The sequence below is a fragment of the Kineococcus endophyticus genome (genome assembly GCF_040796495.1).
Lineage (GTDB): Bacteria > Actinomycetota > Actinomycetes > Actinomycetales > Kineococcaceae > Kineococcus > Kineococcus endophyticus.
Map to the genome: position 1 here is coordinate 57,672 of NZ_JBFNQN010000001.1, position 57,671 is coordinate 115,342.

Annotated in this window: 53 protein-coding genes, 1 tRNA gene and 1 riboswitch (2 of these 55 cut by a window edge); of the genes, 33 read left to right on the plus strand and 21 right to left on the minus strand. The window is 74.6% G+C overall.

Annotated elements, in window-relative coordinates:
- On the minus strand, positions 1–319 hold the start of the coding sequence (locus AB1207_RS00250) for a carbohydrate ABC transporter permease (RefSeq protein ID WP_367635772.1). It extends 653 nt beyond the left edge of the window; the window shows 319 of its 972 coding nt (coding positions 1–319); it begins with the start codon at positions 317–319; its stop codon lies off the left edge, out of view.
- Entirely contained in the window at positions 316–1,692 is a 1,377-nt protein-coding gene (locus tag AB1207_RS00255) for an ABC transporter substrate-binding protein (RefSeq protein ID WP_367635773.1), read from the minus strand. The genes AB1207_RS00250 and AB1207_RS00255 overlap by 4 nt, the downstream gene beginning before the upstream one ends.
- A gap of 239 nt (positions 1,693–1,931) precedes the next feature.
- Positions 1,932–2,022, minus strand: a riboswitch (SAM riboswitch).
- A gap of 385 nt (positions 2,023–2,407) precedes the next feature.
- Between AB1207_RS00255 and AB1207_RS00260 the strand changes: the two genes are divergently transcribed.
- The 7 genes from AB1207_RS00260 to AB1207_RS00290 all read left to right on the plus strand — a co-directional run bounded on the left by AB1207_RS00260 (position 2,408) and on the right by AB1207_RS00290 (position 10,741).
- The gene (locus AB1207_RS00260) at positions 2,408–5,488 is read left to right on the plus strand and encodes an Rne/Rng family ribonuclease (protein ID WP_437178835.1); all 3,081 of its coding nucleotides are present in this window, start codon (positions 2,408–2,410) and stop codon (positions 5,486–5,488) included.
- Between the two features lie 129 nt (positions 5,489–5,617).
- A complete protein-coding gene (gene rplU / locus AB1207_RS00265; protein WP_179749490.1) occupies positions 5,618–5,929 on the plus strand; it encodes a 50S ribosomal protein L21 in 312 nt (103 codons plus the stop codon).
- Positions 5,930–5,935: 6 nt separating this feature from the next.
- Positions 5,936–6,190 carry a 50S ribosomal protein L27 gene (rpmA, locus tag AB1207_RS00270; RefSeq protein ID WP_106207788.1) on the plus strand — a complete coding sequence of 85 codons (255 nt, stop codon included), beginning with the start codon at positions 5,936–5,938 and terminating at the stop codon, positions 6,188–6,190.
- A 100-nt stretch (positions 6,191–6,290) separates the two neighbouring features.
- Entirely contained in the window at positions 6,291–7,814 is a 1,524-nt protein-coding gene (gene obgE, locus AB1207_RS00275) for a GTPase ObgE (protein WP_367635774.1), read from the plus strand.
- Positions 7,815–7,845: 31 nt separating this feature from the next.
- A complete protein-coding gene (gene proB / locus AB1207_RS00280; RefSeq protein WP_367636133.1) occupies positions 7,846–8,958 on the plus strand; it encodes a glutamate 5-kinase in 1,113 nt (370 codons plus the stop codon).
- Between the two features lie 37 nt (positions 8,959–8,995).
- Entirely contained in the window at positions 8,996–9,382 is a 387-nt protein-coding gene (locus AB1207_RS00285) for a DUF8830 family protein (RefSeq protein WP_367635775.1), read from the plus strand.
- Positions 9,383–9,439: 57 nt separating this feature from the next.
- On the plus strand, positions 9,440–10,741 hold the full coding sequence (locus AB1207_RS00290; protein WP_437178846.1) for a glutamate-5-semialdehyde dehydrogenase: 1,302 nt from the start codon (positions 9,440–9,442) through the stop codon (positions 10,739–10,741).
- 3 nt (positions 10,742–10,744) lie between these two features.
- On the opposite strand, the gene AB1207_RS00295 is transcribed toward AB1207_RS00290, so the two are convergent.
- On the minus strand, positions 10,745–11,737 hold the full coding sequence (locus AB1207_RS00295) for a glycosyltransferase family 2 protein (RefSeq protein ID WP_367635777.1): 993 nt from the start codon (positions 11,735–11,737) through the stop codon (positions 10,745–10,747).
- Between the two features lie 88 nt (positions 11,738–11,825).
- Between AB1207_RS00295 and AB1207_RS00300 the strand changes: the two genes are divergently transcribed.
- The 8 genes from AB1207_RS00300 to AB1207_RS00335 all read left to right on the plus strand — a co-directional run bounded on the left by AB1207_RS00300 (position 11,826) and on the right by AB1207_RS00335 (position 17,076).
- Positions 11,826–11,984 carry a hypothetical protein gene (locus AB1207_RS00300; RefSeq protein ID WP_367635778.1) on the plus strand — a complete coding sequence of 53 codons (159 nt, stop codon included), beginning with the start codon at positions 11,826–11,828 and terminating at the stop codon, positions 11,982–11,984.
- A 17-nt stretch (positions 11,985–12,001) separates the two neighbouring features.
- Positions 12,002–12,655, plus strand: a complete 654-nt coding sequence (gene nadD, locus AB1207_RS00305) for a nicotinate-nucleotide adenylyltransferase (RefSeq protein ID WP_367635779.1) — start codon at positions 12,002–12,004, stop codon at positions 12,653–12,655.
- Between the two features lie 43 nt (positions 12,656–12,698).
- A complete protein-coding gene (gene rsfS, locus AB1207_RS00310) occupies positions 12,699–13,079 on the plus strand; it encodes a ribosome silencing factor (protein ID WP_367635780.1) in 381 nt (126 codons plus the stop codon).
- Complete coding sequence (locus AB1207_RS00315; protein ID WP_367635781.1) at positions 13,076–13,708, plus strand: histidine phosphatase family protein; 633 nt, start codon at positions 13,076–13,078, stop codon at positions 13,706–13,708. Before rsfS ends, AB1207_RS00315 begins: the two co-directional genes overlap by 4 nt.
- A gap of 105 nt (positions 13,709–13,813) precedes the next feature.
- Positions 13,814–13,886: transfer RNA gene (locus AB1207_RS00320), tRNA-Ala, on the plus strand.
- A 90-nt stretch (positions 13,887–13,976) separates the two neighbouring features.
- Positions 13,977–14,618, plus strand: coding sequence for a TetR/AcrR family transcriptional regulator (locus tag AB1207_RS00325; protein WP_367635782.1), 642 nt, complete (start codon positions 13,977–13,979; stop codon positions 14,616–14,618).
- 125 nt (positions 14,619–14,743) lie between these two features.
- The gene (locus tag AB1207_RS00330; protein WP_367635783.1) at positions 14,744–15,664 is read left to right on the plus strand and encodes a shikimate dehydrogenase; all 921 of its coding nucleotides are present in this window, start codon (positions 14,744–14,746) and stop codon (positions 15,662–15,664) included.
- Between the two features lie 143 nt (positions 15,665–15,807).
- Entirely contained in the window at positions 15,808–17,076 is a 1,269-nt protein-coding gene (locus tag AB1207_RS00335; RefSeq protein WP_367636134.1) for an MFS transporter, read from the plus strand.
- A gap of 7 nt (positions 17,077–17,083) precedes the next feature.
- On the opposite strand, the gene AB1207_RS00340 is transcribed toward AB1207_RS00335, so the two are convergent.
- Together AB1207_RS00340 and AB1207_RS00345 are read right to left on the minus strand one after the other, a co-directional pair.
- Positions 17,084–17,869, minus strand: coding sequence for a serine hydrolase (locus AB1207_RS00340; RefSeq protein ID WP_367635784.1), 786 nt, complete (start codon positions 17,867–17,869; stop codon positions 17,084–17,086).
- Between the two features lie 127 nt (positions 17,870–17,996).
- Positions 17,997–19,022, minus strand: a complete 1,026-nt coding sequence (locus AB1207_RS00345; protein WP_367635785.1) for an LLM class flavin-dependent oxidoreductase — start codon at positions 19,020–19,022, stop codon at positions 17,997–17,999.
- Between the two features lie 74 nt (positions 19,023–19,096).
- Here AB1207_RS00345 and AB1207_RS00350 point away from each other — a divergent pair, with 74 nt between their 5' ends.
- The 4 genes from AB1207_RS00350 to AB1207_RS00365 all read left to right on the plus strand — a co-directional run bounded on the left by AB1207_RS00350 (position 19,097) and on the right by AB1207_RS00365 (position 24,188).
- Positions 19,097–19,942, plus strand: a complete 846-nt coding sequence (locus AB1207_RS00350; RefSeq protein WP_437178847.1) for a shikimate 5-dehydrogenase — start codon at positions 19,097–19,099, stop codon at positions 19,940–19,942.
- 108 nt (positions 19,943–20,050) lie between these two features.
- Positions 20,051–20,971: a GGDEF domain-containing protein gene (locus tag AB1207_RS00355; RefSeq protein WP_367635787.1), complete on the plus strand. Its 921-nt coding sequence runs from the start codon at positions 20,051–20,053 to the stop codon at positions 20,969–20,971.
- A gap of 182 nt (positions 20,972–21,153) precedes the next feature.
- Positions 21,154–23,673, plus strand: coding sequence for a leucine--tRNA ligase (gene leuS / locus AB1207_RS00360; RefSeq protein ID WP_367635788.1), 2,520 nt, complete (start codon positions 21,154–21,156; stop codon positions 23,671–23,673).
- An 11-nt stretch (positions 23,674–23,684) separates the two neighbouring features.
- On the plus strand, positions 23,685–24,188 hold the full coding sequence (locus tag AB1207_RS00365; RefSeq protein WP_367635789.1) for a GNAT family N-acetyltransferase: 504 nt from the start codon (positions 23,685–23,687) through the stop codon (positions 24,186–24,188).
- Positions 24,189–24,205: 17 nt separating this feature from the next.
- Here AB1207_RS00365 and AB1207_RS00370 read toward each other — a convergent pair whose 3' ends face one another.
- Positions 24,206–26,470 (minus strand): glycoside hydrolase family 3 C-terminal domain-containing protein, encoded by a 2,265-nt coding sequence (locus AB1207_RS00370; protein WP_367635790.1) that lies wholly within the window; start codon positions 26,468–26,470, stop codon positions 24,206–24,208.
- A gap of 58 nt (positions 26,471–26,528) precedes the next feature.
- Here AB1207_RS00370 and AB1207_RS00375 point away from each other — a divergent pair, with 58 nt between their 5' ends.
- From AB1207_RS00375 to holA, 7 genes are all read left to right on the plus strand, one after another.
- On the plus strand, positions 26,529–27,107 hold the full coding sequence (locus AB1207_RS00375) for a TetR/AcrR family transcriptional regulator (protein ID WP_367635791.1): 579 nt from the start codon (positions 26,529–26,531) through the stop codon (positions 27,105–27,107).
- A 62-nt stretch (positions 27,108–27,169) separates the two neighbouring features.
- On the plus strand, positions 27,170–28,474 hold the full coding sequence (locus tag AB1207_RS00380; RefSeq protein ID WP_367635792.1) for a DUF3761 domain-containing protein: 1,305 nt from the start codon (positions 27,170–27,172) through the stop codon (positions 28,472–28,474).
- A 61-nt stretch (positions 28,475–28,535) separates the two neighbouring features.
- Positions 28,536–29,282, plus strand: coding sequence for a DUF429 domain-containing protein (locus AB1207_RS00385; RefSeq protein ID WP_367636135.1), 747 nt, complete (start codon positions 28,536–28,538; stop codon positions 29,280–29,282).
- Between the two features lie 130 nt (positions 29,283–29,412).
- Positions 29,413–30,273, plus strand: a complete 861-nt coding sequence (locus AB1207_RS00390) for a ComEA family DNA-binding protein (protein WP_367635793.1) — start codon at positions 29,413–29,415, stop codon at positions 30,271–30,273.
- Positions 30,270–32,705 carry a ComEC/Rec2 family competence protein gene (locus tag AB1207_RS00395; protein WP_367635794.1) on the plus strand — a complete coding sequence of 812 codons (2,436 nt, stop codon included), beginning with the start codon at positions 30,270–30,272 and terminating at the stop codon, positions 32,703–32,705. Before AB1207_RS00390 ends, AB1207_RS00395 begins: the two co-directional genes overlap by 4 nt.
- Positions 32,706–32,776: 71 nt before the next feature.
- On the plus strand, positions 32,777–34,222 hold the full coding sequence (locus AB1207_RS00400; protein WP_367635795.1) for an amidohydrolase: 1,446 nt from the start codon (positions 32,777–32,779) through the stop codon (positions 34,220–34,222).
- A gap of 55 nt (positions 34,223–34,277) precedes the next feature.
- Positions 34,278–35,312 carry a DNA polymerase III subunit delta gene (holA, locus tag AB1207_RS00405; protein WP_367635796.1) on the plus strand — a complete coding sequence of 345 codons (1,035 nt, stop codon included), beginning with the start codon at positions 34,278–34,280 and terminating at the stop codon, positions 35,310–35,312.
- Positions 35,313–35,377: 65 nt separating this feature from the next.
- Here holA and rpsT read toward each other — a convergent pair whose 3' ends face one another.
- Positions 35,378–35,638 carry a 30S ribosomal protein S20 gene (rpsT, locus tag AB1207_RS00410; RefSeq protein WP_367635797.1) on the minus strand — a complete coding sequence of 87 codons (261 nt, stop codon included), beginning with the start codon at positions 35,636–35,638 and terminating at the stop codon, positions 35,378–35,380.
- A gap of 246 nt (positions 35,639–35,884) precedes the next feature.
- Between rpsT and AB1207_RS00415 the strand changes: the two genes are divergently transcribed.
- The 3 genes from AB1207_RS00415 to AB1207_RS00425 are packed head-to-tail and all read left to right on the plus strand — an operon-like array spanning position 35,885 to position 39,286.
- On the plus strand, positions 35,885–37,498 hold the full coding sequence (locus AB1207_RS00415; protein ID WP_367635798.1) for a circularly permuted type 2 ATP-grasp protein: 1,614 nt from the start codon (positions 35,885–35,887) through the stop codon (positions 37,496–37,498).
- Between the two features lie 4 nt (positions 37,499–37,502).
- Positions 37,503–38,444, plus strand: a complete 942-nt coding sequence (locus AB1207_RS00420; RefSeq protein ID WP_367635799.1) for an alpha-E domain-containing protein — start codon at positions 37,503–37,505, stop codon at positions 38,442–38,444.
- Entirely contained in the window at positions 38,444–39,286 is an 843-nt protein-coding gene (locus AB1207_RS00425; RefSeq protein ID WP_367635800.1) for a transglutaminase family protein, read from the plus strand. Before AB1207_RS00420 ends, AB1207_RS00425 begins: the two co-directional genes overlap by 1 nt.
- A gap of 9 nt (positions 39,287–39,295) precedes the next feature.
- On the opposite strand, the gene AB1207_RS00430 is transcribed toward AB1207_RS00425, so the two are convergent.
- The 7 genes from AB1207_RS00430 to AB1207_RS00460 all read right to left on the minus strand — a co-directional run bounded on the left by AB1207_RS00430 (position 39,296) and on the right by AB1207_RS00460 (position 45,350).
- Positions 39,296–39,943, minus strand: coding sequence for a hypothetical protein (locus tag AB1207_RS00430; RefSeq protein WP_367635801.1), 648 nt, complete (start codon positions 39,941–39,943; stop codon positions 39,296–39,298).
- Between the two features lie 33 nt (positions 39,944–39,976).
- Positions 39,977–41,731, minus strand: a complete 1,755-nt coding sequence (locus tag AB1207_RS00435; RefSeq protein WP_367635802.1) for a twin-arginine translocation signal domain-containing protein — start codon at positions 41,729–41,731, stop codon at positions 39,977–39,979.
- On the minus strand, positions 41,728–42,204 hold the full coding sequence (locus AB1207_RS00440; protein ID WP_367635803.1) for a hypothetical protein: 477 nt from the start codon (positions 42,202–42,204) through the stop codon (positions 41,728–41,730). The genes AB1207_RS00435 and AB1207_RS00440 overlap by 4 nt, the downstream gene beginning before the upstream one ends.
- Before the next feature lie 10 nt (positions 42,205–42,214).
- A complete protein-coding gene (locus AB1207_RS00445; RefSeq protein ID WP_367635804.1) occupies positions 42,215–42,832 on the minus strand; it encodes a hypothetical protein in 618 nt (205 codons plus the stop codon).
- A 102-nt stretch (positions 42,833–42,934) separates the two neighbouring features.
- Positions 42,935–43,813 (minus strand): hypothetical protein, encoded by an 879-nt coding sequence (locus AB1207_RS00450; RefSeq protein WP_367635805.1) that lies wholly within the window; start codon positions 43,811–43,813, stop codon positions 42,935–42,937.
- Positions 43,810–44,388, minus strand: coding sequence for a MauE/DoxX family redox-associated membrane protein (locus tag AB1207_RS00455; protein WP_367635806.1), 579 nt, complete (start codon positions 44,386–44,388; stop codon positions 43,810–43,812). Before AB1207_RS00455 ends, AB1207_RS00450 begins: the two co-directional genes overlap by 4 nt.
- Before the next feature lie 32 nt (positions 44,389–44,420).
- The gene (locus tag AB1207_RS00460) at positions 44,421–45,350 is read right to left on the minus strand and encodes a DUF4349 domain-containing protein (RefSeq protein WP_367635807.1); all 930 of its coding nucleotides are present in this window, start codon (positions 45,348–45,350) and stop codon (positions 44,421–44,423) included.
- A gap of 138 nt (positions 45,351–45,488) precedes the next feature.
- Here AB1207_RS00460 and lepA point away from each other — a divergent pair, with 138 nt between their 5' ends.
- Complete coding sequence (gene lepA, locus AB1207_RS00465) at positions 45,489–47,357, plus strand: translation elongation factor 4 (protein ID WP_367635808.1); 1,869 nt, start codon at positions 45,489–45,491, stop codon at positions 47,355–47,357.
- A gap of 30 nt (positions 47,358–47,387) precedes the next feature.
- The gene (locus tag AB1207_RS00470) at positions 47,388–48,476 is read left to right on the plus strand and encodes a LacI family DNA-binding transcriptional regulator (RefSeq protein ID WP_367635809.1); all 1,089 of its coding nucleotides are present in this window, start codon (positions 47,388–47,390) and stop codon (positions 48,474–48,476) included.
- On the opposite strand, the gene AB1207_RS00475 is transcribed toward AB1207_RS00470, so the two are convergent.
- Genes AB1207_RS00475 through AB1207_RS00490 form a run of 4 tightly spaced genes read right to left on the minus strand, consistent with a single transcriptional unit; the run spans position 48,449 to position 52,993 of the window.
- Entirely contained in the window at positions 48,449–49,744 is a 1,296-nt protein-coding gene (locus AB1207_RS00475) for a glycoside hydrolase family 32 protein (RefSeq protein ID WP_367635810.1), read from the minus strand. The genes AB1207_RS00470 and AB1207_RS00475 overlap by 28 nt on opposite strands.
- Entirely contained in the window at positions 49,741–50,616 is an 876-nt protein-coding gene (locus AB1207_RS00480) for a carbohydrate ABC transporter permease (RefSeq protein WP_367635811.1), read from the minus strand. The genes AB1207_RS00475 and AB1207_RS00480 overlap by 4 nt, the downstream gene beginning before the upstream one ends.
- 11 nt (positions 50,617–50,627) lie before the next feature.
- Entirely contained in the window at positions 50,628–51,587 is a 960-nt protein-coding gene (locus AB1207_RS00485) for a carbohydrate ABC transporter permease (protein ID WP_367635812.1), read from the minus strand.
- On the minus strand, positions 51,587–52,993 hold the full coding sequence (locus tag AB1207_RS00490; protein ID WP_367635813.1) for an ABC transporter substrate-binding protein: 1,407 nt from the start codon (positions 52,991–52,993) through the stop codon (positions 51,587–51,589). Before AB1207_RS00490 ends, AB1207_RS00485 begins: the two co-directional genes overlap by 1 nt.
- A gap of 113 nt (positions 52,994–53,106) precedes the next feature.
- Here AB1207_RS00490 and AB1207_RS00495 point away from each other — a divergent pair, with 113 nt between their 5' ends.
- Both AB1207_RS00495 and AB1207_RS00500 read left to right on the plus strand, forming a co-directional pair.
- Positions 53,107–54,312 carry an MFS transporter gene (locus AB1207_RS00495; protein WP_367635814.1) on the plus strand — a complete coding sequence of 402 codons (1,206 nt, stop codon included), beginning with the start codon at positions 53,107–53,109 and terminating at the stop codon, positions 54,310–54,312.
- A 13-nt stretch (positions 54,313–54,325) separates the two neighbouring features.
- Positions 54,326–55,432, plus strand: coding sequence for an alcohol dehydrogenase catalytic domain-containing protein (locus tag AB1207_RS00500; RefSeq protein ID WP_367635815.1), 1,107 nt, complete (start codon positions 54,326–54,328; stop codon positions 55,430–55,432).
- Here the strand turns inward: AB1207_RS00500 and AB1207_RS00505 are convergent.
- The 3 genes in view from AB1207_RS00505 to AB1207_RS00515 are tightly spaced (at most 1 nt apart) and all read right to left on the minus strand, a layout consistent with a single transcriptional unit that may run on beyond the window.
- Positions 55,422–56,438 (minus strand): LLM class flavin-dependent oxidoreductase, encoded by a 1,017-nt coding sequence (locus AB1207_RS00505; RefSeq protein WP_367635816.1) that lies wholly within the window; start codon positions 56,436–56,438, stop codon positions 55,422–55,424. The genes AB1207_RS00500 and AB1207_RS00505 overlap by 11 nt on opposite strands.
- Position 56,439: 1 nt before the next feature.
- Positions 56,440–57,117, minus strand: a complete 678-nt coding sequence (locus AB1207_RS00510) for a hypothetical protein (protein WP_367635817.1) — start codon at positions 57,115–57,117, stop codon at positions 56,440–56,442.
- On the minus strand, positions 57,114–57,671 hold the 3' portion of the coding sequence (locus AB1207_RS00515) for an acetylxylan esterase (protein ID WP_367635818.1). The gene runs 438 nt beyond the window's last position; the window shows 558 of its 996 coding nt (coding positions 439–996); its start codon lies beyond the right edge, outside the window; its stop codon occupies positions 57,114–57,116. The genes AB1207_RS00510 and AB1207_RS00515 overlap by 4 nt, the downstream gene beginning before the upstream one ends.

Consider the following 57,671-nt stretch of genomic DNA (forward strand, 5'->3'; position numbering starts at 1 on the left):
CGACGGCGAACACGACGGAGCGGACGAGGGACCCGGCGAAGGCCAGGGACTCCCAGGCGTCCACGAGGTTGTCCGTGCCGGTGAACCGCTGCAGAGGCCGGGCCAGCGACGACTTCGTCACCGCCAGCGCGACGACGAACAGCGTGGGGTAGACGAGCATGAGGGCGAGCCCGGCCAGGCTGGGCGCCGCCAGCCAGGTCGAGACGTGCCCCGGACGGTGCCGGCCCGGGACCGCCCGCGGTGTGCCGCCGGAGCCGCGCCGGGGCCTCGGGACCCCGGCCCGCGTCCGTTCCCCGCGCTGTTCGTCGAGCTGCGTCATCCGAGTTCCTTCTCCCAGCTCTCGGCGGCCTTGTCGAGCGCGGCCTGCGGCTGCGTCTGCCCCTGGATGGCCAGGGCCAGCTGGTCGACGAGGTCCTGCAGCGCCTTGGGGGCGCCCTGCTGGCTCGGCCACGCCAGCGGCGTGCCGTCCAGGCCCTCGCGGATGACGTCGGTGGCCTTGCCGGCGGCCTTCGCGTACGAGTCGGCGTCGAGCACCGACTTGCGGGCCGGGTCGATGCCCGAGCCGGCGGTGGAAGCGAGCAGGAGGTTGTTCTCCTTGTTCGTCGCCCACTCCACGAACGCCGCGGCCTTGTCCTGCTGCTTGGACGCGCTGGAGACGCCGAGGCCGAAGCCCGCGTCGAGGGCCGTGCGCGGGGTCGTGTTCTTCCCGCCGACCGGCAGCGTCACGACGCCCCACTTGTCGACGATCTTGGAGCTCGACGGGTCCTGCGCCTTGAGGCCGAGGTCGGTCCAGGTGTCGAGCATGGCGCCCTGACCGGACAGGAAGGCCGAGTTGGCCTGGTCGAAGCCCGTCTGCAGCGGCGTCGGCAGCGCGGAGGGGGAGACGTCGATGAGGTGCTGCAGGGCGGCGAGGCCCTCCTCGCCCGCGAAGGCCGGCTTGCCGTCGGCGTCCACCAGCGTGCCGCCGTAGCCCGCGAGCCGGTTGATGAAGGAGCAGCCCAGGATCATCGGGACCTGCTGGCCCTCGACGATCGCGCCGTAGACCTTGCCGCCGGAGTCCTTCGTGATCTTCTCCGCGGCCGCGTCGTACTCGTCCCAGGTCTTGGGCGGCTCGACGCCGTACTGCTCGAACACCTCGGCGTTGTAGTAGAGGACGTGGGTGTCGCCGTCGAAGGGCAGGCCGTAGCGCTTGCCGTCGATGAGCGTGTAGGGGTCGTAGATCGACGGGAGGAAGTCGTCCGTCCCGATCTCGCTGTTGGCGCCGATCCACTCGGTGAGGTCGACGAGGGCGTCGGCGTTCACCAGCTCACCGAGACCGAAGTAGAAGTAGTCGAAGACGTCGAACTCGCCGTCGCCGCCCTGCACGTCGAGGATCTGCTTGCTCGTCAGCTGGTCGTAGGGGATCGCCGTGACCTCGAGCTTGCCGCCGAACTCGTCGGCGAACTTCTTGCCGAGCAGGTCCGTGAAGGCCAGCACGTGCGGCTGGTTGACCATGAGCTTGAGCGTCGCGCCCTTGAGGTCGACGGCCTTCTCCGCGGCCAGTCCCGAGGCCGCGGACCCGTCGCCGCAGGCGGCCAGCGTGCCGGTCGCGGCGAGGGTGCCGACGCCGAGGGCGCCGGACAGGATGCGACGGCGGCTGGCGACGAGGCGGGAGCTGGACGGGGACAGGGGGCTGCGACGGGGCGCGGACATGGCTGTGCTCCGGGGGTAGGCGGACGGGAGGTCCGTCGGGGGTGCGCGCGGAACGGCGCGCTCGTGCGGTGCGGGGGTGCTGTCGTGCGAGGACCCCGGGGGAGGTGGCGGCGGCCGGTCAGGCCGCGGGCGACGTCCCCCGGCACGCCGGGGAGCCCGGGCGACAGACCATGGAGGCCGTGCGCACGAGGTCGACGTGGTAGCGCCGGGTGAGCTGGGTACAGCTGTCCACTGCGAGTCCTCCATCGCCCCTGGCGGGAGCACCTGCCGCTCGCGCGGTGGTTGCTGTGGCGTCGTCGAGCCAGGTCTCTCGGCCACTCTGGATGGTGTTGCGGCGAGCGTAGCGGACCGCCGTGGCCTCCGGGAACGTTTCGAGGTGCCCGAGTGCGCAGGGTCACGCCGGGCGGGCTGTGCGACACTGAGGACGGCCGTGCGTTCCCCTACACCGGGCGCTCGGTCCGCCGTCGAGACCGTCGCCTGGTGCGTGGGTCCCGGGCAGCGCCGCGGTCTGGTGGAAGGACCTCGCAGGCGCCCCGGCCCCTCCCCGGACGACGACCGCCGGTGGCTCCGGGGGGAGCACGCGTCGCGCGACCTCTCCGGTGCACCAGGACTTCCGTCGGGCGCGGGTCGACCCGCCCGGCGATTCCGACGAGGACGCCCGGGCGTCCGCGGGGACGACCGGTGGAGCGGACGCTGCGGGCCAAGCGGAGCACCCGTGACGAGCACACCTGAAGAGAACGCAGCCGCGACTGCCGGGACGACGAAGCCCCGCCGCCGTCGGGCGGCCAGCCGTCCCGCCGGCCCCCCGGCCCACCTGGAGCCGACCGACGCCGCCGGCGCGGTCGCCGGCACCGAGCCCGACGCGACGCCCGTGGCGCCGCAGGAGCCTCCCGTCGCCCCTGCTGGACCGCCCTCCGAGACGGTCAGCGAGACGGCCACCGAGACGGCGGTTGAGACCGCCGCTGACGAGACGCCCGCGCCCCGCCGCCGCGCCCGCCGGGCCACCCGCAAGGTCGCGACCCCCGAGGCGCCGGCCCCCGAGGTCGCCGCCGCCGAGACCCCCGCTGCCGAGACGCCCGCCGTCGAGACGCCCGCCGTCGCGCCGGAGGAGCCCGCCGCCGAGGCGCCTGCCCCCACCCGCCGCCGCCGCGCCCGCAAGGCGGCCAGCGCACCCGCCGAGGTGCCCGCCGAGCCGGAGGTGGCGCCCGCCGTCGCGGCCGCCGAGGACGCTCCCGTCGAGGAGGCGCCCGTCCAGGCGCCGGCCGACGTCCCCGCCGAGGTCACCGAGGCACCCGCCGCCGAGGCGGTCGAGGAGGACCAGGCCGACCTCATGGACGACCCCGTCCTGCTGCGCGCCGCCGGGTTCGCCCGCGGGGCCCGCCGCGGCGGCACCGGCGAGCCGACGGCCGACCGGGCCGCCGACGCCGCGGCCCGGGCCACCGCCCTGTTCTTCCAGGCGCCCGACGCCGAGACCCCGCCGCGCCGCCGCCGCGCCTCCGCGCCCGCCGGCCCCCCGCCCGGAGCCCGGGCCACCGACGACCAGGACCACGGTCAGGACCACGACTCCGTGGACACCGACGACTCCACCGACGCGCTCGACGGGGCCGAGGGCCGCTCGCGCGACGACGAGGTCCTCGACAGCCTGCGCGACCTGCGCCGGACCCGCGGCGGGCGCCGCGACGAGCGCGACGAGCTCGAGGACGAGTCGGACGACGACGAGAACGAGGACGGCGAGGACTCCGACGAGTCCGAGGAGTCCGACGAGGACACCCGCGACGAGGACGGCGGTGCACCGCGCCGGCGACGTCGCCGCGGTGGCCGGGGCCGCCGCAGCCGGGGCCGCGACAGCGACGACCGGGACGACCGGGACGACCGGGACGACGAGCCCGGCGCCGAGGCCGCCGAGGACACCGCGTCGGAGGACGCGTCCGAGGACGAGGACGACTCCGCCGACGGCCCGGACGACGGGGAGGAGCAGTCCGGCTCCTCCCGGCGTCGTCGCCGCCGCCGCCGTCGTGGTGGTTCGGGCGAGGGGGACGACGTCTCCGGTGACGACCCGCCGAACACCGTCACCCGGGTCCGCGAACCGCGTCGCCCCCGCGGCACGGGCGAGGACGAGGTCACCGCGCTGCGCGGCTCGACCCGTCTGGAGGCCAAGAAGCAGCGCCGTCGTGAGGGCCGAGAGGCCGGGCGCAAGCGCGCCATCCTCACCGAGGCCGAGTTCCTGGCCCGCCGCGAGGCCGTCGAGCGCGTGATGGTCGTGCGCCAGCAGGACGACCGCACCCAGATCGGCGTGCTCGAGGACAAGGTGCTCGTCGAGCACTACGGGGCGCGGCAGGCGCAGACGTCGATGGTCGGCAACGTGTACCTCGGCCGCGTCCAGAACGTGCTGCCGAGCATGGAGGCCGCCTTCGTCGACGTCGGCAAGGGGCGCAACGCCGTCCTGTACGCCGGCGAGGTCAACTGGGACGCCGCGGGGCTCGAGGGCCAGCCGCGCCGGATCGAGGCCGCGCTGAAGTCCGGCGACCCCGTGCTGGTCCAGGTCACCAAGGACCCGGTCGGGCACAAGGGGGCCCGGCTGACGAGCCAGGTGTCGCTGCCCGGCCGGTACCTCGTGTACGTGCCGCGCGGGTCCATGACGGGCATCTCGCGCAAGCTGCCCGACACCGAGCGGGCGCGCCTGAAGAAGGTCCTCAAGGAGGTCGTCCCGCCGGGGGCGGGCGTCATCGTCCGCACGGCCGCCGAGGGCGTGGACGAGGACGAGCTGCGCGCGGACGTCCAGCGCCTGCAGGCGACCTGGGAGGCCATCCAGGCCAAGGCCCAGAGCAAGAACGCCCCGCTGCTGCTGCACGGCGAGCCGGACCTCACCGTCCGCGTCGTGCGCGACGTCTTCAACGAGGACTTCACGAAGGTCGTCGTGTCCGGCGAGCAGGCGTGGGAGGCCGTGCACGGCTACGTCGCCGACGTCGCCCCGGACCTGGCCGAGCGGCTGGAGCGCTGGGAGGGGTCGCAGGACGTCTTCGAGCACTTCCGGATCGACGAGCAGCTGCAGAAGGCGCTGGGCCGCAAGGTCTGGCTGCCCTCGGGCGGTTCCCTCGTCATCGACCCGACCGAGGCCATGCACGTCATCGACGTGAACACCGGGAAGTTCACCGGGGCCGGCGGGACGCTCGAGGAGACCGTCACGCGGAACAACCTCGAGGCCGCGGAGGAGATCGTCCGGCAGCTGCGGCTGCGGGACATCGGCGGGATCATCGTCATCGACTTCATCGACATGGTCCTGGAGTCCAACCGCGACCTCGTCCTGCGCCGCCTCGTGGAGTGCCTCGGCCGGGACCGGACCAAGCACCAGGTCGCGGAGGTGACCTCGCTCGGGCTCGTCCAGATGACCCGCAAGCGCACCGGTCAGGGCCTGGCCGCCGTCCTCGAGGAGCTCGACGCGGCCGCGGACGCGAACCCCGCACCGCAGCCCGCACCGTCCTCGAACGGCGGTGGGGGCGGCAACGGGAACGGGAACGGGAACGGCAGCGGGAACGGCAAGTCCCGGCGCCGCCGCGGACGCGACCGCTCCGCCGACGACGCGCCCCGGGCCGAGTCCGAGGGTCCGGACGGCGGCGCCGGGAAGGACTCCGGGCGCGAGCAGGCCAAGGAGCCCGCGCACGAGCCCGCCAAGGACGCGGCCGTCCTGGCCGCCATCGCGGCCGTCGCCGCGGCCGGTCGCAGGGAGCGGGACACCTCCGCGCCGGGCGACTCCGCGTCCGCTCCCGAGCCGGCCTCGCCGCCGGCGGGGGAGTGAGCGCGCCGTTTTGACCCCGGGGGGAGGCGTTCCGTACGCTTACCCCTTGGTGCGCCGTCGTGCGCGAGCCTCGGACTGCGTGAGCAGTCCGGTGGCGATCCAGTTGTTGACGAGAGAAACGGGTTCGTTGTGGTGTACGCCATCGTCCGCGCCGGCGGCCGGCAGGAGAAGGTCTCGGTCGGCGACGTGCTGACCATCGACCGGGTCCCCGTGGCCAGCGGGGAGACGCTGCAGCTGCAGCCCCTGCTCCTCGTCGACGGCGAGACCGTCACTCACGACGCTTCGGCGCTCGCGGGTGTCAAGGTCGTCGCCGAGGTGGTCGAGGAGGCCAAGGGCCCCAAGATCACCATCCTCAAGTACAAGAACAAGACCGGGTACCGCAAGCGTCAGGGCCACCGCGCGAAGCTCACCCGCGTCAAGATCACCAGCATCGGGGCGTGACGTCAGATGGCACACAAGAAGGGCGCGAGCTCCTCGCGCAACGGTCGTGACTCCGCCGCGCAGCGCCTCGGTGTGAAGCGCTTCGGCGGCCAGGTCGTCAGCGCGGGCGAGATCCTCGTCCGTCAGCGCGGCACCCACTTCCACCCCGGTGCGGGTGTGGGCCGTGGCGGCGACGACACGCTGTTCGCGCTGATCCCGGGGGCCGTCGAGTTCGGCACCCGTCGTGGTCGCAAGGTCGTCAACATCGTCGCGGGCGAGTGACGACGCACCAGTCGTGAACACGAGGGGCGGACCGGAGTGATCCGGTCCGCCCCTCGTGCGTTCCACCCGCAGGTCCCCCCAGTTCGAGGAGAAGAACACCATGTCGACGCACTTCGTCGATCGCGTCGTGCTGCACGCGTCCGGCGGTGACGGCGGCAACGGGTGCGCCTCGGTGCACCGCGAGAAGTTCAAGCCCCTCGGCGGGCCCGACGGAGGCAACGGGGGCCGCGGCGGTGACGTCGTCCTCGAGGTCGACCCGCAGGTGACGACCCTGCTGGACCTGCACCGCCGTCCGCACCGCAGCGCGCCCGACGGCCGCTTCGGCATGGGCAGCCACCGCAACGGGGCCGAGGGCGACGACCTCGTCATCGGCGTCCCGGACGGCACGATCGTCCGGTCCTCCTCCGGGGACCTGCTCGCCGACATGGTCGGTCCGGGCACGCGCTACGTCGTGGCTCCCGGCGGCCGCGGCGGCCTGGGCAACGCGGCGCTGGCGACGACCAAGCGCAAGGCGCCCGGCTTCGCCCTGCTGGGTGAACCGGGCGAGGCCGCCGACGTCGTGCTCGAGCTCAAGACGCTCGCCGACGTCGCGCTCGTGGGGTTCCCCAGCGCCGGCAAGTCCAGCCTGGTCGCGGCGCTGTCCGCGGCCCGGCCCAAGATCGCCGACTACCCGTTCACGACGCTGGTGCCGAACCTGGGCGTCGTCGAGGCCGGCTCGACGCGCTTCACCGTCGCCGACGTCCCCGGGCTCATCCCGGGCGCCAGCGAGGGGCGCGGCCTCGGCCTCGACTTCCTGCGCCACGTCGAGCGCTGCGTGGCTCTCGTCCACGTCCTCGACGGGGCGACGCTGGAGACCGACCGCGACCCGGTGAGCGACCTCGAGGCGATCGAGAAGGAACTCGCGGCCTACACCGTCGACGACGGCACCGTCCCGCTGCAGGACCGTCCGCGCATCGTCGTCATCAACAAGGCCGACGTCCCCGACGCCGTCGACATGGCCGACATCGTCCGCGAGGACCTCGAGAAGCGCGGCGCGCCCGTCTTCGTCGTGTCCGCCGTGGCCCGCACCGGGTTGCGCGAGCTGTCCTTCGCGATGGCCGAGCTCGTCGCCGCCTCCCGGGCCGCGGCCCCCGAGGCCGTCCCGACGCGGGTCGTCCTCAACCCGCCGGCCGTCGACGCCTCCGGGTTCACGGTGACGCGGGAGGAGTACGGCGACGCCGAGCACGCCCAGGTCCGCTTCCGCGTCCGCGGCGAGAAGCCGCGCCGCTGGGTCCGGCAGACCGACTTCACCAACGACGAGGCCGTCGGCTACCTCGCCGACCGCCTCGCGCGGCTCGGCGTCGAGGACGAGCTCTTCAAGAAGGGCGCGACCCCGGGCGCCGAGGTGGTCATCGGCGACGACGCGAACGCCGTCGTCTTCGACTGGGAGCCGACGATGGTCGCGGGCGCCGAGGTGCTCGGCCAGCGCGGCTCGGACCTGCGCTTCGAGGACCAGTCCCGGCCCACCCGCGCCGCCAAGCGCGAGGAGGAGCGGGAACGCCGCGCCGCCAAGGCCGCCGCGCGCGGCGAGCTGGAGAGCGAGCGCCTGGCGGGCCACTGGACCGCCGACGACGACCAGGACTGAGAGGACGGGGGAGTCCGTGGGTCGTCAGGACCTGGCCTCGGCCCGCCGTGTCGTCGTCAAGGTGGGGTCGTCCTCGCTGACGACCGCGGCCGGGGGGCTGGACGCCTCCCGCCTCGACGCCCTCGTCGACGTCCTGGCCCAGCGCCGGCTCGCGGGCGGGGACGTCGTCCTCGTCTCCTCCGGTGCGATCGCCGCGGGGCTGGCGCCGCTGGGCCTGTCCAAGCGCCCGCGGGACCTGGCCAGCCAGCAGGCGGCGGCCAGCGTCGGCCAGGGGCTGCTCCTCGCGGAGTACGCGCGCGCCTTCGGCCGCGCCGGGCTGACGGTCGGGCAGGTGCTGCTGACGGCCGAGGACGTGGTGCGCCGCACCCACTACGGCAACGCGCAGCGGACGCTGGAGCGGCTGCTGACCCTGGGGGTCGTGCCCGTCGTCAACGAGAACGACACCGTCGCGACCCACGAGATCCGCTTCGGCGACAACGACCGGCTGGCCGCGCTCGTGGCGCACCTCGTGCGCGCCGACGCGCTCGTCCTGCTCTCCGACGTCGACGCCCTCTACGACGCACCGCCCTCGCGACCGGGGGCGCAGCGCATCGCGCACGTGCGGGGACCGGAGGACCTGTCGGGGGTGACGGTCGGTTCCGCGGGCGCGGCGGGGGTCGGCACGGGCGGCATGACGACCAAGGTCGAGGCCGCCGGCATCGCCACCTCCGCGGGCGTGCCGACGCTCGTGACGGCGGCGGCGCTGGCCGCACCGGCCCTGGCGGGCCAGGACGTGGGGACGTGGTTCTCGGTGCCGCCCGCGAAGTCGGCCCGGCGCAGCACCCGGCAGCTCTGGCTCGCGCACGCGGCGGCCCCCACGGGTCGTCTCGTGCTGGACGAGGGGGCCGTGCGCGCGGTGCGGTCCAACCGCTCCTCGTTGCTGCCCGCGGGTGTGGTGGGGCTGTCGGGCCGGTTCCGTGCGGGTGACCCCGTCGACCTGGTCGACGGAAACGGCCACGCCGTGGCCCGCGGGCTGGTGAACTACTCCTCGGAGGAGTTGCCGGACCTGCTCGGGCGCACGACGCGCGAGCTCGCCCGGCAGTGGGGTCCGGCGTACGAGCGCGAGGTCGTGCACCGGGACCACCTGGTCCTCCTGGGTCGCTGAAGCAGCGGGTGGCCGGTACCGGACGAAGGGACCGTGGGTGGGCGAGTCGTTGCCCTTGTGGTCGGTGACGCTGACGGTGGCGGGACACGCCACCGACGTCGCGGAGGTGCGGTCGGCGCTGGACCGGCTGCTGGTCGAGCACCCGTTCCTGTCGAGCGTGCGCTACAGCGGCACCCGCGCCGAGCTGCGCTACTGGGACGAGGCCCGCGACGTCGACGACGCCGCGGCCATGGCGTTGCGGTTGTGGCCCGAGCACCGGGTCAGCGCGGGTCTGCCGGACTGGTCGGTCGTCGGCATCGAGGTGGTCGACCGCGCGACGGTCGAGCACCGCGCCGAGGCGCAGGCCGCGTCCCGGCACCGGCGCGGCGTGCCCGTCCGCCGGGCCCGCACGCTCGACCTCATCGGGGACATCGCGCCCTGGTGAGGCCCACCCGGGGGCGTTCGGGAAAGGATCGTTCAACAATTCCCGTCCGCGGATAGGCTGGCCGGCATGACCGTCGCCGCGACCCCCGACACCTCGCTGCAGGACGCCGTCCTCGACGTCTGCCGCCGCGCCAAGGTCGCCTCCCGACCGTTGCGGGTCGCCACGCGGGCGACCAAGGACGCTGCGCTGCAGGCGATCGCGGACGCCCTCGAGGCGGCGACGGAGCGCATCGTCGCGGCCAACGAGCTCGACCTCGCCCGCGGTCGCGCCAACGGCACGTCCGAGCACCTGCTCGACCGGCTGTCCCTCGACCCCGCCCGGATCGCCGCGATCGCCGGTGCCGTGCGCGAGGTCGCGGCCCTGCCCGACCCCGTGGGCGAGGTCGTGCGCGGGTCGACCCTGCCGAACGGGCTGCGCCTGCGGCAGCTGCGCGTGCCGATGGGCGTGCTCGGCGTGGTCTACGAGGCGCGCCCCAACGTCACGGTCGACGTGGCAGTCCTGGCCCTCAAGAGCGGCAACGCCGTCGTCCTGCGCGGCGGCTCCGCGGCGCTGGAGTCCAACACCGTGCTCGTCGACGTGGTCCGGGGCGCGCTGGAGTCCGCGGGCCTGCCCGCCGACGCGGTCACGAGCATCGACGAGCACGGCCGCGACGGCGTCGGCGTCCTGCTGACCGCGCGCGGGCTGGTCGACCTGCTCGTCCCGCGCGGCGGGGCCGACCTCATCCAGCGCGTCGTGCGCGAGGCGACCGTGCCCGTCATCGAGACGGGCGTCGGCAACTGCCACGTCTACGTCGACGCCTCGGCCGACCTGCGCCAGGCCGTCGACGTCGTCCTCAACGCCAAGACGTCGCGGCCGAGCGTCTGCAACGCGGCCGAGACGGTCCTGGTGCACTCGGCTCTCGCCACCGACTTCCTGCCGACGTTGCTCACCGCCCTGCACGAGGCCGGGGTCGTCCTGCACGCCGACGAGCGGTCCCAGCAGGCCGCGCGCGTCGCGGGTGTCCCGGCGCAGGCCGTGACGGACGCCGACTGGGCCGCGGAGTTCCACGGCCTCGAGATCGCCGTCGGGGTCGTCGACTCCGTGCAGGACGCCGTGGAGCACATCGGCCGGTGGACCTCGGCGCACACCGAGGCCGTCCTGGCCACCGACGTGCGCGTCACCGACTACTTCTGCGCCGCGGTCGACTCCGCCGTGGTGGCCGTCAACGCCTCGACCCGCTTCACCGACGGGGGCGAGTTCGGCCTCGGGGCCGAGGTCGGGATCTCCACGCAGAAGCTGCACGCCCGCGGTCCGATGGGGCTGGGCGAGCTCACCACGACGACGTGGCAGGTCCTCGGCGACGGCCACGTGCGGGTCTGAGGGTCACGGGCCCTCCTCGAGGGAGTCGCTCGCCACGAGGTACGTGGGCCGTTGCTGGAGCTGGACGTACAGCCGGCCCACGTACTCCCCGAGCACGCCCAGGCACAGCAGCTGCAGCGTGCCGACGCCCGCGACGACGGCCAGCGTCGACGTCCAGCCCGGCACCGTCTGGCCGAGGGCGAACGACACGAGCGCGTAGAGGAGCAGCAGCGACGTCAGCAGCGCGCCGCCGAGCCCGAAGAACGAGGCCAGCCGCAGCGGGGCCGTCGACGAGCCCGTGATGGCGTCCAGCGACAGCCGCAGCATCCGCGTCAGCGGGTACTTCGTCCGCCCGGCGCTGCGGGCCTCGCGCGCGTAGCCGACGGTCGTGGACGCGAAGCCGAGCTCGGGGATGACCAGCCGCAGGACGCGGTGGGCCTCCGGGAGCTGCAGGACGGTGTCGACGACCGTGCGGTGGGTGAAGCGGAAGTCGCCCGCCTGCTCGGGCGCGCGACCGCCCAGGGTCCGCACGAGCCGGTAGAACGCCGCCGCCGTCAGCCGCTTGAGGCGCGAGTCCACCGACCGGTCCTCGCGGACGGCGTAGACGACGTCGTGACCGCGACCGGCGGCCGCGAGCAGGCGGGGGAGCACCTCCGGCGGGTCCTGCAGGTCGGCGTCCATCGTCACCACGCCGCCGCGGGCCCGGGCGCGCGCCAGCCCCGCCGACAGGGCCGCCTGGTGCCCGGAGTTGGCGCGCAGCCGCACCACCCGCAGCTGCGGCCAGTCGCGCCGCAGCCGGGCCAGGACCACGGGGGTCGCGTCCGTGCTGCCGTCGTCGACGACGAGCACCTCGTAGCCCCCGAGCCCCTCGGCCAGGAGCCCGTCGAGCACCGGCCGCAGGCGGGCCGCGAAGGCGGGCAGCACCTCGGCCTCGTCGAAGGCGGGCACGACGACGGACAGGGCGGGGGACAGGGCGGGGGACGGGGCGGGGGGCTCGACGGTCGGTGGAACGGACACGGGGTGATCCTGCCGCAGCGGCGGACGGGGAGGCGTGCGAGACTGGCCCCCGCTGTCGTCGTCGCCGTACCCGCAGGAGGATCCGACCATGCTGCACGCGCTCGTCGCCGAAGCCGCTCAGCAGACCCAGGAGACGCACGGCGCCGGCCTGCCGTCGCCCTACGTCTTCGGCATCGTCGCGCTCTGCGTCCTGGCTTCGATGCTCATCGTGACCGTGGCCTTCCGCAGCGTCGGGACCCGTCACTGACCTCGGTCGTCCCGGACGTGACCGGCCCTGCGCCCTCGCGGCGCCCCCGCCTCGGGGTCATGGGCGGCACGTTCGACCCGGTCCACCACGGGCACCTGGTCGCGGCCAGCGAGGTCGCGGCCCGCTTCGACCTGGACGAGGTCGTCTTCGTCCCCACCGGTCGGCCGTGGCAGAAGTCGCGCGAGGACATCGCCCCCGCCGAGCACCGCTACCTCATGACCGTCATCGCGACGGCGTCCAACCCGCGCTTCACGGTGTCCCGCATCGACATCGACCGCGGTGGGTTCACGTACACGATCGACACCCTGCGCGAGCTGCGCGACCTGCGGCCCGAGGCCGACCTCTTCTTCATCACCGGGGCCGACGCCCTCGCGCAGATCCTGCAGTGGAAGGACGTCGCCGAGCTCTGGTCGCTGGCGCACTTCGTCGGGGTGAGCCGCCCCGGGCACGCCCTGACGGACGACGGGCTGCCGATGGACGGGGTGAGCCTGCTGGAGGTGCCGGCGCTGTCGATCTCCTCCACGGACTGCCGCCGGCGCGTCGCCGACGGTCTGCCCGTCTGGTACCTCGTGCCCGACGGTGTGGTGCAGCACATCTCCAAGCACCGCCTCTACGCCCCGACGGCGGTGGACGGGCCCGCGGTCCCCGTCGTGGGAGAATCGACGGGCTGAACCGCCCGACCCGTCTGACCGCATGCTTGTCCCGAGGAGTCCCGTGCCCGCATCCGACCGTTCTCTCGAGCTCGTGACCGCTGCCGCGGCGGCGGCCTCGGACAAGCTCGCGACCGACGTGATCGCGCTGGACGTCTCGGACCAGCTGTTCATCACCGACGCCTTCCTCCTCGCCTCGGCGCCCAACGAGCGCCAGGTGCGCGCCATCGCCGAGGCCGTGGAGGAGAAGCTGCTGCCGCTCGGCTCCAAGCCGGTGCGCCGCGAGGGCGAGCGCGAGGGCCGCTGGATCCTGCTCGACTTCGTCGACGTCGTCGTCCACGTCCAGCACGTCGAGGAGCGCGAGTACTACGCGCTCGAGCGCCTGTGGAAGGACTGCCCGCTCCTGGAGCTCGGCGAGCCCGCGGCGAGCGACCAGCAGGCGTGAGCGCCCGCCGCGTCGTCCTCTGGCGGCACGGCCGCACCGCCTCCAACGCCCAGAACCGCTTCCAGGGCCAGCTCGACGTCCCGCTCGACGAGGTCGGCCGGGCCCAGGCCGCCGAGGCCGCCGCGCACCTCGCCGCGTGGACGACCGACGTCGGCGCCGTCGTCGCCTCGGACCTGTCCCGCGCCGTCGACACCGCCCGCGCCTTCACGGCCCTGAGCGGCCACGAGGTCGTCCAGGACCCCGCGCTGCGCGAGGTCGACGCCGGCGCGTGGCAGGGCTTGCTGGGGGAGGAGATCGCCGAGCGCTGGCCGCAGGAGCACGCGGCCTGGCGGCGCGGCGAGGACGTCCGGATGGGCGGAGGCGAGACCCGCACCGAGCTCGGCCTCCGGGTCGCCACCGCCGTCGAGCGGCACGCGTCCACCGTCCAGGACACCCTCCTCGTCGCCTCCCACGGGGCCGCGCTCAAGGCCGCGGTCGTGCGCCTCGTCGGGCTGCCCGTGACGGCCGCCGGGGCCCTCGCCGGCTTCCGCAACTGCCACTGGGCCGTCCTCGTCCGCCGCGGCGACGCGTGGGTGCTCGAGGAGTACAACGCCGGAGCTGCGGGGGCCGGGGTCGGCGCCGAGGGGTGATCACCGGGCGACGCGGGTGGTCACGACCACCGGCGTTCGTGCGGTATTGTTGTCCTCGTTGCCGGGGGGAAAGCCCGCGGGGTTGAGGCCCGGTGACGAGAGCAAGGGGCTGTGGCGCAGCTGGTAGCGCACCTCCATGGCATGGAGGGGGTCAGGGGTTCGAGTCCCCTCAGCTCCACCCTCGTGAAGGGCCCGGACTTCGGTTCGGGCCCTTCGGCGTTCCCGGGGGACCCGCGGGGCCCCTGACCTGCACGACTACGATCGCGCTGTGACGCAGCAGGAGGCGGCGCTGCCCGCGCGGGACGCCGAGCGGACCCGCCGGGACCTGCTCGACGTGGCCACCGAGGTGTTCGCGCAGGACGGCTTCGCCGGGGCCCGCGTCGACGAGATCGCACGCCGGACCCGCACGACGAAGCGGATGATCTACTACTACTTCGGCAGCAAGGACGGCCTGTACTCCGCGGTCCTGGAGCGCGCCTACCTCGGGATCCGCCAGGCCGAGCAGCGCCTCGACGTGGGGGACCTCGCGCCGCAGGAGGCCATGCGCCGCCTCGCCGCGCTGACGTTCGACCACCACGTCGCCCACGAGGCCTTCATCCGGCTCGTCGCGATCGAGAACATCCACCACGGGGAGTTCGTCAAGCGGCTGGAATCGGTGCGCACGGCCTCGGCGCCGGCGCGCGACCTCGTCGCCGAGATCCTGGCCCGCGGGGAGGCGGCGGGGGTGTTCCGCGGCGACGTCGACGCGCTCGACGTGCACATGCTCATCAGCGCGTTCTGCGTCTTCCAGGTCGCCAACAAGCACACCTTCGGGCACCTCTTCGACGTCGACCTGGCCGCTCCCGACCGCCTCGAGCGGTCGCGCCGGGTGCTGGGCGACGTCGTGGTGGGCTGGCTCGCGGCGCGCTGACGCACGGTTGACCGCGGGGCGGAGGTCTGCTCTACTCCCTGAACGTACCGGTTAGTCCATTGAGCACAGGCTCGACCGACCGGCACGGCAGGAGACCGACGAGCCGCTCGAGGGAGAGCCCGGCCATGTCCCACGCAGTGATCGACGCAGGAACGGCCGACGACCCGGTCGTCCCCACCCCGGTGCGGGGTGCCCGCCCCTACCTCGTGGGGCTCGTGGGCACGGGCGTCGGCCCCTCGCTGACCCCGCCCCTGCACATGGCCGAGGCCGCGGAACTGGGGCTGGGCTACGTCTACCGGACCATCGACCTCGCCGAGCGGGGGATCGCCCCCGAGCGCATCGGGGAGGTCCTGGGCTGGGCCCGCGACCTCGGGTTCGACGCGCTCAACGTGACGCACCCCTGCAAGCAGCTCGTCCTGCCCCACCTCGACGCCGTCGACCCGCTCGCCGCGGCGCTCGGCGCCGTCAACACCGTGCTCCTCACCCCCGACGGCGCCGTCGGCCACAACACCGACACCACCGGGTTCGAGGCCGCGCTGCGCAGCGAACTGGACGACGCGCCCCGCGGGGACGTCGTGCTCGTGGGCGCCGGGGGAGCGGGCGCGGCCGTCGCGGACGCCCTCCTGCGCTGCGGCACGGAGCGGCTCACGGTCGTCGACGTCGCCCCGGGCCGCGCGCGGGACCTCGCCGGTTCGCTCGCGGGACGGCACCACCGCGAGGTCACCTCGGCGGGCACCGCCGACCTCACCGACCTCGTCCCCGCCGCCGACGGCGTCGTGCACTGCACGCCGACGGGCATGGCCGAGCACCCCGGCACCGCCTTCCCGGTCGACCTGCTGCGCCCCGCGACGTGGGTCGCGGACGTCGTCTACCGACCGCTCGAGACGGCCCTGCTCACCGCCGCCCGGGCCGCCGGGTGCCGCACGCTCGACGGCGGTCACATGGCCGTGCACCAGGCCGTCGGCGCCTTCGAACTCATCACCGGGCGCCGCCCCGACACCGCGCGGATGCTCGCGCACCTGCGCGCCCTCGTGCGCGCCGACTGACTCCTGACTCCCGCGCTGCGCCCCAGCGCACCGCACTCCCACCCGTTCCGTCGTCCGCACCGTCGGAGGTCACCGTGGACAGCAGCACACCGGTCGAGGCACCGGTCGAGAAGACCCCCCGCAAGGCCGCGCTCGCCAGTTTCATGGGCAGCGCCGTGGAGTACTACGACTTCTTCCTGTTCGGTTCCGCCGCAGCGCTCATCTTCCCCCGGGTGTTCTTCCCCGACGCCGGGAACGCGGCCCTCGTCCTGTCGTTCGCGACGTTCGGCGTCGCCTACGTCGCCCGGCCGCTGGGCGCCGTCGTCCTCGGCCACTTCGGCGACCGCGTCGGGCGGCAGAAGGTCCTCATGTTCACGCTCGTGCTCATGGGGCTGTCGACGTTCGTCATCGGCTGCCTGCCCTCGCACGACCGGATCGGCTGGCTCGCACCGGCTCTGCTCGTCGTGTGCCGCATCCTGCAGGGGTTGTCGGCCGCGGGGGAGCAGGCCGGGGCGTCGTCGCTGACGCTCGAGCACGCCCCCGACGACCGGCGGTCCTTCTTCACGTCGTGGACCCTCACGGGGACCCAGGGCGGGCAGATCCTCGCGGCCCTCGTCTTCATCCCCGTCGTGGCGCTGCCCGACGACGTGAAGTACAGCTGGGGGTGGCGGGTCCCGTTCTGGCTGAGCGCGCTCGTCGTCCTCGTCGCCTACCTCATCCGCCGGTCCCTGCACGAGACCCCGCAGTTCCAGCAGGCCAAGGCGTCCGGCCAGATCGCCCGCATGCCGCTGGCGGTCCTGGTGCGCGAGCACTGGCGCGACGTCCTGCGCGTCGTCGGCTGCGCCACGGTCGCGGCCGTCTCGACCGTGTTCGGGAACCTCGCCATCGCGTACGGCAAGGAGGTCGGCGTCAACGAGGCCATCACCCTGTGGCTCGTCGTCGTGGCCAACGCCGTCGCGCTGCTGACCCAGCCGCTGTTCGGCCGGCTCGCCGACCGGATCGGCCGCAAACCCGTGTTCGTCTACGGGGCGCTGTCCTCGGCCGCCCTCATGCCGTTCTACCTGCTGTCGATGAGCTCGGGGTCGGAGGTGCTGACGTTCGTCCTGGCGGTCGCCACGTTCTCCTGCGGGTACTGCGCGGCGAACGCCGTCTGGCCCTCGTTCTACGGCGAGATGTTCGACGTGCGCGTCCGGTTCTCCGGCATGGCCATCGGCACCCAGCTCGGGTTCCTGCTGGCCGGTTTCGCCCCGAGCATCGTCACGGGGCTGGGCGGGGTGCGTGAGGGCGGCTGGGTCGTCATCAGCGTCTTCACCGCGATCGTCGCCGTCGTGGCCTCGCTGTCCGCGCTGACCGCCCGGGAGACCCGGTCGGTGCCGACGGCCGAGCTCGGCCGCCCGGTGCGCGCCACCACCCCCGGCGGGGTCCGCGTCTGAGCAGTGCTCACCAGGTCGCGTCGAGCCCGCCCAGGAGCGCCTCGACGACCCGGCTGACGGCGGCCTGCGAGCCGTCCTGCGCCGGCTGGCCGGCCCGCAACGTCGCCGCCACCAGCACCTGCCGCCGCTCCCGTCGGGCCACCCCGACGAGGGCGGCGGTGCCGTACCGGCCGCTGGCGACGGCGTGGGTGAGCGTCCAGCCGCCGCGCAGCCGGTCCGAGGGCAGGAGCGCGGCGAACCGCAGCCGCGCGGCGGGCTCGAGGACGTCCCCGAGCAGCACCGCCCCGTAGCCGAGGGCCAGGGCCCGCGTCGTGGTGGTGTCCCGCGGGTCCCAGGGCTGCGCGGAGCAGGAGTCCGGCGCGCGCCGGTCGATCCGGGTGCGCCGGTCGCCGAGGGCGCGGCAGAACCCGGTCACGGCCGCCGCGCCGCCGGCGCGCACGACCAGCAGGTTCGTCGCGGTGGCGTCACCGCGGCGCAGGGCGGCGTCGCCGAGGCCCGCCACCGTCATCCCCGTCTGCACGTGCCAGGCGCAGACGGGGGTCGAGCCCACGAGGTCGTCGGTTGAGTACCGGACGCGCTCGTCGAGGACGGCCGGCCCGTGGGCGCGCAGCAGCTTGGCCAGGGCCGTCCCGGCGGGCAGCGTCAGCACGGGCCGCAGCAGGTCGGGCCGGTGACCGGTGACGCGGCCGGTGAGCAGGTCGAGAGCCCAGGACGTCACCTCGTCGGGCTGGCCCCCCAGGGCGGCGACGAGTCCCGTGCCCGCCGCGGCCGAGACGACCGACCGGCGCGACACGGGCGAGGGTCCACCTGGCGAGACGCCCATCCCTCACCTCCCGGCCCGCCACCGTGCGAGGCGTCCAGGGTGCGCCCGGGGGGCGGCGCTGCGCCAGACCCCCGGGCGGTCCCGGTGCGGCCGTCCGTCAGCGCGCGGGCTGCCAGCCCAGGGCCGGGGCCACGTGCTCGACGATCGAGCGCATGAGGTGGGTGTTGTAGTCCACGCCCAGGGCGTTCGGGATGGTCACCAGGAGCGTGTCCGCCTCGCGCACGGCCGCGTCCTTGGCGAGGTCCTCGGCCACCTGGTCGGGGTCACCGGCGTAGGTCTTGCCGAAGCGCGCCAGGCCCGGTTCGCCGAGCGAGCCGACCTGGTCGACCGAACCGCGGTCGCGGCCGAAGTAGGCCTCGTCGAGGTCGTTGACGATGGGCATCACGCTGCGGCTCACCGAGATCCGCGGTTCGCGCTCCCAGCCCGAGTCCCGCCAGACCTGCCGGTACAGCGCGATCTGCTCGGCCTGCAGCTCGTCGAACGGGACGCCCGTGTCCTCCGTCAGCAGCGTCGAGCTCATGAGGTTCATGCCCTGCTCGGCCGTCCAGCGGGCGGTGGCCCTGGTGCCCGAACCCCACCAGATCCGGTCGGACAGGCCGGGGGACTGCGGCAGCACCGGAAGCTGCACGCTGCGGCCGGTCATGCGCGGGTTGGACTCGGCGACGCCGGCGCCGGCGATCGCGCGCCGGAAGACGTCGGTGTGCCGGCGGGCCATGTCGGCCTCGGTCTCGCCCTCGGCGGGCACGTACCCGAAGGTCGCCGGGCCGTGCAGCGCGGGCTCGGGTGAGCCCCGGCTCACGCCGAGCTGCAGCCGGCCGTCGGAGATGAGGTCGGTCTGCGCGGCCTCCTCGGCCATGTAGAGCGGGTTCTCGTACCGCATGTCGATGACGCCGGTGCCCAGCTCAATGCGGCTCGTGCGGGCGGCCATGGCGGCGAGGACCGGGAACGGCGCGGCCTGCTGGCGGGCGAAGTGGTGCACCCGCACGTAGGCGCCGTCGAAGCCGAGCTCCTCGGCGGCCACCGCCAGCTCGACGGTCTGGACGAGGGCCTCGCGCGCGGTCCGTGCGGCCGAGCCGGGGACCGGTTGGTAGTGCCCGAAGGACAGGAAACCGATGCGCTTCACATCCTCATTGAACCATCAACAACCGCGTCCTGTTCCATGATGGGGCGGTGACTTCCCCCGCGACCTCCCGCGAGCTGCCCGACCGGATCACCAAGGACACCCGGCTCTGCCTGTCGCTGTCGGGACGGCCGAGCAACCTCGGCACCCGCTTCCACAACTTCCTCTACGCCGAGCTGGGTCTCGACTTCGTCTACAAGGCGTTCACCACGGACGACCTGCCCGCCGCGGTGGCCGGCATCCGCGCGCTCGGCATCCGGGGGGCGGGTGTGTCCATGCCCTTCAAGGAGGCCGTCATCCCCCTGGTCGACGAGCTCGAGGCCTCCGCCGCCGCGATCGACTCCGTCAACACGATCGTCAACACGCCCCGCGAGGGCCGTCCGCACCTCGTCGCCTACAACACCGACTACCTCGCCGTCGCGGGCCTGCTGGCCCAGCACGGCATCACCCCCGCCGGCACGCCCGGCGCCGCCGCAGTCCTCGGCAGCGGCGGGATGGCCAAGGCCTCGCTCGCCGCTCTGCGCGACGCGGGGTTCTCCGACCTCCTCGTCGTCGCCCGCACCGAGGCCACGGGCGCCCCGCTCGCCGCGCAGTACGGCGCCCGCTGGCTGCCCGCGCTCGGCGACGTCCGGCCCGACCTGCTGCTCAACGCCACCCCCGTCGGCATGGCCGGTGGGCCCGCAGCGGAGGACCTGCCCGTCGCGCGGGCCGCCGTGGAGGCCGCGGGCGCCGTCGTCGAGGTCGTGGCCGTCCCCGAGGACACCCCGCTCGTCCGGCTCGCGCGCGAGCTCGGCACGCCCCTGGTCACGGGCACCGAGGTCGCCGCCTGGCAGGCCGCCGAGCAGTTCGCGCTCTACACCGGGGTCCGGCCGAGCGCCGACCAGGTCCGCCGAGCGGGTGAGTTCTCGCGGCGCGCCGTGTGAACCGCGCCCGGTCCGGACGCACCGGGGCAGCGGCACCCGCATGATCGAGTCATGTCGTCACCCGCTCGCCGTCTCCAGCCCGACCCAGGTGGTGCCGAGGGGGAGAGGGTGACCACTGCGCCCGGACCCCGCGACGCCGGAGCCGGCGACCCCGCCGCACCCCAGCCCGGAGCCCCCGCGGTGCCGGGCCCCGGGTCCGACGCCGCCCGCCGGGCCACCGGGGGCCTCGACGGCCGCGGCCGCACCGCCGCGCTCGTCCTCGTGCCCGTCACCGGGGGCGTCGCCGTCGCCGTCGCGGCGGCCGTCGCCTCGACGCTCGTCACGCTCGTCGTGGCCCTGGTCGCGCTCGGGGCCGTCGCCGTGGCGCTCGCGGTCGCCCTCGCGCTGACCGTCCGCGCCCACCACGAGGCCGAGCGCTCCGTGGGCTCGCTGCTGGCCGCCCTCGAGGCCGCTCGCGACGAGACGGTGCAGGACACGGTCACGGGTCTGCTCAACCGCCGCGGCCTGGTCCTCGTCGGGCACCAGGTGCTGGAGTCCGCGCGCCGCTCCGGCGGTGCCGTCCACGCGTGCATCGTCGAGGTCACCCCGGGCGTGCAGCTCGGCGGCGGCAGCCGGACGGTCGAGGAGGTCCGCGCCGCGCGCGAGGCCGAGTGGGCCGCGGCCGCCACCGCCCTGCGCGGGGCGACCCGCACGTCCGACGTCGTCGCCCGCGAGGGGGAGGGCCGGTTCGTCGTCCTGGGCCCGGGGGCGGGCCTGCACGCGCAGGAGCTCGAGCGCCGCATCCGCGTGGGCCTGGCGCAGAGCCGGCTCGCCGGTGGCGGCGAGCGCGCCCCGCGGCTGGCCGTCGAGGCCGGTGCGGCCGTGCTCGCGCCGTGGGACGAGGGCGGGGTCAGCGACCTCCTCGTGCGGGCCGAGCAGGCCCTGGCCCAGCGTCGCGCCCTGCGCCGCAGCGTCCCCCAGCACGGGTGGGGCCGTCGCCGCAGCGACCGCGGCGACCGCAGCGCCCGCCCGGAGCGTCCCGGCGCCTGACCCCCGGGGTCCCGTCCGCCACGGAGTAGGCTGTCCGGGTGTCCTCCCGCCGACTTCCCAGCCGGTGCTGAGCTGCTGCGACCTCGCAGGTGCTCGCACCGAGACCCCTCCTGCGCGAGGGGTCTTCCGCTGTCAGGGGCAGGTCGCAGGTGCGGGACGCACGCGAGCACCGGGAGGACGGGATGACTGACGTGTCGGTTGAGCAGACCGAGGAGCACGACGAGCAGCGCTACGACGCGTTCGCGCTGCAGGAGAAGTGGTTGCCGGTCTGGGACGACCTCAAGCCCTTCCGCAGCGGCGAGCCGGGCGACGAACGCCCCAAGAAGTACGTGCTCGACATGTTCCCCTACCCCTCCGGCGACCTGCACATGGGTCACGCCGAGGCGTACGCGCTGGGCGACGTCATCGCGCGGTACTGGATGCAGCGCGGTTTCGACGTCATGCACCCCATCGGCTGGGACGCGTTCGGCCTGCCCGCGGAGAACGCCGCCATCAAGCGCGGCCTGGACCCGCGGCAGTGGACGTACGACAACATCGCCCAGCAGCGCGCCTCGATGCGCCGCTACGCCTGCTCCTTCGACTGGGACCGCGTGCTGCACACGTCGGACCCGGAGTACTACAAGTGGAACCAGTGGCTGTTCCTCAAGCTGTACGAGAAGGGCCTGGCCTACCGCAAGGACTCCCTCGTCAACTGGGACCCGGTCGACCAGACCGTCCTGGCCAACGAGCAGGTGCTGCCCGACGGCACGTCCGAGCGTTCCGGCGCGAAGGTCGTCAAGAAGAAGCTGACCCAGTGGTACTTCCGGATCACCGAGTACGCCGACCGGCTGCTGGACGACCTGGACCGCCTGGAGGGCCAGTGGCCGTCCAAGGTGATCTCGATGCAGCGCAACTGGATCGGCCGCTCGACGGGCGCCGAGGTCGAGTTCGTCATCGAAGGCCGCGACGAACCCGTCACGGTCTACACGACGCGTCCGGACACCCTGCACGGCGCGACGTTCATGGTCGTGGCCGCCGACTCCGACCTGGCCGAGGAACTGGCCGCGGGGTCCGCACCGGAGGTGCGGGAGGCGTTCGAGGCGTACCGCACCACGGTGCAGGAGACCTCGGACATGGACCGGCTGGCGTCGGAGCGCGAGAAGACCGGCGTCGACCTGGGCCGGTTCGCCGTGAACCCCGTCAACGGTGAACGGCTGCCGATCTGGGCCGCCGACTACGTGCTGGCCGACTACGGCACGGGCGCCATCATGGCCGTGCCCGCGCACGACCAGCGCGACCTGGACTTCGCCCGCGCGTTCGGCCTGCCCGTCCGCGTCGTCGTCGACGTCCGCGACGCCGACGGGAACCCGCTGCCGGACCCGGCGCAGTCCGGGGAGGCCACGGCCGGCGACGGCGTGCTGGTGAACTCCGGCCCGCTGGACGGCCTGGACAAGAAGGCCGGCATCGCGAAGGCGATCGAGGTCCTGCAGGCCGAGGGCAAGGGCCGCCCGGCGAAGAACTACCGCCTGCGCGACTGGCTGATCTCCCGCCAGCGCTACTGGGGCACCCCGATCCCGGTCGTGCACACCGAGTCCGGTGAGGTGCCCGTCCCGGAGGACCAGCTGCCGGTGCTGCTGCCGCCGTCGGAGGGCCTGAACCTCACGCCCAAGGGCACGAGCCCGCTGGGGGCGGCGGAGGACTGGGTCAACGTGCCCAGCCCCGTCGACGGGTCGCCCGCGCGCCGGGACCCGGACACGATGGACACGTTCGTCGACTCGTCCTGGTACTACCTGCGGTTCGTCTCCCCGGACGACGACACCAAGCCGTTCGACACCGACCTCATCGCCCAGTGGGGTCCGATCGACCAGTACGTCGGCGGGGTGACCCACGCGATCCTGCACCTGCTGTACGCGCGGTTCATCACCAAGGTCCTGCACGACCTGGGGTACCTGCCCTTCGACGAGCCGTTCACCCGCCTGCTGAACCAGGGCATGGTGCAGATGGACGGGTCGGCCATGAGCAAGTCCAAGGGCAACCTGGTCCGGCTGTCGGACCAGCTCGAGGAGCACGGCGTCGACGCCATCCGGCTGACGATGGCGTTCGCGGGTCCGCCCGAGGACGACATCGACTGGGCAGACGTGTCCCCGTCGGGCTCGGCGAAGTTCCTGGGCCGCGCGTGGCGGCTGGCGCGCGACGTCACCTCGCCCGTGGGTGCCGACGTCACGACCGGGGACGTCGCGCTGCGCCGGGTGACGCACCGGACGCTGCACGACGTCGCCCAGCACGTCGAGGCGTTCCGCTTCAACGTGGCCGTGGCGCGCGTCATGGAACTGGTCAACGCGACCCGCAAGGCGATCGACTCCGGCCCGGGTGCGGCCGACCCGGCCGTCCGCGAGGCCACCGAGGTCGTCGCGCTGGTGCTGTCGCTGTTCGCCCCGTACGTGGCGGAGGACATGTGGTCCCTCCTGGGCCACGAACCCGCCGTCGCGCGGGCCGGGTGGCCGGCGGTCGACGAGTCGCTGCTGGTCGAGGACACGGTGACGTGCGTCGTCCAGGTCAAGGGCAAGGTCCGCGACCGCCTCGAGGTGGCCCCGGACATCACGCAGGAGGCGTTGCAGGAGCTGGCGATGGCCTCGGAGAAGGTCCAGTCGGCGCTCGCCGGCGCGGGGATCCGGACGGTCGTGGTCCGGGCCCCCAAGCTGGTGAACATCGTCCCGGCCTGACACCGGACGTGATGCCGGAACTGCTGCCCCCGTCCACCCCGCGGCTGCTGCTGCGGCGGTGGACGGAGGGCGACCGGGAACCCTTCGCGGCGATGAACGCCGACCCGGAGGTCACCCGGTTCGTGTCCGCCGTGGCCGACCGTGCCGCGTCGGACCGGTTGGCGGACTACGCCGACGGCTGCTTCGACCGCCTGGGGTTCGGCCTGTCCGCCCTCGAACGCCGGGACACCGGCGAGTTCATCGGGTTCGCCGGGCTGCACCGGATGCGCTGGTACCCCGAGGACGTCGAGATCGGCTGGCGGCTCGGGCGGTCGGCGTGGGGCCAGGGGTTCGCGACCGAGGCCGCCCGGGCGTGGGCCGACCACGCCCGGGGGCTCGACCTGCCCCGGCTCATCTCGATCGTCGACCCCGGCAACACCGCCAGCCTCGGCGTCACCCGCAAGCTCGGGATGGTCGAGGGCTGGAGCGGCGAGCGGGAGGGGCGGCCGCACGTCGTCATGGTGCTGGACCTCTGACGGCCGCCCCCCCGGGCTCAGCCGGGGATGAGGCCGGGCAGTTCGGTCTCGGTGATCGGGAACCCGGGGAAGCGGGTCAGCCGCAGCAACGGGATGGCCCGCATCATGGCGCCGTGCTGCGGGTCGAACAGCATGCCCGCCCAGGGGGTGCCGTCGATGCGCTCGCGGACCGCCGCCGCCGCGTCCGGGTGCTGCAGCCAGACCTCGAGCTCGGAGTCGAGCTGCAGGGGCACGCTCACCCCGTCGCCGGGCAGCGTCACCGTGGTCGCGAGGCGGACGTCGCGCGACGAGGCGCCGACGCGGATGCCGAACTCACCGCCCTCGACGACCCAGCGGCCGGTCGCGCTGTGCCAGAACGAGAAGGCCCGCTCGTCGAGCTCGACCGCCACCTCACGGGACTCGCCGGGTTCCAGCGTCACGCGGGCGAAGCCCTTGAGCTCTGCGTCCGGACGGAACACCGTCGCGTCGACGTCGGCGACGTACACCTGGACGACCTCGCTGCCCGCGACGTCCCCGGTGTTCGTGATCGTCACGTGCACGTCGACGGAGTTCCCGCGCGTCTCCACCCGCAGGTCGGAGTACCCGAACGTCGTGTAGGACAACCCGTGCCCGAATGCGGCGGCGACGGGCAGGGAGTGCGCGTCGTACCAGCGGTACCCGATGAGCAGGCCCTCGCCGTAGCGCACGTGGCCGTGCTCGCCGGGGAAGTTCCCGACCGTCGGGTTGTCGCGGTAGTTGACGGGAACCGTCTCGGCCAGCTTGCCCGAGGGGTTCGCGACGCCGCTCAGCAGGTCGGCCACGGCGGCGCCGCCGGCCTGCCCACCGAGCCAGCCCTCCAGGACGGCGGGGACGGTGTGCTGCCAGGGTTCGAGGTTCACGACGGACCCGTTGGCCAGCACGACGACGGTGCGGGGGTTCGCCGCCACGACGGCGTCGAGCAGATCGAGCTGCTCCGGCGGCAGGTTCGTGTGCTCGCGGTCGTACCCCTCGGACTCGTACGAGGCGGGCAGGCCGAGGAACAGCACGACGACGTCGGCCGTGCGCGCGACGTCGACGGCCTCGGCGGCGAGGGCACGCGCCGCCTCGCCCGTCGCGTCGTCCGGGTCGGCCTCCGGGACGTAGCCCGGCGCGAACGTCACGTCGCGGGACCCGTCGAACTGCGCGCGCAGGGCGGTGAGCGCGTCGTCGAGGCGGGTGGGGTTCACCTGCGAACTGCCCGCGCCCTGGTAGCGGGGCGTGCGGGCGAACTCGCCGACGACGGCGATCGTCCCGCCCGCGGCGGCCAGCGGCAGGATCCGATCCTCGTTCCTCAGCAGGACCGCGCTCTGGAGCGCGGCCTCGCGGGCGAGGGCGTGGTGGGCGTCGGTGTCGAAGGTGCCTGGGTCGGCGAGGGCGGGCCGGGCCTTCTCGACGAGTTCCAGGACGCGCAGGACGGCGCGGTCGAGGTCCTCGGTCGACAGGCTCCCGGTGCTGACGGCCTCGAGGATCCGCTGGGTGCCGGCGCCGGAGGAGGACGGCATCTCCAGGTCCAGGCCCGCGCGGACCCCGTCCTCGCGCACGTTGACGGCGCCCCAGTCGGAGACGACGAGGCCGGAGAAACCCCACTCGCCGCGCAGGACGTCGGTGAGCAGCCAGGGGTCCTCGGAGGCGTAGACGCCGTTGATGCGGTTGTAGGAGCACATGACCGTCCAGGGCTGCGCCTTCGTGACGACGCGCTCGAAGGCCGTCAGGTAGATCTCCCGGAGCGTGCGCTCGTCGACGTCGGCGGAGACCGTCATCCGCTGCGTCTCCTGGTTGTTCGCCGCGAAGTGCTTCAGCGACGTCCCGACGCCCTGGCTCTGCACGCCCTCGACGAGGGCGGCGGCGAGGTCGCCGGCCAGCACCGGGTCCTCGGAGAAGTACTCGAAGTTCCGCCCGCACAACGGCGACCGCTTCATGTTGACGCCGGGGCCGAGCAGGACGGACACGCTCTCGGCGCGCGTCTCACGGCCCAGGGCCTCCCCGACGCGGCGCAGCAGGTCGACGTCCCACGAGGAGGCGAGCCCGGCCGCGGGCGGGAAGCACGTCGCGGGGACGGAGTTCGCCAGGCCGAGGTGGTCGCCGCCCTCGGCCTGCTTGCGCAGGCCGTGCGGGCCGTCGGTGACCATGAGCGCGGGGATGCCCAGGCGTTCGACGGGCTCGGTGTGCCAGAAGTCGGAGCCGTCGAGGAGGGCGGCCTTCTCCTCGACGGTGAGTTCCGCCAGCAGCTCGGCCGGGGTGCGCGTGACGTCGGTGTCGGTCATGGTCGCAGGCTACGCCCAACACCTACCAGGTGGAAGGTATTGGTGGTAGGGATGTGCTGTGGCCGCACGCGGGGAGTACGCCAAGGGCAGGGCCCGGCGCGAGCAGATCCTCACCGAGGCCGTCGGGCTGTTCGCCGAGTCCGGGTACCGCGCCGCGTCGTTGCGCGACCTCGCCGCCCGCTGCGGGCTGACGCACGCGGGGCTCCTGCACCACGTCGGCAGCAAGCAGGCGCTGCTGCTCGCCGTCCTGGAGCAGCGCGACGTGGAGGACGCCTCGCTCGTGGGGCCGGACCCGTCGCTGCCGGGGGAGCGGCAGCTCGAGGCCCTGCTCGACGTGGTGCGCCGCAACGTCTCCCGCCGCGGTGTCGTCGAGCTGTTCTGCGTGCTGTCGGCCGAGGCCACCTCGCCCGAGCATCCCGCCCACGCCTTCTTCGACGAGCGCTACCGCCGGGTCGTCGCCGCGCTCACCACGGCGTTCGCCGACTGCGGGCACCCCGCCCCGGGGTCGGCGGCGCGCCGGCTCGTCGCCGTCATGGACGGGCTGCAGGTGCAGTGGCTGCTGCACCCCGACGACGTCGACATGGTCGCGGAGGTGCGGGCCCAGGTGGATCGGGAGCTGGACCGTCCACGGGGGTGAATCCCCCCACATCCGGCACCCGGTCGCTCTATCGTCGATGAGTCACCACAAGACGACGTGGAGTGAGCTGGGAGTCGATGGGCAACGGCAGCAGGACCCCGGCTCGGCGCAGCACGGGGAAGACGGTCGCCCTCGCCGCGTGCCTGGGGCTGGCCGCCCTCGTCGCGCTGGTCGGCGTGGTCTCGTCCTTCGTCGTCGGCGGAGCCGCGTCCGCGGCGGGGAGCCTCCTCGCGGTGGTCGGCCTCACGGGTCTGCTCGTGGGGTTGTTCACCGTGGTGGTGGGGCACTTCCGGACCGCCGGGCTGGCAGGTCGCCGGGCCGGGGCCGTCCTCACCGTCCTCAGCCTCGTCGCGCTCTCCGGCGGGGGCGCCCTGGCGGGCGGTGACGCGCCCGCGGACACCGTGGCCACGGCCGCCACGACTCCCGGAGCGACTCCCACCACGACCCCCGCTGCGACTCCCGCCAGGACGCCCGTGACCACTCCCGACCCGGTCCCGACGACCACCACGACGACCACCACGAGGACCTCGACCACCGACGCGATCCTCGCCACGGCCGCCCCCGGCACCGCCCTCGCCGCGCTCGACACCCTCGACGTGAAGGGGCGGGCCCCCAAGACCGGGTACTCCCGAGACGCCTTCGGCGCCGCCTGGACCGACACCGACCAGAACGGCTGCTACACCCGCAACGACGTCCTGAACCGCGACCTGACCGCCCGCTCGTGGACGGACGCCGTGCACTGCACCGTGTCCGCCGGCGCACTCGCCGACCCCTACAGCGGCGACGCGATCGCGTTCACCCGGGGTGGGTCGACGTCGTCGGCGGTGCAGGTCGACCACGTCGTGGCCCTGTCCAACGCCTGGCAGACGGGCGCGCAGTCGTGGGACGCGGCGACGCGCACCGCGTTCGCCAACGACCCGCTGGGACTGCTGGCGGTCGACGGGCCGCTGAACGAGCAGAAGGGCGACGGCGACGCCGCGACGTGGCTCCCGCCGAACACCGCCTTCCGCTGCGACTACGTCGCGCGCCAGGTCGCGGTGAAGGCCGCCTACGGGTTGTGGGTCACGCCCCCGGAGCGGGACGCCATCGCGCGCGTGCTCGGGACCTGCCCCGGCGAACCCCTGCCCGTCCGCTCCGCGTTCGCAGCGCTCGTCGCGGCACCCGTGCCCGTGCCCGTGCCCAGGCCCGTGGGCGTCGCGCCCGCGCCGGCCACCTCGGCGCCCGCCCCCGCCGCGGACGCCCCGGCCGAGACCAGCGCCGACGTCCCCGCGGGCGCGTCGGCGGTCTGCCGGGACGGCACGCTGTCCTACTCCGCCCACCGCCGCGGCACCTGCTCGCACCACGGGGGTGTCGACACGTGGCTGTGACGCAGGCTCGCGGTGCGGACCACCCGCGGCGACACCACGCGGTGGGGTGCCCCGCGTGGGCATGGTGACCGCCGGAGTGGACCTGTCGACCCAGCGGGGCACGACGGCCGTCGCCGTCGTCCGCTGGGACGGCGGCTCCGCCCGCGTCACGGACTGCCACCGACCGACGGACGACGGGTTCGTCCTCGACCTGGTGCGAGGCGCGGCGAAGGTCGGCATCGACAGCCCGCTGGGGTGGCCTGACGAGTTCCTGCGCTTCGTGACGGACCACGCAGCAGGGAATGTCGAGGTACGAGCGGGGGAGACCGGCGAGGAGCAGCGCCGCCGTCTGACGTGGCGCCTGACGGACCAGGTCGTCCGGGCTGCGGGCCACCAACCGCTCACGGTGGCGGCCGACAAGATCGGCCACGTCGCGATGCGCGCAGCGCGCCTGCTGGCCCTGCTCGCGGCGGAGCAGGGCCCGATCGACCGCGCCGGTTCGGGAGTCGTCGTGGAGGTCTACCCGGCCGCGTCGCTGAAGCGGTGGGGGTTCGCGCACCGGCAGTACAAGGGGACGGCGAACTCCTCCGCCCGGCTGGCGCTGGTGGAGGAGTTGCCTCGTCGGTTGCCCTGGCTGGACCTCGGCGTCGCGGCCGAGGCGTGCCGTGCGTCGGACGACGCGCTCGACGCCGTCGTCGCCGCACTGACGGCTCGCGCTGCGGCGCTGGGGTTCTGCACGTCGCCGACCGCGGAGCAGCGGGAGCAGGCCGCGCGGGAGGGGTGGATCGCGCTGCCGACCTGCGAGACCGGGCGGCTCCTCGACGGGTGACCCGGGTTCGGGGTGTGGACGCCGGCGGACCGGTGACGTCCCGGGATCAACAGGGGACGCGGGTGACCCGTCGTCCACAGGTGGGTCCTCGTCCGGACCGGTGGGGTACCTGTCCGCCTACGTTTCCGGGGTGACCCCGCCCCCCTCCCGTCGCGACGCGGCGGTCCGCGCCCGCGCACTGGCGGTCCGGCAGTTCCGGGCGCCAGAGGAGGATCCCCAGGACGGCCTCGGGGACGAGTTCGACGAGGAGTTCGACGAGGGGGACGCTGACCCCGCGGGTGCCGGGGTCGCCCCGGGGGTCCTGGCTGAGTGGTCGCGCCAGCTGGCCGACCGGACCCCGCCGGGGTTGCGGGCGGTGAGAGTGCGGGTCGGTCCGCGGGCGGTCGCCGGCGCGGTCCTCGGGTCCGTCCTGGTGGCGGCGGGGCTCGGGTTCGCGGCCTGGCGGTCCTGGCCCGATCCCGGTGCGCAGCAGGGGCAGGCGCTGCCGGCGAGGACGGCGCCGGTCGCGGCGGGCACACCTCTGAGCACGCCGTCGCCCTCGGCGACGACGAGTTCCGCGTCCGTCGTCGTGCACGTCGCGGGCCGCGTGCTGCGGCCGGGGGTCGTCACCCTGTCCGCGGGCAGCCGGGTGGCCGACGCGTTGACGGCTGTGGGCGGTCCCGCCGCGGACGCCGACCTCGACGCGCTGAACCTCGCGCGCGTCCTCCAGGACGGAGAGCAGGTCCTCGTCCCGGCGCCCGGGCAACCGGGGACCGTCGCGGCGCCCGCACCGGCGGCGGGTTCCTCCGCAGCGCCGGGCGCGCGGCTGGACCTGAACTCCGCCACGGCCGCCGACCTCGACGCCCTGCCGGGGGTGGGCGAGGTCCTGGCGGGCCGGATCGTCGCCTGGCGCGAGGAGAACGGGACGTTCTCCTCCGTCGACGACCTCGGTGAGGTGCAGGGCATCGGGCCGAAGGTGCTCGAGGGGCTGCGGGACCTGGTGAGCGTGTGAGCGCGGCGGAGCAGTCGGAGGTCGTCGGAGCCCGGTCCGTCGGACCGCCGCCGGTGCCCGTCGACCTGCGGCTCGCGGCGGCGGCGGTCGGAGCGTGGGGTGTCGCGTTCCTCGCGACGGGCCGCCCTGACCTCCTGGTGTGGGGTTTCGCGGGTTCTGCGCTCCTGCTGCTGGTCGTCCTCGGGGTGCTGCGCCGGACGGGTCGGGGCGCACGCGTCGCGCTGGTCCTCGTCGCCGCGACGCTCGTGCTGTTCTCCGTCTGTCTGCAGCACAGCCGGTCCACCGCCGGGGGTGTCGAGGAGCTGGCGGAGCGCCGGGTGTCGGGGGAGTTCTCCGCCGTCGTCACCGCCGACCCGCACGCCCTGCCCACCCGCCGCGACGGGGAACCCCCGCGCGTCGTCCTCGACGTCCGGCTCACGTCGCTGGACGCGCGGGGCGCCACGCGGGAACTCGCCGCCCCAGCGACGGTGTTCGCCGTCGCCGAGCGGTGGCGGGACGTGCGGTGGGGTGACCGGGTCACCTTCCGCGGCCGGCTCGGAACCGCTGACCCCGGCGAGCGGTCGGTCGTGGTCGTCTCGGTCGGGGACCTGGTCCGCACCGACCGCCCGACGGGCCTCCTGGAACTGTCCGAAACCCTGCGGACGGGGTTGCGGGAGGCCGTGTCCGGTCGGTCGGCCGACGTCCGCGGGCTGCTGCCCGGGCTCGTCGTCGGGGACACCTCCGCGCTGCCGCCCGACCTGGAGGCCGCGATGCGGTCGGTCGGCCTCACCCACCTCACCGCGGTCAGCGGGTCGAACACGACGCTGGTCGTGGGGTTCCTCGTCCTGGCCGCGTCGTGGGCGGGTTTCGGGCGACGGTCCAGGCTCGTCGTGGCCGGAGTGGGGTTGGTGGGTTTCGTCGTGCTGGCCCGTCCCGAACCCAGCGTGCTGCGCGCGGCCGTGATGGGCGGCGTGGGCATGGCGGGGCTCGCGGCGGGGCGGCCGACGCGGGGGATCCCCGTCGTGGCGGCCGCGGCGCTCGTGCTGCTGGTGGCCGACCCGTGGCTGGCGCGGGAGTTCGGCTTCGTGCTGTCGGTGCTGGCGACGACGGCGCTCGTGCTCCTCGCCCGGCCGTGGGCGGAGCGGCTGACGCGCGCGGGGGTTCCGCGGGTCGTCGCGTACGCGGTCGCCGTCCCCGTGGCCGCGCAGGCGGTGTGCGGGCCCGTCGTGGCGCTGTTGCAACCGGCGGTGAACGTCGTGTCCGTCCCCGCGAACATCGCGGTGGCGCCCGCCGTCGGCCCGGCGACCGTGCTCGGTCTGGCCGCCACGCTCCTCTCCCCGGTGTGGCCGGCCGGGGCCGCCGTCGTGGCCTGGCCGGCGGGCTGGTGCGCGGCGTGGATCGCCGCCGTCGCGCGGGCCGCGGCCCAGGCGCCGACCTCGGTCGCGGTCCCGCCGGGCGTCGCGGGGGCCCTCGTGGTGGCGTTGCTGACGCTCCTCGTCCTCGGCGCCGTCGCGGCCGTCCTGCGCTGGCGGCACGGACCGGGTCGCCGGTGGCCGGCCCTGGCCCTCGTGCTGGTCCTGTCCGCGGCCCTGCTCGTGCGGTGCGCCCCGCGGTGGGGCGGACCGGCCGGGCCGTGGCCTCCGCCGGACTGGCTCGTCGTCGGCTGCGACGTCGGCCAGGGCGACGCGGTCGTCCTGCGGTCGGGTCCGCGCGCAGCGGTGCTGGTCGACGCCGGACCCGACGACGTCCTCGTCGGCGGGTGCCTGGACCGGCTCGGGGTGGACCGGCTCGACGCCGTGGTGCTGACCCACTTCCACGCCGACCACGTGGGCGGCCTCGCGGGGGCGCTCGCCGGCCGGGAGGTCGGGCTCGTCCACGTCTCCCCGCTGGCGGTGGAACCGGCCGCCGGGCGGGTGCGCGAGCAGGCCGGGTCCACGCCGGTCGTCCCGCTGACCGCGGGGGACACCGGGGCCGCCGGGGCGGTGACCTGGACGGTCCTCGGCCCCGAGCCGGAGGCGGCGCGGGTGCGGGCGCCGGACTCGGCGCAGGTCAACGACTCCAGCCTCGTCCTGCTGGCCGACGTGCGGGGCGTGCGGGTGCTGCTGACCGGGGACGCCGAACGCGACGAGCAGCGGGCGGTGCTGGCGCGCTGGCCGGCCGGCGTCGTCGCCGACGTGGTGAAGGTCGCCCACCACGGCTCCCCGACCCAGGTGCCGCAGCTGTACGCGACGGCCCGGCCGCGGGTGGCGCTGGTGGAGGTGGGCGCGGTCAACGACTACGGCCACCCCGCGGCCTCGACGCTGGACGTCCTGGCCGCCACGGACGCCCGGGTCCTGCGCACCGACACCGGCGGGGACGTCGCGGTGGCGGGGACGGCGTCGACGCTGCGGACGCTGGAGCGCGGGCCGGACCCGCGGGAGGCCGAGCGACGCGCCCGGTACGGCAGCGGGTGAGGCCCCGGTCGTCCACCGGCGCGGCGGGATCGGCACGATGTCTGGACAGTCCCACCCGACCGGAGGCACCAGTGCTCGTCCTGCACGACGTCCGTCGCCCAGCCCTCGGGGGTGACGTCGTCGACGTGGCGCTCGCGGACGGTCGCGTCGTCGCGATCGGCGCCGGTCTGGCGAGGACCGGTCCCTGGTCGGCGGCCGAACGCCTCGACGCCCACGGTGCCGTGCTGCTGCCGGGCTTCGTCGACAGCCACGTGCACCTCACGCAGTGGGCCGCGGCCCGCCGCCGCGTCGACGTCCTGTCCGCGCGCTCGGCCGCCGAGGCGGCCGCGCTCCTGCAGGCGGGGGCGGGCCCAGGGGAGGACCTCGTCGTCGGCCACGGCTACCGCGACGCGCTGTGGGACTCCCCGCCGCACCGCGGCGTCCTCGACGCCCGGTTCGGCGAACGTCCCGTGCTCGTCGTGAGCGCGGACCTGCACGCCGTCTGGCTGAACTCCGCCGCAGCCCGCCGGTTCGGGGTGCAGGACCCGACCGGGGTCCTCGTCGAGGCGCCGGCGATGGAGCTGATGACCCGCGCGGGCACCGTGGACGACGCCGTGCAGGACCGCTGGATCGCCGAGGCGACGACGGCCTCGGCCGCCCGCGGGGTCACGGGCCTGGTCGACCTCGAGTACGCGCCGGTCGACGCGTGGACCCGCCGCGCGGAACCCGCCGTCCGCATCGCCGCGGGCGTCTGGCCGGACTGGCTGGAGGAGACGATCGCCGCGGGCCGGCGGACCGGGGACGTCCTGGCCGGCGACCGCGTCCGCGTCGGGCCCGTGAAGTTCGTCGTCGACGGCTCGCTCGGCACCCGGACGGCGTTCTGCCACGAGGAGTACCCCACCGGCGGCCACGGGATCCTGCGCATCCCGCCCGCCGAGCTGGAGGCGTCCCTGCGGCGCGCCACGGCGAACGGGTTGCACGTGGCCGTCCACGCGATCGGGGACGACGCCGTCCGCGTCACCCTCGACGCGTTCGCGGCCGTGGGGTGCCGCGGCAGCCTCGAGCACGCCCAGCAGGTCCACCCCGACGACGTGCCGCGGTTCGCCCGGCTGGGCGTGGTGGCCAGCGTCCAACCCCGCCACGCCGTCGACGACCGCGACGCGGTCCACGTGCACTGGCCGGAGGGCGCCGACCGCGCCTACCGGTTCGCCGACCTGCACGCCGCGGGCGCCGAGCTCCGCCTCGGCTCCGACGCCCCGGTCGCCCCGCTCGACCCGTGGGACGCCCTGGCCAGTGCCGTGCACCGCACCGTCGACGACCGCGACCCCTGGCACCCCGACCAGCACCTGCCCTTCGACGTCGCCCTCACCGCCGCCTGCGGGGGCCGGCGCGGGGTGTTCGTCGGGGACGCCGCCGACCTCGCCCTCGTCGCCGACGACCCGGCGCGCACGTTCGCCGCCGGGGGAGCGGAGGCGTTGCGGCGCAACGAGGTCGTGGCCACGCTCGTGGGTGGGGTCGTCACGCACCGTGCGGGCTGACGGCCCGTGACCTCGTGGCCGGCCGCGTGTCCGACGCCCGTGCGACAGTGACGCCGTGCCCGCAGCCAAGAAGACCGCCGCGAAGTCCCCCGCGAAGAAGGCCGCGAGCGCCGCACCCGGGATCCCGCCGCACGACCTCGCCCCGGCGCCCGTGGTGCTCCTCGCCGGCTCGGAGGAGGCGCTCGCCGACCGCGCGTTCACGGCGCTGCTGACGCGCATGCGCGAGCTCGACCCGTCCTTCGAGCGGACCGACGTCGCGGCGGCCGGGTACCAGAAGGGGCAGCTGGCGACGTGGACGTCGCCCTCGCTCTTCGACGAGCGCTCCCTCGTCCTGGTCGACGGGGTCGACGCCGCGAGCGAGGCCTTCGTCGAGGACGTCCTGGAGTACCTGCAGGCCCCCGTCGACACGGTCGTCCTCGTCCTGCGGCACCGCGGGGGCAACCGCGCGAAGAAGGTGCTCGACACCGCGCGCGCCGTCGCGGGGGTGGCGGAGGTGTCGTGCCAGCCCCTCAAGCGGGACCAGGACAAGGTCGACTTCGTGCTCTCGGACGTCCGTCGCGCCCGCCGCTCGATCGACGTCGAGGCCGCCCGCGCGCTCGTCGCGGCCCTCGGCAGCGACCTCGGGGAGCTGGCCGCCGCCGTCGACCAGCTGCTCACCGACACCGAGGGCACCGTGACGGAGGACGCCGTCCACCGCTACCACGGGGGCCGGCGCGAGGCGACGGGCTTCGAGGTGGCCGACGCGGCCGTCGAGGGGCGGGAGGGTCAGGCGCTCGTCCTGCTGCGGCACGCCGAGGCGACGGGGGTGCCCGCCGTCGTCGTCGTGGCGGCGCTCGCGTCCCGGCTGCGGCAGCTGGCGAAGGTGGCGGGAGCGGGCCGGGGTCGTCCCGCCGACCTGGCCCGGGAGCTGGGCATGGCGCCGTGGCTGGTGGAGAAGGCCCAGCGCGAGGTGCGCCTGCTGTCCCCGGACGGCATGGCCGAGGCCATCCTCGCCGTCGCGGCCGCCGACCACGCCGTCAAGGGCGGTGGGGCGCACGCCGAGCACGCCCTGGAGAAGGCCGTCCGGGTGGTCGCGGCCGCCCGGCGCTGAGGACCGCAGACGCACGGAGGGCCGGCCCCCGAGCGGGGACCGGCCCTCCGTGGAGGATCCGAGGATCAGGCCTTGGCGGCCGACTTGGCGATGGCCGACTTGCGGTTCGCCGCCTGGTTCTTGTGGATGACGCCCTTGCTGACGGCCTTGTCGAGCTTGCGGCTCGCGACCTTCAGGGTGGCCTGCGCCTTCTCGGCGTCGCCGGAGGCGAGCGCCTCGCGGAACGCGCGCACGGCCGTGCGCAGCTCCGACTTGACGGCCTTGTTGCGCAGGCGCGCCTTCTCGTTGGTGAGGATGCGCTTCTTCTGCGACTTGATGTTCGCCACGTGCTCCGTCTTCCTGTTGGTCTGATCGGTGTCAGAGGGCGGTCGTTCCACCGGGGACTCCGGCGTGGGGACACCGGGAGGGACGGAGGACGACCGTGACCTCCGCACGGAGCGAAGGCGTCCTCAAGGTTACCAGCGGTGACGCGGAGCCGGGGACACCCGCGGCCGGACCCGGACCGGGGCACGAAACGCGGGGGAAACGCGGGGGCAACTCGCGGGCAACGTGGACTTCCCTATGGTTCGCGCATGGGTGACGTCTTCGAGGGGTACCTCGACTCTCCCGCGGGGGCAGCCGGCGCCCGCGCGGCCGACGAGATGTTCGACGGCGACGGCAGTCCGCGACCGGAGTGGCAGGCCCTGGCCGCCACCCTCGCCGAGCTGCCGGCCGCCGAGCTGCGCGCCCGCGCCGACCAGCTCGCCAGCACCTTCCTCGACCGCGGCGTCACCTTCGACTACGCCGGGGAGGAGCGGCCCTTCCCCCTGGACGTCGTCCCGCGGATCATCGACGCGGCCCAGTGGGCGCGGGTGGAGCGGGGCGTGGCGCAGCGCGTGCGCGTCCTGGAGGCCTTCCTCGCCGACGTCTACGGGCCGATGCAGGTCGTCAAGGACGGCGTCGTCCCCCGCCGGGTCATCACGTCCTCCAGCCACTTCCACCGCGCGGCCGTCGGCGTCGAGCCGGCCGGGGGCGTCCGCATCCACGTCGCCGGCATCGACCTCGTCCGCGACGAGCACGGCGACTTCCGCGTGCTGGAGGACAACGTCCGGGTGCCGAGCGGGGTGAGCTACGTCCTGGAGAACCGGCAGGCCCTCACCCAGGTGCTGCCCGAGGCGCTGCAGGCCCACCGCGTGCAGCCCGTCGCCGACTACCCCCAGAACCTCCTCTCGGCCCTGCGCGCCGCTGCCCCCAGCGGTGTCGACGACCCGGTCGTCGTCGTCCTGACCCCCGGCGTCTACAACTCGGCCTACTTCGAGCACTCGCTGCTCGCCCGGGCGATGGGGGTCGAGCTCGTCGAGGGCCGCGACCTCGTCTGCCGCGGCAACCGCGTCTACATGCGCACCACGGCCGGCGACCGGCGGGTCGACGTCGTCTACCGCCGCGTCGACGACGACTTCCTCGACCCCGTCCACTTCCGCCGCGACTCCGTCCTGGGCTGCGCGGGCATCCTCAACGCCGCCCGCGCCGGCGGGGTGAGCATCGCCAACGCCGTCGGCAACGGCGTCGCGGACGACAAGCTCGTCTACACCTACGTCCCGGAACTCACGAAGTACTACCTCGGTGAGGAGCTCGTCCTCGGCAACGTGCCGACGTACCGCCTGGAGATCCCCGCCGAGCGGGAGGAGGCGATGGACCGGCTCCACGAGCTCGTCGTCAAACCCGTTGACGGCTCCGGCGGCAAGGGCCTCGTCGTGTGCCCGGACGCCAGTGCCGAGCAGGTCGAGGAGCTGCGCCGCCGGGTCCTGGCCGACCCGCGCGGCTGGATCGCCCAGCCCGTCGTGGCGCTGTCGACCGTGCCGACGCTGGCGGGGACGCAGATGCGGCCCCGGCACGTCGACCTGCGGCCCTTCGCCGTCAACGACGGCCGGACCGTGCGGGTCCTGCGCGGCGGGCTGACCCGCGTCGCGCTGCGCGAGGGGTCCCTCGTCGTGAACTCCAGCCAGGGTGGCGGCTCGAAGGACACGTGGGTGCTCGCGGGGGAGGACACCGTGCCCGAACCCGCGCCGGTGGTCCCCGTCCCCGTCGCCGCGCCCGCGCCGCTGCCGGAGGAGCAGCACCACGTGACCGACCCCGGTCCGGGCGCCGGCTCCGAACAGGCCCAGCAACAGCAGCAGCAGGTCCAGCAGACGACCCGGGAGGGGTGACGCCGTGCTCAGCCGCATCGCCGAGTCGTTGTTCTGGATCGGCCGCTACGTCGAGCGGGCCGACTCCACGGCCCGCATCCTCGACGTCCACGTCGAACGCACCCTCGCCGATCCGTGGATCGACGAGAGCGCCGTCTCGACGTCGCTGCTGTCGGTCATGGGTTCGCCGGCCGACCCCGAGCGCCGCGTCGGCCGCCGGGAACTGCTGGAGACCCTCGCGTACGACCCGGTGAGCCCGAGTTCCATCACCGGGGCGCTGGGGGCTGCACGCGAGAACGCCCGCAGGGCCCGCGAGACCGTCTCCAGCGACATGTGGGAATCGCTCAACACGACGTGGAACGCGCTGGCGTCCGGGCGGTGGCGGGCCGCGAGCCCGCACCGGTTCTTCTCCTGGGTCCGCGAGCGGACCGCCGTCGTCTCCGGCCTGGTCGACGCCACGATGAGCCGGGACGACTCCTGGCAGTTCTTCGTCCTGGGCCGTTCCCTGGAACGGGCCGACATGACGGCCCGCCTCGTCGACACCCGCGCCGTGGCCGGGTCGGGCAGCCAGTGGCCGTTGCTCCTGCGGTCCACCGGCGCGTACGAGGCCTTCCTGCGGGCCTACCACGGGTCGAGCACGGGGGCCGCGGGCGAACTGCACGCGGCGGAGTTCCTCCTGCTGGACCGGCTGTTCCCGCGCTCGGTCGTCAACGCCCTCGAGACCGCCGAGGCGTGCCTGGACGCGATCGACCCGGCGCTGCGGCGCGTCGGGTACACCGAGGACGCCCGCCGCATCGTCGGGATGGCCCGCACGCGCCTGGAGTTCCAGAGCCCCGAGGACCTGCTGGGGGACCTGCACCACCAGATGAGGCTGGTGACCGAGGCGTGCTCGGCGGCCTCCGAGGCCGTCGCGATGCGGTTCTTCCCCATGGCGGGGGCGGTTTCCTGGACGGCGGGGAGGTCCTGATGCGACTGCGCATCGTGCACACGACGACGCACACCTACCAGGGCGAGGTGATCGCCAGCTTCAACGAGGCGCGCATGACGCCGTTGACGCTGCCGGACCAGACGGCGCTGGACACCCGGGTCGAGGTGAGCCCGGCCGCGTCCGTCTCGCGGTACTGGGACTACTGGGGGACGCACGTCACGGCGTTCGACCTGCACGCCCGCCACGACCGCCTCGTCACGACCGCGACGTCGCTCGTCGAGACCGACCGCCGCACCGGGCACGACCCGCGACGGTCGGCGACGTGGGAGGACCTCGCGACCGACGACGTGCGCGACGCCCTCGCCGAGTACGTCACGCCCACTCCGCGGACGACGGCGCCGGAGGACGGTTTCGCCGACACCGTGCGCGACCTCGTCGCCGGCGCCGATCCGCGCGAGGCGGCCCACCGCATCTGCAGCTGGGTCCACGACGAGGTGAAGTACGTGACCGGCGCGACGGGCGTGCACGCCACGGCGCAGGAGTCGTGGGTGCAGCGCAGCGGCGTCTGCCAGGACCTCGCCCACCTCGTCCTGGCGGGGTTCCGCACGGTCGGGATCCCCGGTCGCTACGTCTCCGGCTACCTGCACCCGCGCCGCGAACCCGAGATCGGCGTCGAGGTGGCGGGGGAGAGCCACGCCTGGATCGAGTTCTACGACGGCGCCTGGACGGCCTGGGACCCCACGAACGACATCCCCGTCGGGGACCGGCACGTCGTCGTCGCGCGCGCCCGGGACTACTCCGACGTGTCCCCGCTGCAGGGGGTCTACTCCGGGCCGAAGTCGACGGTCGCCGCGCAGGTGCTCGTGACGCGGGTGGCCTGAGCCCGGACCTCAGCCGCGGGTGAGCAGTCCGGCGTCGCCCAGCAGTTCGACGGCGGCCCGGGGACCGCGTCGCGTCAGGAGCGCCGCGGGCAGGTCCCCGGCCGACCGTGGGACGGCCCACGTCAGGTGCACGACGCCCGAGAGGTCGACCTGCACCCCCACGTCGGCGTCCTGCACCCGCACGACGGTGTGGTCGCCACCGCCCGCGTCGGTCCGGCGCGCGAGGCGGTCCGTCCACGGCGGGTGCGGCCGTGGCCGGGGGTCCTGGGCCCACACGTCGAGGACGGAGGCGCCGTGCAGCACCGACGGCCAGCGGTGCGCCCGCTCCCACGACAGCCCCTCCGGCAGCCAGCACGTCCGCAGGTGCAGCGTGACGCGCCCCGCCGCGACTTGGTCGCGCAACGGTTCCCCGGGCGCACCGCGGTGCACCGAGAGGTGTTCGACGATCCCTGGGCTCCGCAGTGCCGGCAACACCGGTACAGGGCCGCCCAGCAGGTCCGCGGCCTCCGCGGCGTCGACGGGCACGTGACGCCACGACAGGCTGCCGGGCGCCCTGCTCCGCGGCCGGAGGGTGTGGGACAGGGCGTCGTGCGGCACGAGCGCAGCGAGGGCGCTGGTGACGTTCGGCGGCAGGGGCACGTCGTCAGTGTCGTCCACGGCCTCCCCCCGGCCTCCCCAGGCCTCGACGGGTCAGCCGAAGGCGACCGCCCCCGTCGCCACCGTGAGCACCGCGGTCCCGCGGGCGAACCGCTGCCGCACCTGTCCGCCCTGCTCGGGTCCGGGTTCCTCGACGGGGAAACCCCACCGCTCGGGGCCGCCCGCAGCCCGCAGCGCGTCCCGGACGGGGGCCGGGACGCGGTGGGCGCCGGTGCCGGCCGAGGCGTACACCGCGCCGCGTTCGAAGTCCTGCACCGACCCGGCGGCCACCGCGGTCTCGTCGGTGGTGGGCAGCCCGAGAGGTCCCGTCTCCCAACCGGTGTCGCGCCACCGGTCGCGCACGGAACCCCGCACCGCGTGCGCCCCCGTCGCGGCCGAGGCGTAGACGGAGCCGCCCTGGAAGTGGACGTACTCGGCGCGCCCGTCCGGGGTGCGGGTCTGGCTCGTCACGGGGTACCCGAGCGGTCCGCGTTCCCAGCGCAGGGCCGTCCACGCGTCGCGCACGGCGCCGACGACCGCGTGCGCACCCGTCTGCGGAGTCCAGTACACCGAGCCCCGCTCGAAGTGGTTGAACCGGCCGCGGCCGTCTGGGCTCGTGAGTTCGTCCGTGGTCGGGTACCCCAGCGGCCCGGCCTCCCATCCGGTCGCCTTCCACTCCTCCCGGATCGCGCCGACGACGGCGTGCGCCGCGGTCTGCGGGGTCCAGTAGACGGACCCGCGTTCGAAGTGGTTGAACCGACCGCGGCCGTCGGGCGTCGTGAGTTCGTCGGTGAGCGGGTACCCGAGCGGGCCGGCCTCCCAGCCGAGCGCCTTCCACGTCTCGCGGATCGCGCCGATCACGGCGGACGCGCCTGTCTGGGACGTCCAGTAGACGGAGCCGCGTTCGAAGTGGTTGAACCGGCCGCGGCCGTCGGGGGTCCGCAGTTCGTCCGTCGTCGGGTACCCCAACGGGCCGGCCTCCCAGCTGAGGGCGGCTAACGTCGCCAGCACCTCCCCGTGGACCTCGTGCGCGCCGGTGCCGGGGGAGTGGTAGATCGACCCGAAGTCGAACAACTGGTACGTGCCACCGGGCGCGGGGGTCCCGAGTTCGGGGGTGCGCTGCTCGCCCAGGACGCTGCCCGGACCGCCGATCGCGGTGTACTCCCGACCGATCGGTGTGCAGTCCTTCACAGCGGGCGCCGTGTGCTGGTTGGTCCGCTGGTCGGTCGCCGAGGTCGTCGTGCAGTTCCACGACGGGATCCGCCACGGCGGGGTGCACGTGACGACGCGGCACCACACGGGGCCCGTGCAGCTCGTGTCCTGGTTGCACTGCCCGTAGCGGAACTCGTTGCAGCACACCTTCCGCTGGTCGCACTGCCCGGCCGGACCGCACCCGCACGAGCAGTTCCGGCAACCCTCGCCGCAGAACTTGCTGCGACCGCCGCAGCCGCAGGAGCAGTAGCTGTGGCAGTCGATGTAGTACCGCGCGCCGCCGCAGCAGTACCCCGACCCGTCCGACTTCCACCACCCGCCGACGAGGCTGCCCGGCGGGCAGCGGTTGACGCCGTTGCCGATGGTCGCGCAGAACACGGTGTACCCCGAGGAGCAGGTGGCGTCGATCCCGCAGACGGCGGCGTAGGCGCTCTGCGGGCGGGTCAGGAAACCCCAGGGGCCGACGGTGAGGGCGGACCCGACGACGGCCGTGCGGGCGAGGAAGCCGCGGCGGTCGGTGCGGGCGTCGAGGAACCGGGTGAAGAACCCCGTGACCCCCTCCACCACGGTTCCCAGGGTGCGTTCGGCGACGGTCATCCCGCGTCTCCTTCCAGGTCTCCCTGCACCCGGACGCTGCGCACGAGCGGCGTCACCTTCCCGAACAGCGCCGCCCGGCGGGCGTGCGAGCCGAGGACGACGTAGAGGCTGAACGCCCGGTCCCCGACGTGGAAGAACCACTGGCCACCCGACTGGCCGGGGATGCTGCGCTGCAGGCGGTTCGGCGAGAAGTCGCTCAGCGTCGGCACCGGGAAGCCGGAGTCGGCGAACAGCGCCGTCCGCGACGCCCCGGGGTCCTGCTCGAAGAGGCTCACGAACACGTCGTCGCTCGTGAGCAGACCCGTGACGCCGCCGCCGAAGTCGCCGCGCACCACGGGCAGCGGCACCGTCGCGGCGTGCAGGACGGGGCGCCGGTGCGAGCCCGGTGCGTGCCCCTCCGCCGCGCGCCGCGTGATCCGCACCTCCCACCCGGCCGGCGCGTCCACCGAGATGCCGTGCGCGTCCACCCTCACGTCTCGAACCTCACAGGACGACTCCCACCGTCAGGGCGACCGAGGCCGCCGCCACCAGCGCGGACCACGCGCCGGTCGTGCCCCGCCCCAGCGGGGCGAGCCGTTCCAGTCGCCGGTGCATCCCGGCGAGCCGCGCGGGGGTCGTGACGGACCGGGCGGCCAGCAGCGGCAGCGCCCGGACGGTCCCGAACACCGCGCCGAGCACCGCTCCCGGCAGCGGCCCGCCCGTCGCGACCATGAACGCCATGGCCAGGAACAGGACCGGGGACGTCACGATCGTCACGACGCCGACGCCGAGCTGCGCTCCGTACCCCACGCCGTAGACCCAGCCGCGGTAGCGGTGCAGCCAGTCCTCGTCGACCTGCCGGTGCCAGCTGGGGAACCGTCGCCAGCGTCCCGCCTCCGCGGCGACGGTCCCCACGGCCAGCGCCACGACGACCGCAGCCCCCAGCAGGACGGCGGGACCGCCCACCGGACGCAGGACCAGGGTCAGCAGTTGGCCCAGCGTGCCGAGCACCAGACCCAGCACGGCTCCGCCGGCGGCGGACCCGATGACGTGCGCGGTGACCGTGACCGACCACCGGCTGGCGCGTCCCCGCTCCCCGAGCGGGGTGATGCTCGAGAGCATCGACTCACCTCAAGGCGACCAGAGGCTGCGCAGGGCGGCGACGACGGCCGTCGGCACGCCCAGCAGCAGCGCGGCCGCCGGCACGGTGAGGAGGTCCACGGGTCAGCGTCCGGGCGTTCCGGGGACCTGGTCGGCGGCCGTGAGCCGCAGGCTGGGGTGGTCGGGCGTGATGCCGGCGGCCAGGAGCTCCGCGTCGGCGCGGGCCTCCCGGTGGGCGCCCCCGTGGGCGTGGTCGTGCGTGTGCTCGTGCGTGTGCTCGTGCGCGTGGTCGGGCGCGTGGTCGTGCCCGCGCAGGTCGACCTGCAGCGCACGGTCCCCGACGGCCTCGGCGACGAGGCGTTCGACCTGCTCCCAGTCCGTCGCGCTGCCCTCGCCGCGCACCCGCCCGGCGGCCGCGTCGACGTAGGCGAAGTAGGGCGAGCCCGGCACCTCGTACGCCTCCCACGTGCTCGTCGACATGACGACGTCGACCCCGCGGGCCTCGGGGCCCGCGGCCAGGGTCGCGACGGTGCTGGGCGACTCGGCGTCGGCGTCGCGGGTGACGACCACGAGGCGGGTCGCCGGCGGCAGGGACAGCGGGGCGGGGTCGGCCAGGCGGGCCCAGATGCGTTGGCACGTCAGGCATCCGCTGGACAGGAACGCGATGAGCGTATTGGTGCCGCCGGCCCCGACGGCCACCTGCACGGCGTCGCCGGCGGGGGTCGTGCCGGCGACCGTCGTGGCGCGCTGGCCGACGGTCCCGCCGTCCGGACCGGCCCCCGCGACCACGCCCCGGCCCACCGCGAAGGGCAGTTCCGCCCGGTCGCCCCGCGCGAGGCCGCCTCCTGCCCCGGGAGCGGTGTCCTCCCTGCCCGCCCCGAGGGTGTGCAGCGACCGCAGGATCTCGGCGTGGGAGCGCAGCAGCCCCGCGACGAGCACGGACAGCAGGACGACGGCCAGCGTCAGTCCGACGAGCAGGACGGTCGTCACGGTCGTGCTCACGCGGTCCTCCGGTGGCGGGCGGTGGTGGCGGGGCTGGTGGCGGTGCTGGTGGACCTCGGGCGGACCAGGGACCGGGCGGCCAGGAGCCGCGGCAGTCCGGTGAGCAGCAGCAGGCAGAGCGCCGCCAGGAGCGCCGTGACGACGGCGGTCGCGGCCGTCGCCGCGGGACCGGCGGCCCACACCGCGGGCAGCCCCGCCGGTCCGGTGGCCGCCACCCCGGCGGCCAGCGCGAGGGCTGCCGTCAGGACCGCGTGCGCGGCGGTCGGGGGCAGGTCGGGTTCGCCGAAGCAGCCGCAGGAGCTGAGGGGACGCCGTCGGAGGAGGGCCAGCAGCACGAAACCGGTGAACCCCGCGTAGGCGGCGGCGGTCGCGACCAGGGCCGGCGTCCAGCCGGCCAGGGTGAGCACGGCGACGGTGACCTCGGCGGCCCCGAGCGCGCGGACGGCGGGCGCCGGGGCGGGCAGTCCCTGGGTGCGCAGCGCTCGGACGGTCCCGGCGGGCCGGCGCACCTTCCCGACGCCCGCGATGATCAGGAGCACGCTCCCGACCAGGCACGACACCAACGCTGCTGTCACCTGGACACGTTCTGTGAACGCGGGCCCTCAGGTCAAGAGGTCGCGCGGACCGGGTCCTGCGGGGTCCGCGCGCGCCGTCGCCGGGCCAGCCACCACAGCGGGACGGCGACGAGCGCCAGCGGGACGGCGAAGGGCAGGACCGCACCGACGACGAGGGCGGCCACCCGGACCGCAGCGCCCAGCGCCTGCCAGCCGGCCGACAACCCGCCGAGGAACCCGGGCTCCGCGGGCGCGGCGACGGCGGTCAGGGGGGCGCCGCGGGTGAGGTCGACGTCCACGGTCGCCAGCGCGGTCTGGTCGGCGAGGACCCGCTGCCGGGCCTGCAACGCCTCCAGGTCGGCCTCGCGGCGGGCGATCTCGCCCTCGATCGCCAGGATGTCCGGCACCGTCGTCGCCCGCGGCAGCCGGGAGCGGAACGTCTCCAGCACGGCCTGGGCCGAGGTGACGCGGCTGCCGACGTCGGCGACCTCGGCGGTGACGTCGGCGCTCGTGGTGGTCCGATCGGTCTCCTGGCCGAGCGCGGCGAGGTCGTCGAGGACCTGCGGGTAGACGGGTGAGGGGACGCGCAGCGTGAGGTGGGCCGTCTCGGACCCCTCGCCCCCTCCGGACCGGCTGGCCGCGACGATCCCGCCGGCCTGGACCGTGCGGGCCGTCGCAGCCTCCACCGCGGTGGGCAGGTCGCGGACGCGCACGGCCAGGGTCGCGGTGGAGACGACGGCGCGGCCCTGCGCGGCGGTGTCGGTGCCGGTGACCCCCTCGGCCTGAGCGTCGGACTGCGCCGCAGCGACCGCTCCGCCGCCGGCGGCGGGCTGCCCGGAGGACCCCGAAGACCCGGAGGACCCTGAGGAGTCCGCACCGCCCCCGCTGCACGCGGACGCGCCCAGCAGCAGGGTGAGCGCCAGGGCGGGGGCCGCCCACCGGTGGGTCCGTGCGCGGGAGGGGGAGGGGGTGGGGGAGCGCATCGGACACCTCCGTCGGGTGCGGTCGCCGTGACCGCAGACCTCGGACGCCGGGACCGCTCGCGGGGTTCCGGTGGGGTGGTTCCGGCCGTGCGACCATGGAGGCTGTCCGCCCGCCCGACCGAGAGGTGCCCCCAGCCCGTGTCCCCGAGAGCCGCCGACGCACCGGCACCCGCCGCGACCGCGCCGCTGCTGCTGCGCAACTTCTGCATCATCGCCCACATCGACCACGGCAAGTCGACGCTGGCCGACCGCATGCTGCAGCTGACCGGCGTCGTCGACGAGCGGGCCATGCGCGCGCAGTACCTCGACCGGATGGACATCGAGCGCGAGCGCGGCATCACGATCAAGTCGCAGGCCGTGCGCATGCCGTGGGACGTCGGCGGCACGTCCTACGCGCTGAACATGATCGACACCCCGGGGCACGTCGACTTCACGTACGAGGTGTCCCGTTCGCTCGCGGCGTGCGAGGGGGCGGTGCTGCTGGTGGACGCGGCGCAGGGCATCGAGGCGCAGACCCTGGCGAACCTGTACCTCGCCATGGAGAACGACCTCACGATCATCCCGGTCCTCAACAAGATCGACCTGCCCGCGGCCCAGCCGGAGAAGTTCGCCGAGGAACTGGCCAAGCTCATCGGCTGCGAACCGCAGGACTGCCTGCGCGTCTCGGGCAAGACCGGTGTGGGCGTGGACCTGCTCCTGGACCACATCGTCCAGGAGATCCCTGCCCCCGTCGGCGACGCGAACGCCCCGGCGCGCGCGATGATCTTCGACTCCGTCTACGACACGTACCGCGGCGTCGTGACCTACGTGCGGGTGATCGACGGCAAGCTCTCCCCGCGCGAGCGCATCGCGATGATGTCGACGAAGGCCACGCACGAACTCCTGGAGATCGGCGTCAGCTCGCCCGAGCCGACCCCGTCGCAGGGGCTCGGCGTGGGCGAGGTGGGCTACCTCATCACCGGGGTGAAGGACGTCCGCCAGTCCAAGGTCGGCGACACCGTCACCAACGCGCACAAGCCGTCCGCGACCCCGCTCGGCGGGTACCGCGACCCCAAGCCCATGGTGTTCTCCGGGCTCTACCCGATCGACGGGTCGGACTACCCGCTGCTGCGCGACGCGCTCGACAAGCTCAAGCTCAACGACGCCGCCCTCAGCTACGAACCCGAGACGTCGGTGGCCCTGGGGTTCGGGTTCCGCATCGGGTTCCTCGGCCTGCTGCACCTGGAGATCGTGCGCGAACGCCTCGAGCGCGAGTTCAACCTCGACCTCATCTCGACCGCGCCGAGCGTGCCGTACGAGGTGACGCTGGAGGACAAGCGCGTCGTCGAGGTGACGAACCCCTCGGAGTTCCCCGAGGGCAAGATCGCCGAGGTCCGCGAACCCGTCGTTCGGGCGACGATCCTCGCCCCGTCGGAGTTCATCGGCGCCGTCATGGAGCTGTGCCAGCAGCGTCGCGGTGACCTGCAGGGCATGGACTACCTCTCCGAGGACCGCGTGGAGATGCGCTACCGGCTTCCCCTGGCCGAGATCGTCTTCGACTTCTTCGACCAGCTGAAGTCGCGCACCCGCGGGTACGCCTCCCTCGACTACGACGTGGACGGCGAGCAGGTCGCCGACCTGGTGAAGGTCGACGTGCTGCTGCAGGGCGAGCAGGTTGACGCGTTCAGCCAGATCGTCCACCGCGAGAAGGCGTACGGCTACGGCGTCATGATGGCCGGCAAGCTCAAGGACCTCATCCCGCGCCAGCAGTTCGAGGTCCCGATCCAGGCCGCCATCGGCGCCCGCGTCATCGCCCGTGAGAACGTCCGCGCCATCCGCAAGGACGTCCTCGCCAAGTGCTACGGCGGTGACATCACCCGCAAGCGGAAGCTGCTGGAGAAGCAGAAGGAGGGGAAGAAGCGCATGAAGATGGTCGGGCGGGTCGAGGTGCCCCAGGAGGCCTTCATCGCCGCGCTCTCCTCCGACGCGGCGGGCGACAAGGCGAAGGGCGGGAACGCCAAGAAGTGATGCGTGGGGGCGGGCCGGTAACCTGACGCGGTGACCCGGCCGCCCTCCCGCAAGGCCACGTCCCAGGACGTGGCCGACCTGGCCGGGGTGTCCCGCAGCGCCGTCTCCCTCGTCCTCAACGGCCGGGGTGACGGGAACATCGCCCCGGACAAGCAGGCCGCGATCCGCGCCGCCGCCGCGCAGCTGGAGTACGAACCCAACCCGTCGGCGGTCTCGTTGCGCAGCAGCCGGACCCGCACGCTCGGGGTGGTCACCGACGCCATCGCTTCGACCGCCTACGGCGGGGACCTGCTGCGCGGGGCGTCCGAGGCCGCGGAACGGTCCGGGCACCTGCTCGTCCTCGTCGACACGCACTACGAGGAGCAGCGCGAGGCCGACGCCTACCGGACGTTGCGCGGCCGCCGCGTCGACGGGCTGCTGTTCGCGGCGATGAGCCTGCGCGAGTACGCGGTGCCCGAGGCCGCCACCGGTGTCCCGTTCGCGTTGGCGAACTGCTACGACCCGGCCGCGCCCCAGGTGCCCGCGTTCGTCGCCGACGAGGTCGCCGGTGGCCGGGCCGCGGCGCGGTTGCTGCTCGACGCGGGGCACCGCGACGTCGTGCTGCTGGCCGGTGCGCGCGACGCGGTGGCGAGCACCCTGCGCGAGGACGGCGTGCGCGCCGAGCTCGCCGCCGCCGGGCACGCGCTGCGGACGGTGGAGACGGGCTGGGAGATCTCCGACGGCGTCGCGGCGGCGACGACCGTGCTGACCGGGCCCGACCGGCCGACGGGACTCGTGTGCGCGAACGACCGCGTCGCGGTCGGCGCGGTGCTGGCGGCGAACCGCCTCGGCCTCGACGTCCCGGGTGACCTGTCCGTCGTCGGGTACGACGACGACGCCGCGCTGGCCGCCCCCATGGTGCCCGCGCTCACGACGATCGCGTTGCCGCACCGGCAGATCGGCGAAGCCGCGGTCGCCCGGGTCCTCGACGACCTGGCTACGGACCCCTCCGCTGCGGGAGGAGCACGGAGGACCGGGCACGGCACCGTCCTGGTGCCGTGCCCGGTCGTCGTGCGCGACTCGGTCGCGCCGCCCCGCCGTCGAGCGTCGCGTCAGCGCGCGGGTTCGCCCAGCCGGTAGCAGCGGGCGTCACCACGGACGTGCCACTGGGCGCCGGGGGTCGGGTAGGCCCGCAAGGTCGTCGCGCGGCCGGCCTCGAACACCTCGACGAGGCTGCCGTCGACGAGGATCCGCACGGGTCCGTCGTGGCCGGCGGTGACGACCGCACGCGGTCCGTCGGAGCCGTCGAGCAGGAGTTCCACCGGCCCGTCCGCCGCGACCTCGAAACTGCGTTCGGTGCGGGTCGCGCCGGCGACCTCCTCCCGGCGCAGGCCCACGAGTTCGGGTGCGGGGTCGACGGCGAGACCGTCGGCGGTGGGCCGCAGCTGGCGGGGGAACGTCAGCACGCCGGACCACCCGGCGGCCGCGACGTCGGCCGGGTCTCGCTCGTCCTCGCGGGACCACCCCCACACCAGGACCCGGCCGTCGTCGGTGGCGAGCAGTTGCGGCGCGTAGAAGGTGGCGCCGCCGTCGAGCTCCCCGCCGTCGGTGGGGACGAACCGCAGGCCCCCGCCGGAGGGTTCGAGGTCACCCAGCAGCCAGCTGACGCCGTCCAGGGCGTGCGAGCCGTCCCGCCAGTGCCACAGCGACACCACGAGCAGCCAGCGGTCGCCGAACGGGATGAGGTTCGGGCACTCCCACGTGTTCGCCGGAGCCCACCGCGCGGCGACGGGATCGTCGGAGGTGAGGAGTTCCCCGGCCGGTTCCCAGGCGCGCAGGTCGTCGCAGCGCCACAGCAGCAGCCGGCCGCGGCCCTGTGGGTGGCCGGCGCCCTGGACGGCCCAGCGGTGCCCGTCGTGCGTGAACACGAACGGGTCCCGCACCTCGCGCACGCCCTCCTGCGGGTCGGGCACCGCGACGGCGGCCGGTTCCTGCGTCCACGTCCGCAACCCGTCACCACTCGTCGCCACGAGGGTCACCGCGTGTTCCGGGCCGTCGGCGCCGACCCCGGTGTAGACGGCGGTCGGCACGCGGTCCGGTCCGTCCAGGACGACGCAGCCGGTCCAGCACCCGACGGCGTCCGGGCCGCCGGGGGTGGGGCGCAACGCCACCGGTTCGGCGCGCCAGGTGAGGAGGTCGGCCGAACTCGCGTGCCCCCAGTGGATGTCGCCGTGGACGGGGGCGGCGGGGTTGTGCTGGAAGAACACGTGCCAGACGCCGTCGACGTGGGCCAGGCCGTTCGGGTCGTTCACCCAGCCGAGGTCGGGCCGGCCGTGCAGGACGGGGAACGCGGGGTCGGCCCGCCCCACCCGTCCCGAGGTCCGTCCCAGGGTCACGTCGGTGCTCACTTGCCCACTCCTGCCGTCAGACCCTCGCGCAGCGGTCGCTGCCCGAGCACGAACACGACGAGGGCGGGCACCATCGAGAGCACCACCCCCGCCAGGACCGTCGACACGCTGCCCGTCCCGAGGTTGCCCTGCAGCGACACCAGGCCCAGCGGCATCGTGAAGTTGCGTTCGGAGACGGTGAGGATCAACGGCCGGAAGAACTCGTTCCAGTGGTAGTTGAAGGCCAGGATCCCGACGATCGCCATGCCCGGCAGGGCCAGGGGTGCGTAGACGGACGAGAACGTCCGCAGCGGCCCGGCGCCGTCGATGGCGGCCGCCTCGGCGAGGTCGTCGGGCAGGCCGAGGAAGTACTGGCGCATGAGGAACGTGCCGAACGCGGTGGGGATCGCCGGCAGCACCAGGGCGAGCAGGGTGTCGGACAGGCCCATGCCGCGGATGAGCATGAACACCGGGACGATCGTCACCTGCAGCGGCACCATCATCGTCGCGAGGACGACGGCGAACAGGGCCCCGGAGCCGCGGAACTGCACGCGGGCGAAGACGTAGCCGGCCATCGCCGCCGTCACCATCTGCCCCAGGGCGCACAGCGAGGTGACGAGGACGCTGTTCCAGACGAGCAGGAGGACGTCGGCCTGGGCGAACACGTCGACGTAGGCGGAGAACCCGGGCTGGACGCCCGCGCCGGCCACCTGCGGCCGGAAGGACGTCCAGACCGTCCACACGACGGGACCGAGGGTGAGGAACACCGCGACGGTCAGGACGGCGAACTTCCCGACCGTGCCCGGGCGGGGGAGTCCGCGCCGTCGCACGGGGCGAGGGGCGGCGGGACGGACCTGCAGGCCGGACGCGCCGGCCGGGGAGAGCGTGGCCATCTCAGGACCCCTCACTGGTGGAAGACGTAGCGGCGGCTGAGCCGGAACTGGACGGCGGTGACCGCCATGATGAGCACGGTGAGCACGACGCCGATGGCGGCGGCCCGGCCGAACTGCAACTGCTGGAACGCGGACTCGAAGATGACCATGACGGCCGTGCGGGTCGAGTCGCCCGGGCCGCCGCGCGTCAGGACGTAGGGCTGGTCGAAGATCTGGAGGGCGTTGATGACCGCCATGACCGAGGCGACGAGGACGGTCGGGCTCAGCAGCGGCAGCGTGATCCAGCGGAACCGCGCCCAGCCCTCGATGCCGTCGAGGGAGCTGGCCTCGTAGACGTCGCGGGGGATCGCGGCCAGGCCGCCGACGAAGAGCAGGAACGAGAACCCGAAGTTCTGCCAGACGTAGACGAGCACGACGACCACCGCGGCCCCCGTGGTCGAGGTCAGCCACGGCACGTCCGGCAGTCCGACCCCGGTGAGGACCGAGTTCACCAGGCCGAAGTCCTCGTTGAACAGGTACGCCATGACGAGGGAGACCGACGCGGCGGACAGGATGAGCGGGAAGAACAGCGTGGAGCGGAAGACCGACCGCAACCAGCCGGGCATCTTCGACTGCACCAGGACGGCCAGACCCATCGCCACCCCGAGCTGCAGGGTCACCGCGACGGCCACGAAGACGAACGTGTTGCCGAACGCCACCCGGACGGTCGGGTCCGCGCCGATGTCGGCGAAGTTGTCCAGGCCCGCGAACGTCGGCGCGGTGATGACGTCCCAGCGGAAGAACGCCAGCAGCACCGAGGCGACGATCGGGACGAGCGTGAACAGCGCGATCCCGACGACGGTCGGCGCGAGGAACAGCGTGACGAGGAGCCGGCGGGCGCGCCGCTGCCGCGGCGTCTCCGGGCGGCGACCTGCAGCCGGCACCTGGCCGACCCGGACGTCGGTCGTGGGGGTGGGGACCGTGGTGGCCATCAGTCCACCGATCCGTTCCGCAGGGCGCGCTCGAGGTCGCGCTGCATCGTGCCGAGGGCGTCGCGCACCCCGCCGCCGGCGGGCGCGGTCACCGCGGCGAGGACGTTCTTGACCAGGGCCGTCTCGACGGCCGCCTGCTGCGGCGGTGCCGGGATGGGGCCGGTGTCGGGGAAGCGGTCGAGGGTGTCGTAGAACACCGACCAGTGCTTCGGCCCGGTGCCGGCGTAGAACGCCTCGTCCACCAGGGAGCGCCGGGCGGGGGTGGTGGTGGGTTCTGGGAAGGACAGTTCCATGCCGCGCCGGGAGGAGCAGAACTTGATCCACTCCCACGCCTCGTCCTTGCGCTGCGAGGTGCGCATGACGGCGTACCCGGCGGAGCCGAACTGGTGGCGCTGGGTCCGGGCGCGGGGGAAGAACGAGACGTCGAAGTCGTCGGGCCCCATCCCGCCGTCGGCCAGGCCCTGCGCCCAGAACCCGCCGGCCGGGGTCATGCCGATGACCCCCTCGGCGAAGCGGGCCACGAGTTCGTTGCCGCCGCCCTGGGCGGGGGAGGAGCCGAGCCCCTCGGCGGTGAGGTCCCGGAGGAACTCGAACGTCTCCAGGACGGCGGGGTCGTCGGCGCCGGCTTCCAGCCACTGGTACCCGCCCGAGCGGGAGGCCGCGGTCGGGTCGCCGGCGTAGAACTTGCGCCAGAACCACTCACCGCCGCCCGCGCGGGACTCGCGCAGGAAGCTCGTCCCGTGCACGTAGAGCCAGGGGACGACCCCGCCCCACAGGCGGTTGGTCCAGAAGTACGGGCGGAAGGAGGAACCGCCGGCGCCCTGCCGCATGGCGCGGGCGACGGTGACGAAGTCGTCGACGGTCCAGTCGTCCGCGGGGCGTTCGAGGCCGGCCCGCTGCAGGGCGCCGGCGTTGTAGTAGACGTTCGCGGCGTTGAAGTCGGCGGGGAGCATGAACAGCGACCCCTGGTACATGAACGACTCGACGAGCGAGGGGTGCACGTCGTCGAAGTAGTCCTGCAGGTCGGCCGCGTCGCGCGTGACGAACTCGTCGAGCGGGTGCGCGAGCCGGTCGGCGAAGAGCTGCGCGCCCTCGGTGGCGATGAGGCAGACGTCCGGCGGGGTGCCGGCGGCGACCATCGTGAGGATCTTGGTGAAGAACTGGGTCCAGTCCTGGCCCTGGACGGCCTGGAGGCGGACGGGGATGTCGGGGTGCGCCTCGCGGAAGGCGTCGAGGAGGGCCTGGCGGGACGCGGCGTCGGCGGCCGTGCCGAGGATGGCCACGGTGAGGGCGTCCCCGTCCCGCCCGGGGACGTCGCGGCCGGTGAGCCGGTCCCAGGACAAGCCGGTGCCGAGGGCGGCCAGCCCGGTGACGCCGAGCACGGACCGGCGGGTGAGGTCTGCCATCGAGAGCTCCTTCGCGAGATGGCCTAACACGTGTGAGGAAGGATGAACCCCCGGCCTCACACGTGTCAACCACCGCCTCGCCCGGTCCTCGCGGCGGACCTACGCTCGGGACCGTGCCCCGGAACCTCCGTCCCCGTCGCTGTGTGGGGGTCCTGCCGGGGCTGCTCGTCGCCCTGTCCCCGGTGTCCCAGCTCGGGTTCACCCCCGTGTCGGTGGTGCTCGGGGAGCGGCTGGGCCTGACCGTCGGCCAGGTCGGGCTGACGGTGGGCGTCTACGCCGCGGCCGCGGCGCTGGCCACCGCCGTCCTCGGCCCGGTCGTCGACGTCGTGTCGCCGCGTCGCGTGCTGCCCGTGGCGGTCACCCTCAACGTCCTCCTGTCGGCGTCGCTGCTGCTGGACCCCGGGTACGCCGGACTGCTCCTGGCCCGCGTGCTGTCCGGCGTCGCGAACAGTGCGCTCGTCCTCTGCGCGGCCGTCGTCGTCGCCGACGCCCACCGCGACGACCCGGGTGGGCGGGACCGCGGTTTCTCGGTGCTGCAGACGTTCACGAGCCTCGGCGCCGTCGCGGGTCTGGGCCTCGGTGCGGCCGCGGCCGGCCTGGGTGCCCCGCAGGTGTGGTCGTGGACGGTGGTCGGCTACGGGCTCGTCGTCCTGGCGCTGACCCCGCTCACCGTGCGGCGGATGCCGCTGGTCCGCGGCCCCGCCGGCGGACCCCGCAACGGGCTGGGCACGGTCGTGCGGGAGGCGTCCCTGGCCCTGCGGGTCCCGCGCACGGCGCTGCTGCTGCTTGCCGCCGGCGGGGTCGGCTGGGCCATCCAGGCCGCGCACTACGCCGTCAGCCTGCTCGCCCAGGACCTCGATCCGCCCCTGGCACAACGCATCGCGCTCTCGGTGATGATCCCGGCCGGGGTCTTCCTCGGCGCGGGCGCGAACCAGCTCGTCCTCGGCCGCCGCAGCGCCGAGGACCTGTTCCGCCGGGCCTACCCGGTGCTGCCGATCGCCTGCGCCCTGCTGGCCCTCGTCGTCGGCGTCCGCGGGGACGGCTCGGTGGCGCTCCTGCTCGCGCTGCTGGTCGTCCTCGGCGCCGTCCTGGGCACCCTCATGCCGCTGAGTCCGGCCGTCCTCGTCGGCTGGCACCCCGACCTGCGCGGCAGCGTCACGGCCGCCGACTCCGTCGCCAAGGGCCTCGGGTCCACCGTCAGCCCCGTCGTCCTCGGGGCGGTGGCCGCGGCGACGTCCCTCGGTGGGGGGTTCCTCGTGCTCGCCGGGGTCGCGGCGCTCGCCGCCGTCTGCGCGCGGGCGCCGCGACCGGCCGTCTGACAGGCTGCCGCTCGTGCGGACGATCCGGGGTGCGGTGCTCGAACGGTCCGGCGCGCCGCGCCCCTACGCGACGAGCCGCCCGCTCGTCGTCGCCGAACTGGAACTCGCCGACCCCGGACCCGGGGAACTGCTCCTGAGGATCGAGGCGGCCGGCCTGTGCCACTCCGACCTCTCCGTCGTCGACGGCAACCGGCCACGGCCGCTGCCCATGCTGCTGGGCCACGAGAGCGCGGGAACGGTCGAGGCCGTCGGGCCGGGCGTCGACGACGTGGCACCGGGGGACCGCGTCGTCACGACGTTCCTGCCGCGCTGCGAGCGCTGCGCGGCGTGCGCGACCGGTGGCCGGGTCCCGTGCACGACCGGCAGCGCGTCGAACGCCGAAGGCGTCCTGCCCTCCGGGGCACGACGTCTGACGCGTGACGGCGCGCCCGTCCACCACCACCTCGGGGTGTCCGCGTTCGCGACCCACGCCGTCGTCGACCGGCGGTCGGTCGTCCCGGTGCCGGCCGACGTCCCGGCCGACCTGGCCGCGCTGCTCGGCTGCGCCGTGCTCACCGGCGGGGGCGCGGTCAGGAACGCCGCCCGGCCCGACCCCGGGGAGACGCTCGCCGTCGTGGGGCTGGGTGGGGTCGGGATGGCGGCGCTGCTCGTCGCCGCGGGGCTGGACGGGGTCCGCACCCTGGCGGTCGACACCTCGCAGGACAAGCTGCGGACCGCGCGGGCGCTCGGCGCCGACGAGGTCGCCACCCCGCAGGAACTGGCCGCCTCCGGCCGCCGGGTGGAGAAGGTCGTCGAGGCCGCCGGGTCGGCTCGCGCGTTCGAGACGGCGTTCGCGGCGACGGCCGTCGGCGGGACGACCGTCACCGTGGGGCTGCCCGCGCCCGGTTCCCACGTCGCGCTCGACCCGCTGGTCCTCACCGCCGAGGCGAGGACCGTCGTCGGCAGCTACCTCGGGTCGGCCGTGCCTTCCCGCGACGTGCCGGAGTACGTCGCGATGTGGCGGGCGGGCCGGTTGCCGCTGGAACGGCTCGTCTCCGGGCACCTCGCGCTGGACGAGATCGGCGCCGGGTTCGACCGGCTGGCCGACGCGACCGTCCTGCGGTTGGTCCTCACCCCGTAGCGGGGGCCCACCCGAGCCGCGGCCCGAGGTGCGTGGCCATGTCGGTGAGGATCTGCACGTAGTCGTCCTGCTCGAACCCGAAGGGCAGCGCGAACACCACCTCGTCGACGAGCTGGAACCCTGCATCGGCCCACAGGCGTTCGGCCAGTTCCGCGCTCGATCCCAGCAGGTCCTGCGCGAACAGCAGCTGCCCCGGTCCCTGCGGGATCCCGACGCGCGCGGACCGGTGCTCGACGTAGGCGCTGTACCGCTCGCGCTGCGCCGCCGTCGCGGAGTCGGTCGGGATGACGACGAGTCCCTGCGACGTGCGCCCGGTGGGGTTCAGCTCGCGGAACGCCCGCAGGTGCGAGGCCTGCACGGTCGGGAAGTCGGTCGAGCCGCCCTCGGCGCGCACGACGCTGGAGGCGAGCAGGTGCAGTCCCTGCTGCCCGGTCCACTGCGCCGAGCGCAGGCTCGCGCCGCCGTACCAGAGCCGGTCGGCCAGGCCGGGGGAGTGCGGTTCGACGCGGTCGGAGAACACCTCGATGCCCTGCGTCCCGGCGAAGTCGCTCGCCGTGTCCCCGCGCAGGAACCGGTGCAACCGCAGGACGCGTTCGTAGCCGAAGTCCTCGACGTCGGCCGTGTCGGGGTACAGGGAGCCCTTGACGTGCTCGTACTGCATGGGCGGCCCGACGCTGACGCCCGGCTGCAACCTCCCGCCCGCCAGCACGTCGACCGTCCCGAGGTCCTCGGCCAGCCGCAGCGGGTTCTCCCACCCGAGCGGGGTGACGGCGGTCCCGAGGTGGATGCGGGTCGTCCGTTGCGTCAGGGCGGCGAGCACCGCGACGGGGGAGGAGATCCCCGGCTGCAGGTGCCGGTGACGCAACCAGGCGCTGTCGAACCCGAGGCGCTCCCCGAGTTCCACGACGCGCAGGGTCGTCTCGTGGCCCGGCCGGGGATCGGCGGGGTCGAACGACCCGATGGTGAGGAAACCCATGCGCCGCAACGGCGCTCCCTGCTGCGGCACGTCAGACCGTCCCTTCGAAACCCGCGCTCGCGGTGACCGTCCCCGGAGCGACCTCGGTGAAACCCCCGTCGCGCACGTCCACCCGGTCCGCGGGCGGCAGGACGACGGGACCGGTGACGACGCGGACGCCGAAACCGCCGCGCCGCCACGCGTCGATGCGCGGCAACCGTTCGAAGGCGAGCTGGGCCGCGTGACCCACCTGCGCCGCGGCCTTGCCCGTCGTCATCGCGACCCCGGGCGTCAGGCGGACCGTCAGCACCCCGTCGGGTCCGGGGACGGCGAGGTCCTCGGGATCGGCGAGGTCGAGGCCGCCGACCTGCAGCGGGCGCAGCAGGTCCGGGACCTCCTCGCGCGGGTGCGGGGCGAACACCCGGACGACGGCGTCGCCCGAACCCGCCTCGCTGTGCGGCAGCGCGGCCGTGCGGTCCCACGCCGCCCCGCGGGCGCGGCGGCAGATCTTGCGGATGCGCCGGTCGCGCCACGCCTGCACCGCGGCGTGGAGTTCCCCGTCGGGGTCGGTGACGCGCGGGTCGTCCAGGAGCAGCACGACGGCGCGGGCGGCGGCCACCAGGACGTCGGTGTGCGTGGGGCGACGACGGCCGGGGGCGTCGCGTTCGACGCGGGCGACGAGCGAGAGCGACCAGGGGTCCGGTTCGTCGTCCGGCGGGCTCGAAGTCACCGCAGGCCGCGCCGTTCCAGGAACCGCAGCTGCCGCTGGACCTGGAAACCGATGCCGCCGGCGTGGTCGGCGAACTCCCACACGTCGATCTCGCGGTCCTCGTGGCCCCACCGGTTGTAGGCGGCGAACACCGTCGAGGGCGGGCAGACCGGGTCCATGAGGGCGACGCTGAACAGCGCCGGGACCCGCGCGCGGGAGGCGAGGTTCGCGCCGTCGACGTGCGCGAGCGTCGCGAACGCGCGGTCGACGTTCTCGGGGGAGTGCCGGCGCAGGTAGTCGACGACCTCGAGGTAGGGCCCGTCGCCCGCGACGTGCGTGCCGCGGCGCACGTGGCACAGGAACGGGACGTCGACGAGGGCGGCGGCGACGCGGTCCCCGGACAGCGCCGCGGCCGCGATGGAGAACGCCCCGCCCTGGCTGCCGCCGCGGACGACGATCCGGGAGGTGTCGACCTCGACACCGAGGCCGGGCAGCGCGTGGGCGACGTCGACCGCGCGTGCGCAGTCGACGAAGGCACGGCGGTAGTAGTACGTCGTCGGGTCCTCGATGCCCTT

Coding starts and splice junctions, on each gene's coding strand:
- AB1207_RS00415 (WP_367635798.1), top strand. CDS start 35,885: ATGGGTGACGTCTTCGAGGGGTACCTCGACTCTCCCGCGGGGGCAGCC.
- rpmA (WP_106207788.1), top strand. CDS start 5,936: ATGGCACACAAGAAGGGCGCGAGCTCCTCGCGCAACGGTCGTGACTCC.
- AB1207_RS00365 (WP_367635789.1), top strand. CDS start 23,685: ATGCCGGAACTGCTGCCCCCGTCCACCCCGCGGCTGCTGCTGCGGCGG.
- AB1207_RS00330 (WP_367635783.1), top strand. CDS start 14,744: ATGTCCCACGCAGTGATCGACGCAGGAACGGCCGACGACCCGGTCGTC.
- AB1207_RS00255 (WP_367635773.1), bottom strand. CDS start 1,692: ATGTCCGCGCCCCGTCGCAGCCCCCTGTCCCCGTCCAGCTCCCGCCTC.
- AB1207_RS00460 (WP_367635807.1), bottom strand. CDS start 45,350: ATGCGCTCCCCCACCCCCTCCCCCTCCCGCGCACGGACCCACCGGTGG.
- AB1207_RS00485 (WP_367635812.1), bottom strand. CDS start 51,587: ATGGCCACCACGGTCCCCACCCCCACGACCGACGTCCGGGTCGGCCAG.
- AB1207_RS00425 (WP_367635800.1), top strand. CDS start 38,444: ATGCGACTGCGCATCGTGCACACGACGACGCACACCTACCAGGGCGAG.
- AB1207_RS00480 (WP_367635811.1), bottom strand. CDS start 50,616: ATGGCCACGCTCTCCCCGGCCGGCGCGTCCGGCCTGCAGGTCCGTCCC.
- AB1207_RS00335 (WP_367636134.1), top strand. CDS start 15,808: ATGGGCAGCGCCGTGGAGTACTACGACTTCTTCCTGTTCGGTTCCGCC.
- AB1207_RS00385 (WP_367636135.1), top strand. CDS start 28,536: ATGGTGACCGCCGGAGTGGACCTGTCGACCCAGCGGGGCACGACGGCC.
- AB1207_RS00490 (WP_367635813.1), bottom strand. CDS start 52,993: ATGGCAGACCTCACCCGCCGGTCCGTGCTCGGCGTCACCGGGCTGGCC.
- AB1207_RS00445 (WP_367635804.1), bottom strand. CDS start 42,832: ATGCTCTCGAGCATCACCCCGCTCGGGGAGCGGGGACGCGCCAGCCGG.
- AB1207_RS00370 (WP_367635790.1), bottom strand. CDS start 26,470: ATGACCGACACCGACGTCACGCGCACCCCGGCCGAGCTGCTGGCGGAA.
- leuS (WP_367635788.1), top strand. CDS start 21,154: ATGACTGACGTGTCGGTTGAGCAGACCGAGGAGCACGACGAGCAGCGC.
- AB1207_RS00435 (WP_367635802.1), bottom strand. CDS start 41,731: ATGACCGTCGCCGAACGCACCCTGGGAACCGTGGTGGAGGGGGTCACG.
- obgE (WP_367635774.1), top strand. CDS start 6,291: ATGTCGACGCACTTCGTCGATCGCGTCGTGCTGCACGCGTCCGGCGGT.
- AB1207_RS00300 (WP_367635778.1), top strand. CDS start 11,826: ATGCTGCACGCGCTCGTCGCCGAAGCCGCTCAGCAGACCCAGGAGACG.